Source organism: Marinobacterium sp. xm-g-59 (assembly GCF_013283315.1).
GTDB lineage: Bacteria > Pseudomonadota > Gammaproteobacteria > Pseudomonadales > Balneatricaceae > Marinobacterium_E.
In genome coordinates this window covers 1-57671 of the sequence record NZ_WBYR01000006.1, presented here as the reverse complement: position 1 = coordinate 57671, position 57671 = coordinate 1, and the positions used below count along the sequence as shown (strand labels likewise).

The 57671-nt window shown below is 48.8% G+C and carries 59 protein-coding genes and 1 pseudogene (1 of these 60 running past the window's edge); 40 read left to right on the top strand and 20 right to left on the bottom strand.

The annotated features are described in order from the left end of the window. The 7 genes from XMG59_RS08355 to XMG59_RS08325 form a co-directional block, all read right to left on the bottom strand. A protein-coding gene (locus tag XMG59_RS08355; protein ID WP_173498541.1) for a valine--tRNA ligase crosses the window boundary here: on the bottom strand, positions 1-385 show its start. 2471 nt of this gene lie to the left of the window's left edge; only the first 385 of its 2856 coding nucleotides appear in the window; the start codon lies at positions 383-385; the stop codon falls past the left edge of the window. A 125-nt stretch (positions 386-510) separates the two neighbouring features. Then, positions 511-1707: an ABC transporter permease gene (locus XMG59_RS08350; protein ID WP_173498540.1), complete on the bottom strand. Its 1197-nt coding sequence runs from the start codon at positions 1705-1707 to the stop codon at positions 511-513. Continuing rightward, complete coding sequence (locus XMG59_RS08345; RefSeq protein WP_371731409.1) at positions 1694-2914, bottom strand: ABC transporter permease; 1221 nt, start codon at positions 2912-2914, stop codon at positions 1694-1696. Before XMG59_RS08345 ends, XMG59_RS08350 begins: the two co-directional genes overlap by 14 nt. A gap of 2 nt (positions 2915-2916) precedes the next feature. Next, a complete protein-coding gene (locus XMG59_RS08340) occupies positions 2917-3594 on the bottom strand; it encodes an ABC transporter ATP-binding protein (RefSeq protein WP_173498539.1) in 678 nt (225 codons plus the stop codon). Continuing rightward, positions 3591-4718: an efflux RND transporter periplasmic adaptor subunit gene (locus tag XMG59_RS08335; protein WP_173498538.1), complete on the bottom strand. Its 1128-nt coding sequence runs from the start codon at positions 4716-4718 to the stop codon at positions 3591-3593. The genes XMG59_RS08340 and XMG59_RS08335 overlap by 4 nt, the downstream gene beginning before the upstream one ends. Positions 4719-4741: 23 nt before the next feature. After that, a complete protein-coding gene (locus XMG59_RS08330) occupies positions 4742-5173 on the bottom strand; it encodes a DNA polymerase III subunit chi (protein WP_173483558.1) in 432 nt (143 codons plus the stop codon). A 2-nt stretch (positions 5174-5175) separates the two neighbouring features. Beyond that, positions 5176-6675 carry a leucyl aminopeptidase gene (locus XMG59_RS08325; protein ID WP_173480676.1) on the bottom strand — a complete coding sequence of 500 codons (1500 nt, stop codon included), beginning with the start codon at positions 6673-6675 and terminating at the stop codon, positions 5176-5178. Positions 6676-6775: 100 nt separating this feature from the next. Between XMG59_RS08325 and lptF the strand changes: the two genes are divergently transcribed. Next, positions 6776-7888, top strand: coding sequence for an LPS export ABC transporter permease LptF (gene lptF, locus XMG59_RS08320; protein WP_173495062.1), 1113 nt, complete (start codon positions 6776-6778; stop codon positions 7886-7888). Further along, positions 7885-8958 carry an LPS export ABC transporter permease LptG gene (gene lptG / locus XMG59_RS08315; protein ID WP_173498537.1) on the top strand — a complete coding sequence of 358 codons (1074 nt, stop codon included), beginning with the start codon at positions 7885-7887 and terminating at the stop codon, positions 8956-8958. Before lptF ends, lptG begins: the two co-directional genes overlap by 4 nt. On the opposite strand, the gene XMG59_RS08310 is transcribed toward lptG, so the two are convergent. The 3 genes from XMG59_RS08310 to XMG59_RS08300 form a co-directional block, all read right to left on the bottom strand. Then, complete coding sequence (locus XMG59_RS08310) at positions 8955-9419, bottom strand: RDD family protein (protein WP_173480679.1); 465 nt, start codon at positions 9417-9419, stop codon at positions 8955-8957. The genes lptG and XMG59_RS08310 overlap by 4 nt on opposite strands. A gap of 39 nt (positions 9420-9458) precedes the next feature. Next, entirely contained in the window at positions 9459-10673 is a 1215-nt protein-coding gene (locus XMG59_RS08305; RefSeq protein WP_173498536.1) for a YeeE/YedE family protein, read from the bottom strand. A 150-nt stretch (positions 10674-10823) separates the two neighbouring features. Next, positions 10824-11618: a tetratricopeptide repeat protein gene (locus XMG59_RS08300; protein ID WP_173495254.1), complete on the bottom strand. Its 795-nt coding sequence runs from the start codon at positions 11616-11618 to the stop codon at positions 10824-10826. Positions 11619-11806: 188 nt separating this feature from the next. On the opposite strand from XMG59_RS08300, the gene XMG59_RS08295 reads away from it, so the two are divergent. The 3 genes from XMG59_RS08295 to XMG59_RS08285 are packed head-to-tail and all read left to right on the top strand — an operon-like array spanning position 11807 to position 13111. Continuing rightward, on the top strand, positions 11807-12124 hold the full coding sequence (locus tag XMG59_RS08295; protein ID WP_173480682.1) for a phasin family protein: 318 nt from the start codon (positions 11807-11809) through the stop codon (positions 12122-12124). A gap of 3 nt (positions 12125-12127) precedes the next feature. Continuing rightward, positions 12128-12634 (top strand): flavodoxin, encoded by a 507-nt coding sequence (locus tag XMG59_RS08290; RefSeq protein ID WP_173498535.1) that lies wholly within the window; start codon positions 12128-12130, stop codon positions 12632-12634. Positions 12635-12661: 27 nt separating this feature from the next. After that, entirely contained in the window at positions 12662-13111 is a 450-nt protein-coding gene (locus XMG59_RS08285; protein ID WP_173498534.1) for a cytochrome c, read from the top strand. Positions 13112-13119: 8 nt separating this feature from the next. Here the strand turns inward: XMG59_RS08285 and XMG59_RS08280 are convergent, their stop codons facing one another. Both XMG59_RS08280 and nhaD read right to left on the bottom strand, forming a co-directional pair. Then, positions 13120-13764: a cytochrome b/b6 domain-containing protein gene (locus XMG59_RS08280; protein WP_173498533.1), complete on the bottom strand. Its 645-nt coding sequence runs from the start codon at positions 13762-13764 to the stop codon at positions 13120-13122. 28 nt (positions 13765-13792) lie between these two features. Beyond that, complete coding sequence (gene nhaD / locus XMG59_RS08275; protein WP_254447093.1) at positions 13793-15154, bottom strand: sodium:proton antiporter NhaD; 1362 nt, start codon at positions 15152-15154, stop codon at positions 13793-13795. Between the two features lie 147 nt (positions 15155-15301). On the opposite strand from nhaD, the gene prfB reads away from it, so the two are divergent. Genes prfB through ung form a run of 4 tightly spaced genes read left to right on the top strand, consistent with a single transcriptional unit; the run spans position 15302 to position 19084 of the window. Beyond that, the gene (prfB, locus tag XMG59_RS08270) at positions 15302-16396 is read left to right on the top strand and encodes a peptide chain release factor 2 (RefSeq protein ID WP_173480687.1); all 1095 of its coding nucleotides are present in this window, start codon (positions 15302-15304) and stop codon (positions 16394-16396) included. A 24-nt stretch (positions 16397-16420) separates the two neighbouring features. Beyond that, positions 16421-17920 carry a lysine--tRNA ligase gene (gene lysS / locus XMG59_RS08265; RefSeq protein ID WP_173483567.1) on the top strand — a complete coding sequence of 500 codons (1500 nt, stop codon included), beginning with the start codon at positions 16421-16423 and terminating at the stop codon, positions 17918-17920. Between the two features lie 30 nt (positions 17921-17950). Continuing rightward, positions 17951-18385, top strand: a complete 435-nt coding sequence (locus XMG59_RS08260; RefSeq protein ID WP_173483568.1) for a hypothetical protein — start codon at positions 17951-17953, stop codon at positions 18383-18385. A 6-nt stretch (positions 18386-18391) separates the two neighbouring features. Beyond that, on the top strand, positions 18392-19084 hold the full coding sequence (gene ung / locus XMG59_RS08255; RefSeq protein WP_173498531.1) for a uracil-DNA glycosylase: 693 nt from the start codon (positions 18392-18394) through the stop codon (positions 19082-19084). Between the two features lie 3 nt (positions 19085-19087). Here the strand turns inward: ung and XMG59_RS08250 are convergent, their stop codons facing one another. The 3 genes from XMG59_RS08250 to rsgA form a co-directional block, all read right to left on the bottom strand. Continuing rightward, positions 19088-19957 (bottom strand): folate-binding protein YgfZ, encoded by an 870-nt coding sequence (locus XMG59_RS08250; protein ID WP_173480691.1) that lies wholly within the window; start codon positions 19955-19957, stop codon positions 19088-19090. A 33-nt stretch (positions 19958-19990) separates the two neighbouring features. After that, on the bottom strand, positions 19991-20851 hold the full coding sequence (asd, locus tag XMG59_RS08245) for an archaetidylserine decarboxylase (RefSeq protein ID WP_173498530.1): 861 nt from the start codon (positions 20849-20851) through the stop codon (positions 19991-19993). 65 nt (positions 20852-20916) lie between these two features. Further along, entirely contained in the window at positions 20917-21954 is a 1038-nt protein-coding gene (rsgA, locus tag XMG59_RS08240; RefSeq protein ID WP_173483569.1) for a small ribosomal subunit biogenesis GTPase RsgA, read from the bottom strand. 89 nt (positions 21955-22043) lie between these two features. Between rsgA and orn the strand changes: the two genes are divergently transcribed. After that, positions 22044-22586 (top strand): oligoribonuclease, encoded by a 543-nt coding sequence (gene orn, locus XMG59_RS08235; RefSeq protein ID WP_173498529.1) that lies wholly within the window; start codon positions 22044-22046, stop codon positions 22584-22586. A gap of 74 nt (positions 22587-22660) precedes the next feature. Here orn and queG read toward each other — a convergent pair whose 3' ends face one another. Then, complete coding sequence (gene queG / locus XMG59_RS08230; protein WP_173498528.1) at positions 22661-23800, bottom strand: tRNA epoxyqueuosine(34) reductase QueG; 1140 nt, start codon at positions 23798-23800, stop codon at positions 22661-22663. Between the two features lie 66 nt (positions 23801-23866). On the opposite strand from queG, the gene XMG59_RS08225 reads away from it, so the two are divergent. From XMG59_RS08225 to XMG59_RS08170, 12 genes and pseudogenes are all read left to right on the top strand, one after another. After that, positions 23867-25342 carry an NAD(P)H-hydrate dehydratase gene (locus XMG59_RS08225; protein ID WP_173498527.1) on the top strand — a complete coding sequence of 492 codons (1476 nt, stop codon included), beginning with the start codon at positions 23867-23869 and terminating at the stop codon, positions 25340-25342. Between the two features lie 7 nt (positions 25343-25349). Next, positions 25350-25829, top strand: coding sequence for a tRNA (adenosine(37)-N6)-threonylcarbamoyltransferase complex ATPase subunit type 1 TsaE (gene tsaE / locus XMG59_RS08220; RefSeq protein WP_173483573.1), 480 nt, complete (start codon positions 25350-25352; stop codon positions 25827-25829). 26 nt (positions 25830-25855) lie between these two features. Then, a complete protein-coding gene (locus tag XMG59_RS08215) occupies positions 25856-27196 on the top strand; it encodes an N-acetylmuramoyl-L-alanine amidase (RefSeq protein WP_254442794.1) in 1341 nt (446 codons plus the stop codon). A gap of 1 nt (position 27197) precedes the next feature. After that, positions 27198-29075: a DNA mismatch repair endonuclease MutL gene (mutL, locus tag XMG59_RS08210; RefSeq protein WP_173483575.1), complete on the top strand. Its 1878-nt coding sequence runs from the start codon at positions 27198-27200 to the stop codon at positions 29073-29075. Then, on the top strand, positions 29075-30004 hold the full coding sequence (gene miaA, locus XMG59_RS08205; protein WP_371739797.1) for a tRNA (adenosine(37)-N6)-dimethylallyltransferase MiaA: 930 nt from the start codon (positions 29075-29077) through the stop codon (positions 30002-30004). The genes mutL and miaA overlap by 1 nt, the downstream gene beginning before the upstream one ends. A 112-nt stretch (positions 30005-30116) precedes the next feature. Further along, a pseudogene (hfq, locus tag XMG59_RS08200) lies at positions 30117-30350 on the top strand (RNA chaperone Hfq); the annotation flags it as partial. A 9-nt stretch (positions 30351-30359) separates the two neighbouring features. Further along, positions 30360-31664: a ribosome rescue GTPase HflX gene (gene hflX, locus XMG59_RS08195; RefSeq protein WP_173483576.1), complete on the top strand. Its 1305-nt coding sequence runs from the start codon at positions 30360-30362 to the stop codon at positions 31662-31664. A gap of 44 nt (positions 31665-31708) precedes the next feature. Then, a complete protein-coding gene (gene hflK, locus XMG59_RS08190; RefSeq protein ID WP_173480702.1) occupies positions 31709-32911 on the top strand; it encodes an FtsH protease activity modulator HflK in 1203 nt (400 codons plus the stop codon). A gap of 1 nt (position 32912) precedes the next feature. After that, positions 32913-33794: a protease modulator HflC gene (gene hflC, locus XMG59_RS08185; protein WP_173483577.1), complete on the top strand. Its 882-nt coding sequence runs from the start codon at positions 32913-32915 to the stop codon at positions 33792-33794. Positions 33795-33897: 103 nt separating this feature from the next. Continuing rightward, complete coding sequence (locus tag XMG59_RS08180; RefSeq protein WP_173480704.1) at positions 33898-34092, top strand: DUF2065 domain-containing protein; 195 nt, start codon at positions 33898-33900, stop codon at positions 34090-34092. 21 nt (positions 34093-34113) lie between these two features. After that, positions 34114-35289, top strand: coding sequence for an ATP phosphoribosyltransferase regulatory subunit (locus XMG59_RS08175; protein WP_173483579.1), 1176 nt, complete (start codon positions 34114-34116; stop codon positions 35287-35289). A 23-nt stretch (positions 35290-35312) separates the two neighbouring features. Then, entirely contained in the window at positions 35313-36608 is a 1296-nt protein-coding gene (locus tag XMG59_RS08170) for an adenylosuccinate synthase (protein ID WP_173483580.1), read from the top strand. 207 nt (positions 36609-36815) lie between these two features. On the opposite strand, the gene XMG59_RS08165 is transcribed toward XMG59_RS08170, so the two are convergent. Continuing rightward, positions 36816-38336 (bottom strand): aldehyde dehydrogenase family protein, encoded by a 1521-nt coding sequence (locus XMG59_RS08165; RefSeq protein ID WP_173480707.1) that lies wholly within the window; start codon positions 38334-38336, stop codon positions 36816-36818. A gap of 191 nt (positions 38337-38527) precedes the next feature. Between XMG59_RS08165 and XMG59_RS08160 the strand changes: the two genes are divergently transcribed. Further along, on the top strand, positions 38528-38980 hold the full coding sequence (locus tag XMG59_RS08160) for a GNAT family N-acetyltransferase (RefSeq protein ID WP_173480708.1): 453 nt from the start codon (positions 38528-38530) through the stop codon (positions 38978-38980). Positions 38981-38984: 4 nt separating this feature from the next. Continuing rightward, positions 38985-39632, top strand: coding sequence for a response regulator transcription factor (locus tag XMG59_RS08155; protein ID WP_173480709.1), 648 nt, complete (start codon positions 38985-38987; stop codon positions 39630-39632). Here XMG59_RS08155 and XMG59_RS08150 read toward each other — a convergent pair. The 3 genes from XMG59_RS08150 to XMG59_RS08140 all read right to left on the bottom strand — a co-directional run bounded on the left by XMG59_RS08150 (position 39629) and on the right by XMG59_RS08140 (position 42970). Then, the gene (locus tag XMG59_RS08150; protein ID WP_173498526.1) at positions 39629-40963 is read right to left on the bottom strand and encodes a hybrid sensor histidine kinase/response regulator; all 1335 of its coding nucleotides are present in this window, start codon (positions 40961-40963) and stop codon (positions 39629-39631) included. The genes XMG59_RS08155 and XMG59_RS08150 overlap by 4 nt on opposite strands. Next, the gene (gene nosP / locus XMG59_RS08145; RefSeq protein ID WP_173480711.1) at positions 40950-42095 is read right to left on the bottom strand and encodes a nitric oxide-sensing protein NosP; all 1146 of its coding nucleotides are present in this window, start codon (positions 42093-42095) and stop codon (positions 40950-40952) included. Before nosP ends, XMG59_RS08150 begins: the two co-directional genes overlap by 14 nt. 74 nt (positions 42096-42169) lie before the next feature. Further along, a complete protein-coding gene (locus XMG59_RS08140; RefSeq protein WP_254442795.1) occupies positions 42170-42970 on the bottom strand; it encodes an inositol monophosphatase family protein in 801 nt (266 codons plus the stop codon). Between the two features lie 129 nt (positions 42971-43099). On the opposite strand from XMG59_RS08140, the gene XMG59_RS08135 reads away from it, so the two are divergent. The 16 genes from XMG59_RS08135 (at position 43100) to der (ending at position 57370) form a co-directional block, all read left to right on the top strand. Further along, complete coding sequence (locus tag XMG59_RS08135; RefSeq protein ID WP_173480712.1) at positions 43100-43849, top strand: RNA methyltransferase; 750 nt, start codon at positions 43100-43102, stop codon at positions 43847-43849. A gap of 89 nt (positions 43850-43938) precedes the next feature. Continuing rightward, positions 43939-44415 carry a Fe-S cluster assembly transcriptional regulator IscR gene (gene iscR, locus XMG59_RS08130; RefSeq protein WP_173498525.1) on the top strand — a complete coding sequence of 159 codons (477 nt, stop codon included), beginning with the start codon at positions 43939-43941 and terminating at the stop codon, positions 44413-44415. A gap of 37 nt (positions 44416-44452) precedes the next feature. Further along, positions 44453-45667: an IscS subfamily cysteine desulfurase gene (locus tag XMG59_RS08125; RefSeq protein ID WP_173480714.1), complete on the top strand. Its 1215-nt coding sequence runs from the start codon at positions 44453-44455 to the stop codon at positions 45665-45667. 22 nt (positions 45668-45689) lie between these two features. Continuing rightward, on the top strand, positions 45690-46070 hold the full coding sequence (gene iscU, locus XMG59_RS08120) for a Fe-S cluster assembly scaffold IscU (protein ID WP_173480715.1): 381 nt from the start codon (positions 45690-45692) through the stop codon (positions 46068-46070). Between the two features lie 42 nt (positions 46071-46112). After that, positions 46113-46436: an iron-sulfur cluster assembly protein IscA gene (gene iscA / locus XMG59_RS08115; protein ID WP_173480716.1), complete on the top strand. Its 324-nt coding sequence runs from the start codon at positions 46113-46115 to the stop codon at positions 46434-46436. Positions 46437-46455: 19 nt separating this feature from the next. Continuing rightward, complete coding sequence (hscB, locus tag XMG59_RS08110) at positions 46456-46989, top strand: Fe-S protein assembly co-chaperone HscB (protein ID WP_173480717.1); 534 nt, start codon at positions 46456-46458, stop codon at positions 46987-46989. A 2-nt stretch (positions 46990-46991) separates the two neighbouring features. After that, positions 46992-48848, top strand: coding sequence for a Fe-S protein assembly chaperone HscA (gene hscA / locus XMG59_RS08105; RefSeq protein ID WP_173483756.1), 1857 nt, complete (start codon positions 46992-46994; stop codon positions 48846-48848). Between the two features lie 9 nt (positions 48849-48857). Continuing rightward, the gene (fdx, locus tag XMG59_RS08100) at positions 48858-49196 is read left to right on the top strand and encodes an ISC system 2Fe-2S type ferredoxin (protein WP_173480719.1); all 339 of its coding nucleotides are present in this window, start codon (positions 48858-48860) and stop codon (positions 49194-49196) included. Between the two features lie 139 nt (positions 49197-49335). Beyond that, complete coding sequence (gene ndk / locus XMG59_RS08095) at positions 49336-49743, top strand: nucleoside-diphosphate kinase (RefSeq protein WP_169450197.1); 408 nt, start codon at positions 49336-49338, stop codon at positions 49741-49743. Positions 49744-49800: 57 nt separating this feature from the next. After that, positions 49801-50910, top strand: a complete 1110-nt coding sequence (gene rlmN / locus XMG59_RS08090; RefSeq protein WP_173498524.1) for a 23S rRNA (adenine(2503)-C(2))-methyltransferase RlmN — start codon at positions 49801-49803, stop codon at positions 50908-50910. A 62-nt stretch (positions 50911-50972) separates the two neighbouring features. Continuing rightward, a complete protein-coding gene (gene pilW / locus XMG59_RS08085; RefSeq protein ID WP_217363716.1) occupies positions 50973-51746 on the top strand; it encodes a type IV pilus biogenesis/stability protein PilW in 774 nt (257 codons plus the stop codon). Continuing rightward, positions 51743-52729: a RodZ domain-containing protein gene (locus XMG59_RS08080; RefSeq protein WP_173480721.1), complete on the top strand. Its 987-nt coding sequence runs from the start codon at positions 51743-51745 to the stop codon at positions 52727-52729. Before pilW ends, XMG59_RS08080 begins: the two co-directional genes overlap by 4 nt. A gap of 27 nt (positions 52730-52756) precedes the next feature. Then, positions 52757-54034: a histidine--tRNA ligase gene (gene hisS, locus XMG59_RS08075; RefSeq protein ID WP_173480722.1), complete on the top strand. Its 1278-nt coding sequence runs from the start codon at positions 52757-52759 to the stop codon at positions 54032-54034. A 13-nt stretch (positions 54035-54047) separates the two neighbouring features. After that, positions 54048-54704 (top strand): tetratricopeptide repeat protein, encoded by a 657-nt coding sequence (locus tag XMG59_RS08070; protein WP_173483754.1) that lies wholly within the window; start codon positions 54048-54050, stop codon positions 54702-54704. Then, positions 54704-55852, top strand: a complete 1149-nt coding sequence (bamB, locus tag XMG59_RS08065; protein WP_173498523.1) for an outer membrane protein assembly factor BamB — start codon at positions 54704-54706, stop codon at positions 55850-55852. Before XMG59_RS08070 ends, bamB begins: the two co-directional genes overlap by 1 nt. Before the next feature lie 81 nt (positions 55853-55933). Continuing rightward, the gene (der, locus tag XMG59_RS08060) at positions 55934-57370 is read left to right on the top strand and encodes a ribosome biogenesis GTPase Der (protein ID WP_173480725.1); all 1437 of its coding nucleotides are present in this window, start codon (positions 55934-55936) and stop codon (positions 57368-57370) included. The last annotated feature ends 301 nt before the right edge of the window (positions 57371-57671 follow it).

Genomic DNA, 57671 nt, shown 5'->3' with positions numbered 1-57671 from the left:
GACGCATTTGACGGGTAATGGTGCCACCCGATTCGCCTTTCCACTCCCAGACTTTTTCAATGAACGCATCGCGACCAAGATCGTAACGACTCTCGCCGGTCTCAGCGGCTAGTTTGCGCTCAACTACCATCTGAGTGGCGATGCCTGCATGGTCAGTACCAACCTGCCAGAGCGTGTTGCGGCCCTGCATACGACGGTATCGAATTAAAGTATCCATTAGGGTGTGCTGGAATGCGTGACCCATATGCAAGCTGCCCGTGACGTTGGGCGGTGGAATCATGATTGAGTAGGCATCGCCTTCACCTGAAGGTGCGAAAAAGCCTTTCTCTTCCCAGTCTTGGTACCACTTTTGCTCGATTGCCTGCGGTTGATACGTCTTATCCATGAGGTGCTGTAGTCTCTGTTTTCAAGTTCGGTAGCAGAGGATAGCTCCTCTCTACTTTTGGAAAAAATTTAAAGGGAGGGAGTATACCCTTTGAGAGCCCTCATAGACAGTGGTTGAGCGGTTCTTTATTCGCTCTGCAACGCTTCTATAGGTTCGATTTTGGCGGCTTTCAGAGCGGGGATTAACCCACTGAGTAGTCCTGTTACTGCAGCAATCAGTACTGAAATAACTAAGAATAGAATATTCGGTTCAAGAGGTAAGCCTGGGAGAAGCTGCCTAAAGCCGTAAATGGCAGCATAAGCCGTCAAAATGCCTCCGATTCCGCCAATGATTGAGAACATAATCGCTTCGGTCAGGAAGAGCGAAGCAACCGTTTTTTTACTGGCGCCTAAAGCACGTAGCAGGCCGATCTCGCTGCGTCTCTCATCAACCAGTGTCGACATAATGGTTAGAATGCCGATTGACCCGACCAGTAGGGAGATGGCCGCTAACCCTATCAGTGCAATTTTTAATACACCTAAAATTTTATCGAGCGTAGAGAGCATCTGATCTTGGGAGGTCAGTGTGAAATCCTCTGCGTTGTGGCGCAGGCTCAGGTGTTCCTTAATTGATTGCATCAGTTGATCCGTTTTGCTGTTGGTTGAAAACGTGACGTCAATCTCCATAACCCCATCTCTGTTGAATAGGGTGAGTGCTCTCTGGGTGTCGATATAGACAATATCATCGAGGTCAAAACCCAACATTTGTCCCTTAGATTCGAGTACACCTAACACCCGGTAGCGCTCGCCACCAACCCTGATAAATCGCCCAAGTATTGGCTGGTTACCGAACAGTTCACTGGCTACTTTTGCACCAAGAACTGCGTAGGGTAGAGGGGTTCGCCCCCGGCTGTCAGGTAAGAAATGCCCCTTCTGAATGGTGAAATTCCAGGCGTCAGGCATGCTGTAACTGACGCCAAGAATATCCACATGACGGACGCGATATTGATACTCAATCGCTCCGCTACCCTGAATAACGGGCACTACCTGTCGGATACCCGATAAGGTTTTAAGTGATTGGGCGTCGTCTAGCGTGAGCGGGCGAGTATTGGCGATGAGGCCACCGACGCCCCCCGTCTGTGTACGTCCCGGTGTAATAGCGATGATTCGGGTGCCAAATTGAGAGAAGCTATTGAGCATATAGTTTTGCAGGCCACTGCCTAAGCTGGTGATCAATGTCACCATAAAGATACCGACTGTAATGCCTAAGGCGGTCAAAAAGCTCTTTCTAATATCGACGGTCAGTGTCCCCGCTGCCAGTTTGATGAGATCAGCGATAGGCATTCATCTCACCTCGCAATGCGGCAACGGGATCGACCGTTGCAGCCTTTTTGGCGGGTAGCCAGGTAAAAATCAGAGAGACCGTGAGTGATACTAAAAGAGCGGCCAGTGTTGCCATATAAGGGATAGCAAAAGGAAAGCTTGGCCAAGTCAGATGAATGGCATACAGCGAAGCTATGCCTAGACTAACACCGATTATGGCTCCGGTTGTGGCTACTAAAATGGAGTCCAAGAGGAAAATGGAAGTGACGGTGTTATGTGAGGCGCCAAGTGCTTTGAGTAACCCAATTTCTGGAACCCGTTGTGAGACACTGATCAGAGTGATGTTCATGATCAATATGCCAGCCACTAATAAACTGATGCTAGCAATCGCGATGACGACCAGGGTGAGCTTGTTCAATAGGTCACTGAAGGTGTTAAGTAGAGAGTTTTGAGTCACGATAGTGATGTCTCTTTCACCTTGATGTCGCTCCATTATCAGCTGCTCTATAAGCTGCTGACTCTCTTCAATCTGTTGATCTGATTGTAGTTTGATTAGCATCCTGAAGAGTCCGGGAGCGTTAAAAAGGGTTTGAGAAGAGGTGACAGGAATGAGGGCAGTCTCATTCATGTTGGTACCAAAGTTGATGCCGCTGGGCTCGATAATACCAATGACCCGGTAGCGTCGATCAGAAAATTTGACCCACCCACCTAAAGCGTTTCCATTAGGGAAAATCTCCTGAGCAAGCGTGCTACCCAGTAGGGTGACTGACGCTGCCGTATCAACATCCCTTTGCGTCAAATTGGTTCCGGTTTTTACGGGTATTCCAAAGATAGTAAGTAGGCTTTGGTTGGTCCCAAGTACGATGATCTCCCGATTTAAACCGTTGCTATGAGCCTCGGTAATACCTGCAATAATCGGAACGATTTCATTCACTTGTGGCAGTTTATGGATAGCCTTTGCATCATCAAGGGTTAAGTCGCGAGTTCCCTCCCCAGTCACTGGAGGGATGCCGCCTTCCGTCTCTTTGCGCCCTGGAAGAACGATTAATACCTCTTTCCCTAGCAGAGAGAACTCCTGATAGACAAACTGTCTTGCTCCCTCCGAAAGACCGGTTAATAGAACAACGGACATGACTCCGATGCTTACCGATAGAAGTATCATCAACGCTTTAAATGCCTGCCGAGAGTAGGTCGCTAGGCTGTACCGAAGATGATCAATCAAGAGCACGGCTATCCCCTCTTTTTGATCTCTAGGAGTTGACCATCAACCATAGTTATCTGGCGTTTTGCTCGGGCGCCAAGATCACTGTCATGAGTCACCACTACTAGAGTAATTCCTTGGCTGTTTAGCGTTTCAAGCAGGTTAATGACCTCCTGACCTGATGCGCGATCAAGATTACCGGTCGGCTCATCGGCGAGAAGTATTTTAGGTTGAGTGACCACAGCGCGCGCTATGGCAACACGCTGCCTCTGGCCACCAGAGAGTTGCTGTGGCTTGCGGTTAAGAAAATCTTTTAATCCCAGGGTTTTCAGTAACTCGGAGGCTTTTTCTCGGCGTTGGCTGGCAGGAATCCCTTTAAGAATTAACGGCAACTCAACGTTTTCCAACGCCGTTAGTCGATTGATGAGATGATAGGCTTGGAAAACGAAGCCGATATTGTCGTTTCGAAATCGAGCCTTTTCTGCTTCGTTTAATTCAGTCGTTGCAGTGCCATCCAGACAGTATTCACCGGAGTTTGGTGAATCGAGCAGTCCTAATTGATTGAGTAGTGTGGATTTACCTGATCCAGAAGGGCCAATGATACTGAGGTAGTCACCTGCCTCGATATCGAGTGTGAAATCCTGAAGCGCATTCACCGTTTCACTGCCCATTGGATAGCTTCTACAGAGATGCTTAAGCTCGATCATTGTGGAATAACTCGTCGATTTAGAAGGTTTTCAACATCATTGGTGTTCTTCAGGAAACGGTCATTTAAATCGAGTCCTTCCGTCACCTCGCTCCACGTCCAGTTATAGGCGCCGACTTTAATAGGTCGAATTTCAAGCTCATTGGTTTTTTCGTTGAATATCACGATTTCAGATCCGCCAATGACAGATTCGGTAGGGACCCTTAACACACTGCCTGTTGATGAGGTCACCACTTCGATATCAGCACTGTATCCCACTAAAAGCGTCATATCTTCATCAGGATTGATAAAGGCAGCCTCGACTTCAAGCGTTCTTGCCTGCTTCTCATTGTCAGAAATTCGAGAGCCTAATTTGCTGATGACACCATCAAAGATTTCACCTCTAAAAGCATCTAGGGTTATACGGGCGTATTGACCTATCTTAAGTCGGGAGGCCTCGACCTCATCAATTGGGGCGGTCACATAGAGGCAGCTGGTATCAAGCAACTCAACAGCCGCTGGCGTCATGATGCCTGGAGGTGAGGGGGTCAGGTATTCACCGACTTCACCGTTGATCTTGCTAACGGTACCGGCAAACGGAGATTTTAGAGTACGCTGGTTCTGATCAATGCTAAGAAGATTAATTTTGTCTGCCGCGAGTTTTGATAGTGAACTTTGATACTCGCAGATATGAGCACTGCTGGCTGATTCGCTATTTAGTTGATCAAATCGTTCGTTTGAAATGAGCCCTTTCTCTTTAAGGGACTGACCTCGGACGAGCTCGCGTTTTGCAAGATCCGCCAGTTCGCAGGCTCGTTCCTCTTCGATCTTAGCGGCTTGATACTCCCCTTTGGATAGTTTTATTTGAGCCCTTTGAACATCACTGTTTAATGTGAGTAGGGTCTGATCTTTTTCGACCACCTCGCCCTCAGCAACATTGATTGACTCTATGATGCCCCCAATGGTTAGGGATAAGCTCGACTGACGGCAGGGGGTGATGGATCCCGAACGACTGTTAGCGGCGATCTGCTCGACTGCGCCCTGTTCAACTTGGACTAACTCAACGCTGATTGGAGGCTCTGGCCAAAAGAGCGAGTAGTTGATCACCGCAGCAGCAAGAATGAGGAGAATAAGCAGTTTTTTCATTGAATATCCTCCAAAGGACAAATTTAAGATCGATCTCTAAGATCTTGCCTCTGTAACTCCCAGCCGGCTGCTTTTCGCATGGCCCATGAGTGTCGTGTGGCCGCTAGTACCGTTTCGGATTGAGTGACAATCTCGATGCAGCGAGAAGCTGATTGACAACCCTCTGGTGCGGTTAAACCTAGATTGATAAACAGATCAATAGGTTCTGAGGGCAATTCACCACAGGCTATAGAGACAGGCGATTTAAGTTCAGTACCCAGTATGGCATGCGGTACAAAGCTGTCCGATCGAAAATTCCACAAAGTCTGATCTAGCTGATGTAGATCAGCTTCATTTTCAGTGTGTATATGGATGCGTTGGCCAAGGGATAAGGCTTTTTCACAGAGTTTACACGCCAGCAGTTCACGACTGTCGTGATCACTGCTGGGGAGTATGTAGTAGTCTGCGCGAGGCACGTTTAGGCCTCAATCTGCTCAGCAATATCGAGAAGATATTGCGTCAGCATAGGAACACAACGTCCCGTTGCCCCTTTGGCTTTGCCGCTATTCCAAGCAACACCGGCTATATCTAGGTGAGCCCAGCTAACCTCTTTGGTAAAGCGTGATAGGAAGCAGGCCGCGGTAATGGTCCCTGCAGGTCGACCTCCGATGTTAGCCATATCGGCAAAATTGCTATCCAGTTGTGATTGGTACTCGTCCCATAAAGGTAGCTGCCAGCCACGATCGCCAGCAAATTCACCTGCATCAAGCAACTTAGCTGCAAGCTCATTATCGTTCGCAAGAACTCCCGTTGCTTGATGTCCAAGTGCAATAATACAGGCGCCTGTCAGGGTCGCGACATCGATGACGGCTTGAGGATTGAACTGTTGCACATAGGTCAAAGCATCACAAAGTACCAGTCGGCCTTCAGCGTCGGTGTTAAGGATCTCTACTGTTTGACCTGACATGGTCGTTACCACGTCACCTGGTTTAGAGGCTTCACCTGAAGGCATGTTCTCAGCCGCAGCAACGATCGTAATAAGGTTCAATGGCAAGTTCATCTCTGCCACTGATTCGAAGGCACCTAACACGCTGGCTGCACCACACATGTCGAATTTCATCTCGTCCATCTCAGGGCCTGGTTTCAATGAGATGCCGCCGGTATCGAAGGTGATGCCTTTACCAACCAGAGCATACGGAGCCTCATTAGCATCCTCTGCACCTTGGTATTTCAATACAATGAGGCGAGGCGGAATGACACTGCCTTTGCCGACGCTTAGAAGCGCACCCATACCCAGCTCTTCTATCTGTTTCTCATCTAGAATGTCACAGCTGACACTGTCGAACTCTTCCGCAAGATTTTGAGCATGCTCTGCCAAGTAGAGAGGTGTACAGATATTGCCTGGCAAATTACCCAGCTCACGAGCAGTTGATACCCCATTGGCGATAGCAACGCCATCCAGAAGGGCACCCTCTCCAAATTCAGTATCTTCCTCAGGTAGGTGGATATGAATGTGCTCAAGTGTTAATGCAGGTGCAGACTTGGATTTGGTGGTGTCGTATTGGTAGAGCGCGGCCGACGAAGCTTCTACTAGAGTTCGTGTGTCACGGTAGATGTCGTCGCTATTGCCGCTGATCCGATCCAGGGCAAAGCAGAGTGTTTTAACACCCAGAGTTTTGATGGTATCCACCGCGCTTTTAATCAGTTGCTGCTGTTTGATGATGGTTCGTTCACTCTGTGCCCCTACACCAGCTAACAGGATGCGCTTAGTGTTGATACCAGGAAGGCTGCGCAGTAGAAGCAGAGAGCCCTGTTTGCCGGAAAAATCACCCGATGCAACAACATCGCTTATGGCCCCTGAACTGGCTTTATCAATCGCTTTAGCCGAGTCCGAAAGTTCACCGTCTGCCGCAATCGCAATAACGATACAATCTGCTTCTACACTCTCAATCGATCCGTTAACGATCTCAAAATCCATTTCTGTTTCCTCTAACAAGACAAGCACTTAGGTTTAGGTGATAATGTGCCCTACAGTATCGCATCAGTTTGAAATCCATGCACCTAGTAGGAACGGCCGTTTGATTGTTTTTCGTTATCTTTCCCGTGAAGTGTTGACGACAACCTTTGCAGTAACGGCGATTTTGCTTCTTATCATTGTCAGCACCCGTTTAATTGGCTACTTAACCGACGCCGCTACGGGGGAGTTGGATACTGCTGTTATTCTGGATTTGGTTGTTAACCGAATCCCGCTCATCCTAGAACTTCTGCTTCCGCTTGGCTTCTTTTTGGGCATTTTGCTGGCCTATGGTCGTCTCTATCTTGAAAGTGAAATGGTGGTTCTTAAGGCCTGTGGCGCTGGGCCCTGGAAACTGATCGGGTATGCGATGGGGCCGGCTCTATTGGTCGCTGCAATCGTTGCTTCAATCAGTCTCTACCTGACCCCTACAGGCATGCATGAGGCGAAGCGTATCGTTGCCGAACAGCGCTCGAGAAGCGAACTCGATATGTTGGTACCCGGCGTATTCCAAGTGTCGAACTCTAACACTCAGGTCTCTTATGCTCGCAAAATTGATGAGGCTGGTAACCTGGTTGATCTGTTTGTCTCTGGTCGTGATCAACAGGGCCGATCCTACCTTCTGGTTGCCGGTGAAGGTCAGCAGCAGTTCATTGAGGATCAGGGCCGCTTTTTGGTATTTAACGAAGGATACCGTTACAACTTCCCTGAAAATTTCGCTTTAGAAGAGATAGGCTTTGAGCAGTACGGGCTGAAGATTGATGATCCAGAACTGTCGGTCAGGGTTGATCATCTAGATGCTATCCCTACGCTCGATTTGATAGGCAGTGATCGACCGGCGTATGTGAGCCGACTGCACTGGCGCCTCTCTCTGCCTTTTATCCCGATCATTGTGGTGTTGTTGGCCGTTCAATTGGCTAAAACCAGTCCGCGCCAAGGGCGGTACGCCAAATTAATTCCTGCAATATTGATGTATCAAATATACATCGGAAGTTTGACGGCTGCTCGATCAGCAGTAGAGCAGGGCGATGCAGGTAGTTGGATGATTTGGTTTGTGCATCTGATTGCTCTAGGTGTGGGCGTCAACATGGTGTTGTATGAGGGGGCTTGGGAGCGAGTCATGAATAAGCTACCTAAGATTCCAGCTCTCCCGTTTCGAAATAAGGAGGCATCGTGATCAGTCGAATCGATCGATACATTGCCGTTCATATTCTCTCTGCTATCGCCGTTGTTCTGTTAATTATCGTCGGTTTGATGGGAATTTCGCTCTATTTGGATGAGCTGGGAGAGGTTGATAAACACTACACATCCGGTGCGGCGTTCAGCTACACCTTATTAAGCTTACCGGGATTGGCCTATCAGCTATTACCCCTGAGTGCTCTTGTAGGGACGTTGATCGGTATGGGGGTGTTGGCCTCTAACTCCGAGTTAACGGTGATGCGAGCTGCAGGCGTTTCAATGATGCGTTTGATTCTATCGGTAGCAAAGCCGATTAGTTTGATCGCATTCATTGCTCTAATAGCAAGTCAGTTGGGCGTTCCTGAGTCTCAGCAGTCGGCTAGGGCCATTAAAGCTTCCGCTCAATCTGAGTCTGGACGAATAAATAACGGTGATGGCGGCTGGTATCGTCAACCGGGTGAATACATTCATGTCTCTGCAATCACTCCTGACGGGCAAATTTTAGGTGTCACTCGTCACCAATTTGATTCAGAGCTTAGGCTCAAACAAACCAGTTTTGCCAAGTCGGGGTATTACTCTGAAGAGCGTCAAGGTTGGTTGCTAACTGACGTTGAATTGACGGCACTGATCAATGATCAGCGTATTGAAAAAGGTCATTTAGATGAGACTTTTTGGTCAACCGAATTGACGGAAGAGATGCTGCGAGTCATTTTGGTGCCCCCTGTTGAACTCCCTATCTCAGGTCTATCTTCTTACTCTAGCTATCTGAATGATCAAGGGGTGGATTCAACCTCTTATGAGTTAGCCCTTTGGAATAAATTGCTACAACCCTTGTCAATTATCGCTTTGGTGATGATTGGCGTTGCGTTTATTTTTGGACCGCTGCGCGGTGTTACGGTAGGCCAAAGAATTATCACCGGTGTCGTGATTGGACTGGTATTTAAATTCAGTCAGGATCTTTTGGCGCCGGCCAGTCAGGTGCTAGGATTTTCTCCGTTACTGGCCGCGCTGTTACCCATTGCGATCAGCTTTGCCATCGCTTTATGGTTACTCTCTAGAGTTCGCTAACTCTTTTTGGCAGGTTTTGGTAGTCGAACGGTTACACTGTTTGACCAGCGCTCATGCCAGGTTAGGCGCTCATCACTTAACAGTGTCGCCCAGTAACCGGCTCCTAGAGTGACAATAGAGATAGCGGCACCAAAAAAGCGAATCAGTGCCTGAGTCCAGGTTAACGAAAACCCCTTTTCACTCTGCGCTCGCAGTCGCCATGCCATCATGCCGATCGTCTGACCGGAACGGGTCCAAGAGTATCCAAAGAATAGGAATGTTGAGCAGAGCAGTGCCGACTTTAAGGCCGCTTGGCCGAGAAAACTGTCGACCGCTTCACCTTGATTTAGGATGACTCCAACAGCACCAATTAGGAACCAAATGGCAAGAATGATCAGCGTGTCATAGACCATTGCCATCACTCTAATGATTAGAGAGGGTAGTTGATGTTGGTTAGCATCATCGTGAAACGGTCTGGGCATACTGAACTCCTTTGTCGGAGCCGTAGTGTACTGAAAAGTTTACTTTAAACGAAGCAGTGGACGAAGCTTAAGTCCGATCACTGAACCGGCAAACGCAAACAAGATCCACAGCCAGCCGTGTAAACTGCCAGAGACCACTCCGCCTACAAATGCGCCAATGTTACAGCCATAAGCGATGGTTGCACCGTAGCCCAATAACACACCACCTAGCAGGGAGGCTAAGAAATTTTGAATCGGCATTTTCATCTTGAGTGTGAATTTGCCGGCGATCGCCGCCGCTAAGAAAGCGCCTAGGATGACACCACCATTCATCAATGATGCGGGGTCCTGGCTGAGACTGTTGTAGAGCGCCTCTTCACGGCCAGGTGACATCCAGTAGGTCCAGAAGTCGATCTCTAGATCGAGCTCTAACCATTGAGCAACTTTCGCACCCCATACAGGGTAGGCAAGGGCGACAGCCCATGGACGGCCCATTAATGCGAGTGTTGCGAAGTTTAGAATGGTGAGTCCAACCGCTCCCCAAATCAGTGGCCAGGGTCCAGCAATCAGTTTGCTTGCAAAGCTGGTCGTGCCAGTACTTTGACACTCTTCAAGCGAGCCGTGAGCTTTAATTTCAAGACGTTTAGTGAACTGATAGATAGCAGTGAATAACAGCAGGTTTAGACCGATGGCGGTGATTGGACCCAGCAGTTCGATCAATCCAATGGGCGCTAGTTGTGGCAAGGTTGTCCACCACTCATAGTCAGCTGTTGCCCATAGCGCACCGGCACTAAAGCCTGCCATGACGGGAATGGCTCTCAGTTGTCCACCGCCAAGATGGTAAAGATTACCCGAAGCACAGCCACTTGCGATCTGCATACCTACACCGAACATGAACGCGCCGGCAACAACGGAGAGGCCGAGAGGTCTAACAAATCCTGTGACCGATTGACCAAACAGCTCGCCTGAGGCCAGGGTCGGGAAAAATAGCAGTACACTCAGGGAGAGCATGATCATCTGAGCGCGGATGCCCGCACCACGACGTTTAGAGATAAGCTCTCTCCATGCGGTCGTGAAACCAAATGAAGCTTGAAGCAAACAGACACCTAGGGCTGCACCTAAAATGAGAGCAAGTAGTTCAAATGTGTCGTGCTCATTAAACACATAAACAGCGGAAGCAATCAACAAAGCAGAAGAGAGCATAAGCCAGAATAGCTTGTTTGGCTCAAGAAGCTGGGTTTTAAAGTCTGTAGATGTCGTGTTTAAAGTATTCATGCTCGACTCCTTTTAGGAGTGGCAATACTAATGATCTTTTAATAACTCTTCCAAGAATGTTTGGTGATTTTATATACAAATAAGTTATCAAAAATATTCCACTTATAAAAAAGAGCGCCGTAGCGCTCTTCATGGCCCATCTGATATTGGTTATTTTATGTACTGCTGTGAGAGCTTGTCAGCAAGTGCTTTGGCTTCGCTCTGTTCGGTATCAGACAGTTTCATCAGCAGGCGTGCCTCAATGGTTTGAGCCGTCGTTGAGCCAGCATTGGCTGCCGCTTTCATCCATGCGTAAGCAGTAATGTCTGGATTTACTGAAAGGTCATTACCATTACCCGTAGCGTACAGCGTGCCTAAGAAGAACATCGATTCAGTGTATCCCGATTCCGCAGCTTGCAGGTACAGCTTCTCAGCCTGTGCAAAGTTTTGCTCGGTCCCGCTTCCGAAGTTGTAGCTTCTAGCCAAGTTGTGAAGCCCGATCAGTGAGCCATTGTGAGAGGCTTTATCAAACCATTGCAGGGCAAGATTTAGGTCGCGTTCTACGCCTTGGCCAAATTCGTACATTTCACCAATTCGGTTTTGTGCATCGGCATCACCCGCTTCCGCTTTAGGAAGAAGTTGTGTGAACTCGGCAAGGTATACCTCATTTCGCATGACGCGAAGGGCGTTGATACTCTTTAGGTGGCCCTGGCGAGCGGCACTGCTGAAGTACTGCTTGGCATCCTCTTTGCTCTTTTCAACACCTTGGCCATCACGGTACAGCGTACCCATTAGATAGAGAGCATCTAAATCACCCTCTTTGGCTAGAGGCTTAAGCTCTTCAAGGGCTTTGGTGTAATCGGCTGACTGAATGGCGCGCTCAGCTGCGATGATGGATGCGGCTTCAACAGACATGACTGGAAGAGCCAATGCAAAGGCTAGTGATAATAGACGAGCTTTGGTCAAACCTGACCTCCTATTCTATTCCAACAAATTAATGGTCAATAACCGTTAGTGTTATCAAAGTGGCGCTATCATAACCTTTTCACTGCATAATCCACAGCGCTTGCTCTGAATTTCTATTATGAGTAACGTAATGTTTGATGTAGCGCAGGTTAAACCTGTCAATTTAAATGGACATTGAGGATTATCAAATGTTTCAAGATATGACAAAGCTGTTCGAACAGAGTGTTGAATCATTTCAAGAGTTGGCGAAGGTTCAGCAAGAGATGCTACAGCGCATTACCAATCAGCAGATTGAGTACACCCAGCAGTGTATCCAAGCGACGATGAATCAGGCTAATTCACTTCAGGGTCTAAAATCACCAGAAGAGTTCATCGAAGCGCAAAAAGAGTATACACAGCGCTTAGAGGCTGCACTTAAAGCGGCTGCTGAGCAGAATATGAAAACGGTTCAAAACGCCCAAGAGGAGATTCAAAAAATTGCCTCTCAATCGATGGGTGGCAAATAGTTTTTGATCCCTCTCATTTACGGAAGTACTACAGGCAATACTGAACGCGTAGCGCAACTCATGGTTGAGCGCTGGCCAGGGGAGGTGCCTCTAAAGCTAATCTCAATCGATACCATGATTAATGCCGATGTTGAACAGGCTTCGTCACTGATTATTGGTGTACCCACCTGGAACTTTGGTGAGTTACAAGAAGATTTCGAAGAAGTCTGGTCGAGTTTTTGTGAAATCGACTTCAGTGGCAAACGCGTAGCACTGTTTGGATTGGGTGATCAATTGGGATATGGCGATTGGTTTCTTGATGCGATGGGTACTGTTGCCACACAGGTTTCACAAAAGGGTGCTAAGCTGATTGGTGAATGGCCTGTTGAAGGTTATGATTTTGAGTCCTCAAAAGCGCTAACTCCTTGTGAGACTGCCTTCGTGGGTTTGGCCTTGGATGAGGATACACAGTCCTTTGAAACAAAAGACCGTGTTGAGCGTTGGCTCAATCTGATCTATCCACAATTGTAAGTTTAAGTGTTAACTCGGAGAGAGATTATGTCTTTGAAGAAAGTTGTTTTAACGACTTTGTCTTGTGCTTTATTGGCTGCGCCTTTGGCACAGGCTGATCGAGCGGAAGATGCTATTGAATATCGCCAAGGGATCTTTAAAGCCTACGGTTGGCACTTTGGTGCTATGGGTGCCATGGTTCGCGGTAAGGTTGATTATGATGCAGAGCAATTTGCTCATCACGCTAAGTCGTTCTTAGCGGTTGCGCCGCTTGCTGCTGAGGGGTTTATCGAAGGTTCTGATTTTGGTGAGACGTCTGCTAAAGATGAGCTTTGGGAGAATTTAGATGATGTCAATCAGCGCTTTGTTACTATGACTGAAGCCGCTGAAAAGCTAGTCGCCGTATCTGGTGGTGAATTGGCGGGTGCCAAAGCAGCCTTTGGTGCTGTCGCGAAATCCTGCAAAGGGTGTCACGACAACTACCGCGAGAAACGTTAACCCTTTAATCAGATCCAAAATAGGAGTGCGCTGACAGTCGCTCCTACTAGGATTGCTACAAAAAGAGGAATGCCGCCTCGAATCTTAGGTGCTTCCTCTTCACTCTCCTTTCTACCATGCAGCATGGCTTGCACCAGTTTTTCACCTTTGAAACGTTGATACCAAATAATGGCAGCAAGATGCAGGGCGACAAACAAAATCAATAGATTAAAAATCGCCTCATGCAGTTCCGTCATCGCTAGTTGAGCGTCGTAAGAGATTAGATAGGCTAATGGCCCTTCAATAAAAATGTCATCGTTACTAAACAGCCCCGTCGTCACTTGCAGTGATATTAACCCTAATAGGGCGATAACACTGAGTGCGCCAGCAGGGTTGTGTGTGTTGTAGTCTCTTTGCCCCTCTCCCTTGAGGTAGGCTATGACGCTGCTTGGGCGTTTTACGAACTGAGAGAATCGAGAGGAGTCGCTGCCAATCACTCCCCAAATAATGCGGAATGTGATTAAGCCTGCAGCTACAAATCCAAAGCGAGTGTGCCAGATCATCCAGTTGCCACCCAGCTCGGCACTTAACCAACTCAAACCAAATAGCACGACAAGAAGCCAGTGAAAGAGTCGAGTGCTTAGATCCCAGACGGTGACAATTTTTTTCTGCATGTTGATAAGCTCGCTAATGAATACAAAATCACAATGTAAAAACTATATGGTATCCGGTTGATAGTGCATACCCAAGGAGTATCGCCCAACTCCATTTGAGGTGGGCTCTGAAAGTGTAGATGCCATTCGCCTGGCCCATCAGAGCCACACCTGCCGCTGAGCCAATCGATAGCAGAGAGCCACCAATGCCAATACAGAGGGTCGCCAATAGCCATTGGTTAGTCGACATCGGCATATCCATGCTCAGAATGGCGTACATCACGGGTATGTTATCGATCAATGAGGAGCTTAGGCCGATGATTAGATGGGTGGTGGTCTCTCCAAAGTTGCCGTAAAGCGACGTTGAGATCAGGGCTAAATAGCCCAGGGCAGCTAAACCACCAACGCTCAGTACAACGCCATAGAAGAACATTAATGTATCCCAGCTGGCGCGTTCAACCACTCGGAAATTATCAAAACGCATGACGACTTCACCGTGATCCCCTTTGAGGTGTTTTGTCATCGCACCCATGTGGTGTCCACGCAATTCACTCTCTTGCAACAGAGGATCCTGTTTTGACAATAGGTATCCATAAATCTTTAACGCGCCTAGCCCCGTCATCATTCCAATTACCGGGGGTAATTTCAGAAGTGAATGGATTAACACTGACGCCGTTATCGTGGCTAAAAAGAGTATCAGCATGCCGATCGCTCCAGACTTCATGGATTGTTGTTCATGCGGGAGTTGCGCTGGGCCTGTCGGAAGATAATGGTTAAGCACTAGAGCAGGCACGAACCAGCTGATCAGTGCGGGAACAATAAGATGGGTAAATTCAAGGAATTTTAGTTTCTCCTGCTGCCAAACCATCAGTGAAGTAATATCGCCGAAGGGGGAGAAAACGCCCCCTGCATTGGCGGCAATAACCACGTTGATCAAGCCGAGCACTACGAACGACGCTGTTCTGGTGCCAACAGCCATCACTACTGAGCCCATCAGTAGCGCTGTCGAGAGGTTGTCAGCAATGGGGGATAGGACAAAGGTCAACCCACCCGTGACCCAGAACACGGTTCTTAGGGAAAAGTCTCTAGCAATCAGCCAGCTACGCAATGCCAAAAATAGGTGGCGCTCCTCAAGGGCGTGGATAAATGTCATGGCGCTGAGCAGGAACAGAAAAAGCTCTGCGTACTCAAGCAGGGTCTGTTCCAGTAGTGCGCCAGCTTGCTCTGGTTGGCCATTGATGGAATAGCTAAGGCCGACTAATAACCAGATAAAACCAGCGGCCACCATCATCGGCTTGGATTTGGCTAGGTGAGTGCGGTCTTCGCTGATCACAAAATAGTACCCGACAAGGAAGGTGAGTACCGCTAGGTAGCCATATAGGGTGCCTGTTAAATCGATAAAATTTGTCATTCCCATACGATGGACTAGCTTGTCCGTTATCTCAATAGAGGTGCATGAAAAACGTTGAAATAAAGGCCGAGACGGTGATTTAAAGGTGAGGATAAATCCTGTAAAATGTGCCCCCTTTTTTAAGACCTTTTGGACATTTGCTCGACTATGGAAATTAATCCGATTGTTAACAGCCTTAAAGAGTATGCCGAACGCACTAAAGAGTTGCGTGGCTATCTCGAATATGACGAGAAGCTTGAGCGCTTTGAAGAGGTTGAGCGTGAGCTTGAAGATCCCAATATTTGGAATGATCAAGAGCATGCACAAAAGCTAGGTCGCGAACGATCGAGCCTTGAGTCTGTGATTAAGACCATCGATGAGCTGACTGAGGGGACTGCTGATTGCCTTGAACTGCTGGAGATGGCAGTTGAAGAGGATGACGAAGATACCGTTGAAGAGGTTCGCAGTGAAGTTGAGCGTCTAGGCGGCATGTTATCGCAACTTGAGTTTCGCCGTATGTTCTCGGGTGAAGCGGATTCAAGTAACGCTTTTTTAGATATTCAGGCGGGCTCGGGTGGTACCGAGGCTCAGGATTGGGCCAATATGATGCTTCGAATGTTCCTTCGTTGGGGTGAGAGCAAAGGCTTTAAAACCGAGTTGATGGAAGTGTCTGACGGTGACGTGGCCGGTATTAAATCTGCAACGATTCGTTTTGAGGGTGAGTACGCCTTCGGTTGGCTAAGAACAGAAACGGGTGTTCACCGTCTCGTTCGTAAGAGCCCATTTGACTCTGGTGGTCGCCGCCATACCTCTTTCTCATCTGTCTTCGTCTCTCCTGAGATCGACGACAATGTTGAGATCGACATTAATCCAGCGGATCTTCGTGTCGATGTCTATCGTGCATCCGGTGCAGGCGGTCAGCACGTCAACCGAACTGAGTCGGCGGTCCGTATTACCCACGGTCCATCTGGAATTGTTGTACAGAGTCAGTCGCAGCGTTCGCAGCACCAGAACAAAGATAACTGTATGAAGCAGTTACGCTCCAAGCTTTACGAAATGGAGATGCTGAAACGTCGTGAGGCTGCCCAAGAGGTTGAAGATACTAAAGCCGATATCGGTTGGGGTAGTCAGATTCGCAGTTACGTACTGGATGATCAGCGTATCAAAGATCTTCGCACTGGCGTTCAATCGTCGAATTGTGATCGCGTGCTCGACGGCGATCTGGATATGTTTATTGAAGCTAGCTTAAAAGCTGGTCTCTAAAAGTTAACACAGGAAATAGACACCATGTCTGATAACACACAGCTTGATGAAAACCGCTTGATTGCAGAGCGCCGTGAAAAACTCTCTGCACTGCGTGAGCAGGGCCAAGCCTTCCCTAACACTTTTCGTCGCGACAGCTACGCAGAGGATCTGCAGTCTGAACACGGTGAGAAGAGCAAAGAGGAGCTAGAAGCTGCAGGCATTAAGGTCTCTATTGCCGGTCGAGTGATGCTCAACCGTGGCGCGTTCATGGTGATCCAAGATATGTCTGGCCGCATCCAGGCGTACGTTAACAAAGAGGCTCGTAGCTTTGCTAAGCAGCTAGACCTTGGTGATATCGTCGGCATTAGCGGTGAATTGCACAAGTCAGGTAAAGGTGATCTCTACGTTGATATGGCAGAGTACCAGTTGCTGACAAAGAGCTTGCGCCCACTGCCAGATAAACACAAAGGGCTTCAAGATACTGAAATGCGCTACCGTCAGCGTTATGTTGATCTGATTACTAACCCTGAATCACGTGATGTGTTTGAGACGCGTTTTAAGGTGATTGCCGCGATTCGTCAGTTCTTAAGTGAGCGCCGTTTCCTTGAAGCGGAAACGCCAATGCTTCAGGCGATTCCTGGTGGTGCATCGGCTCGTCCTTTTGTGACACACCACAACGCACTTGATATCGATATGTATCTTCGCATCGCGCCAGAGCTCTACCTGAAACGCCTGGTTGTCGGTGGTTTCGAGCGCGTATTTGAGATCAACCGTAACTTCCGTAATGAGGGTCTCTCAACACGTCACAACCCAGAGTTCACCATGATCGAGTTCTATCAGGCGTATGCTGATTACAAAGATCTAATGGACCTAACGGAAGAGATGCTTCGTACCGTTGCACAGCAGGTGCTAGGCACAACAACCATCATCAATACGGTTCGTAATGAAGAGGGTGAGGTGCTAGAGACGTTTGAGTACGACCTTGCTAAGCCGTTTACCCGATTGTCAGTATTTGATGCCATTCTGCAGTACAACCCTGATATCACAGCGGAAGCATTGGCGAATGAACATGCCGCTCGTCAGATTGCCGAGCGTCTGGACATCGACGTAAAAGATAGCTGGGGTCTGGGTAAAATCCAGATTGAGATTTTTGAAGAGACCGTTGAACACCTTCTGCAGCAACCAACCTTCATTACAGAATACCCTACCGAGGTCTCTCCTCTCGCTCGTCGAAGTGACGACAACCCATTTGTGACCGATCGATTCGAGTTCTTCGTCGCGGGTCGTGAGCTAGCAAATGGCTTCTCGGAGTTGAATGACGCTGAAGATCAAGCTGAACGTTTCCGCAAACAGGTCGCTGAGAAAGATGCAGGCGATGATGAGGCGATGCACTTTGACGCTGATTTCGTTGCGGCACTTGAGTATGGACTGCCACCAACAGCAGGTGAAGGGATCGGTATTGACCGTTTGGTGATGCTACTGACTGACTCACCATCGATTCGTGACGTCATTCTATTCCCTGCAATGCGTCCACGCGCTTAAGCGCAATTAAGCGTACAGAAGGGTTTTGCTGTGTTGTCGAGGCTGTTTCCCAAACAGAAACGTGACTTCACAGCGAAGCGCTATCTCAGTATAAGCCTGCGAACTCTGCACCTTTTTGGGATTGCAGGTTTTGCGGGCTTTTTCTTGTACGACTTACCCGAATCGCTTTGGCGGCCCTATGCCATACTGGCGCTGACGACTGGCTCCTTAATGCTACTGGTCGAACTCTACGTTGATGCAATTTGGTTGATTCAACTGCGGGGTTTGGCAGTCATTACTAAAATTTTTCTACTGTTGTTAGCGATGAACGCTCCTCACCTGACAACGGTGCTGTTCTGTCTGATCGTCATTATCTCAGGCTACTTCTCACATGCGCCTGGCAAGGTTCGATACTACTCACCCTTTTTCGGGCGAGTCATAAAAAGCTCAGCCGAACTTAGCTTTAATCAGTCGCATTCAAGGTAGGTGCCGATGCTTTCTAAGGGTTGGCAGCAGCTGCTGAAAGAGATATCCGAGACACCAAGCTATCAATCTCTTATGGCGTTTCTGGATCAACGAACAGCTGAGGGTGTCACAATATACCCACCTCAAGATCAGTGGTTTCGTGCTTTGGAGTTGACCCCGCTAGAGTCGACACGCGTCGTCATTCTTGGCCAAGACCCTTATCATCAGGCAGGCCAGGCGCATGGTTTAAGTTTCTCTGTCTTACCTGGTATTCAAGTGCCACCATCGCTGAGGAATATCTACAAAGAGTTGAGTAGTGATTTAGGGATCGCTGCCCCAGAACATGGTTTTCTTGAAGCCTGGGCAGAGCAGGGAGTCCTTTTACTCAATGCGGTCCTTACGGTAGAGGATAGCAACGCCAATGCACACCAAGGCAAGGGTTGGGAGAGTGTCACCGATCGTATCATTCAGCAGGTTAACGAACACTCCATGGGCACGGTGTTTATCCTCTGGGGAAGCTATGCTCAGAAAAAGACGAGCATGATCGATCAGGCAAAGCATCTGGTGATTCAATCACCTCACCCTTCGCCACTATCAGCACACCGAGGCTTTTTTGGTAGTCAGCCGTTTTCTAAAGCCAACAGTTGGCTCGCTGAGAAGGGGTTTTCTGAGATCAACTGGGAGCTGCCGGTGATAGGACAAGCAGATCTGTTCGGTTGATGGCTAACGCTTGGATTCAAATAGCTTGGGATCTAAGGTGTAAGGTAGTTCCAAAGCGTTTAGGGCTGCGCCACTCTCTGTAAAAATCGCACCCTCTTTTTCTGACTGTTGAATGACAGCAAGTAGAGAGGTTTGATCAGTTGAGCTAGTCAGTACTACGCTGCCGACCTCAACTTGGTCAGCATTAAACAGTGGCTCCCCAATGCTGATGGAATGGCCCTGCGGTAGCGTGAACCCGTACATCGCTTTTTTCAAAATACCGCGATGCTGTAGACGGGTTACTATCTCCTGACCGGTGTAACACCCCTTACTGAAGCTGACGCCATCAATGGCTTGTAAATTACACATCTGAGGAATGAATGTCTCTTGGGTGGCCTCTCTTAAATCGAAGATGCCAGCGCGGACATTGATCTCATACCAATCCTCTAATGAGCCGGTAGCATCCTTGGCCAATCTATTTTGTACTTCAAGATCGGTGGTCCAGAACTCAACGTGCTCGGCATCGATTTGAGCCGCAAAGGATCGGTCACTTTCAGAACTTTTAACAGGCTCTAAATAGTCGCTCGATAGGCAAAACCCATTGGCGCTATCTATGAAATTAAGCTGCACCTTGGAAAAGATGCTGTATTTCTTTAGGTTGTTAAAGGCGCTCTCGGCGATCTCTTGATGGACCCGCAGCCAAAAACATTCGTCACTGATGCGCATGACTCTGAAAAGCCCAACCATGCTTCCCTTAATTGAGCAGTGTGCGGCGATGAGGTGCTCACCGATGTTAAGTGCAGCCACATCGGCGGTTAGCTGGCCTTGTAAAAAAGAGGCTGCATCAACGCCTTCGACGGAGAACAGTTTGGCATCCGTTATCGCAATGTTCATAGCTCAGCTCACTAAAAAGGGTTGTGGTATCACTTAAGACTCTGTTTGATGGGCAATGACTTCACCCATCTTGACCGGTGCGCCGGCCGCTAGATGGTCGCGCCAATTGATTACGCCTTCAGGGTAGAGAAGGATCACCGTTGAACCGAGTTTGAATCGGCCCATTTCTGCACCTTTCTCCAGTAGAAGAGGGGCGTCAGCTTCTGTGCTAAACAGTTTCATAGCCTCTTTTTTGAGAGGGGCTACCTGGCCACTCCAGACGGTCTCTATACCGGCAACAATCATTGCGCCGACGAGTACCATCGCCATTGGGCCTCGCTCTGTCTCAAATAGACAGACTAGGCGTTCATTACGAGCAAACAGGCTGTCAACATTGTTGGCTGTGGTTTGGTTGACCGAGAAAAGATCACCAGGAACGTAGTAGGCCTCTTTAAGTGCACCGGCTACTGGCATGTGTACGCGGTGGTAATCTTTTGGTGATAGGTAGATGGTCGCGAACTCGCCATTGATGAAGGGTTTTGCTCGCTCGGTACAACCACCCAGCAGAGAAACAGCGCTGTAACTATGTCCCTTTGCTTGCAAAATACGCCCATATTGAAGGGTACCCATCTCTGAGATTGCCCCGTCAGCCGGTGAAACTACGACATCCTCGCCCTCAGCGATCGGTCTAGCTCCCTCTTTAAGTGCGCGAGTGAAGAAGTCATTGAAGTTGATGAACTGTTCCGGTTGCTGGCGCTCTGCTTCACTCATATCGACGTTAAACTGTTTAATAAATCGTTGAATAATCCAGTTCTTAATACGACTATTTGTGCACTCAGCTAGGCGACCAATGGCACGTGATAACAAGTGCTGTGGCACGATGTATTGAAACAGAATGAACAGTTTATCTTTCACTAAAAACTCCGCCTGAGTGATTCTTTAAATTGAGTAGAGATGATACCTGAGCTAGGGCTTTTTCACTATCGAACCGTGAAGTCAGACTCCAACATGGAGTCCAAAATCTGTTTATAACTGAAAAAACGCTGCTCGCTGATGACGCCCATATCGATCGCATCATAGAAGGCACAGCCAGGTTCCTGTTCGTGCTTACAGTCTCTGAACTTGCAGTGGCCAGTGACCTGGCGAAACTCCTTAAATCCGTCAATCAGATCGTTAGGATCAATGTGCCATAGACCAAATTCACGGATGCCAGGAGAGTCGATGAGATCGCCCCCTTCGGGTATGTGGAATAGACGAGCAGTGGTCGTTGTATGTTTCCCGGTTCGATTCGACTCAGATAGGGCGCCCACTTTCAGATCAACGCCAGGCAGTAGCGCATTGACCAGCGACGATTTACCCACACCAGACTGTCCAACAAAGACGGTCGTGCGATCTTTTAAGAACTCGTGCAGCTCATCTAAGCCGTTGGAGTTCTCTGTGGATGCATAGATGGTGCGGTAGCCAATTTCGGCATAGCTATCCAGAAGAGGTATCAATCGTTCACGATGCTTGTCATCGAGTAGATCGGTCTTATTTAAGACAATAATAGGCTCTATGCCAGAGAGTTCAGAGGCAACTAAGTAACGATCAATCAGGTTGGCGTGCGCATGGGGTTCGACGGCGATGACTATTAATATTGCATCGATGTTGGCTGCGACTGGCTTCAACTCACCATGATTGTTTGGGCGCTTAAGTTCAGAGTGGCGATCCTCAACAGCGACGACCACACCCGCATCGGGGGAGGGACGCCAGATCACTCTATCCCCGGTCACCAATTGCCCTAGGTGGGTACGCATATGGCAGCGAATGATTTCACCGCGACGATCGCCATCTAAGGCTTCAATATCGACCTGTTTTCCGTAGTGCGAGATGATCAGGCCACGCTGTTCGGCACCTAAATCGCCCCCTTCGAGTTGTGAGTCGATTTGAGTGTCACGTTTATTGGCTCGAGCGGCACGCTCTTCTTGAATCTTCTTAATACGCCATGCCTGGCGGCGATTAACTTTACGTTGCGCCATTCAATCTCTGCTAAATCGCTGTGTTAGTCGGTATACTGTGCATCATACTTTGTTCATAAAAGATTAGACACTTTAAAGGGAGCTTTGGCATGTCACGACAAGATAATCTTATCTGGATCGATCTAGAGATGACGGGTCTGGATGTCGAGCGTGAGCGCATCATTGAGATGGCTGCGATTGTGACCGACTCTGAATTGAACACTCTTGCCGAAGGTCCTGTGATTACCGTTCATCAATCCGATGCACTGCTTGATGCCATGGATGAGTGGAATACCAAGCAGCATGGTGGCTCAGGTTTGACTGAGCGAGTTAAACAGAGCCGTACCAGTGAGTCCGAAGCAGAACAGCAGATGTTGGCGTTTTTGAAAGAGCATGTCGATCAGGGGGCTTCCCCAATTTGTGGAAACTCTATCCATCAAGATCGTAAGTTTTTGCATCGCTACATGCCTGAGCTAGAAGCCTTCTTCCACTACCGTAATCTGGATGTCAGCACTTTGAAGGAGCTAGCACGCCGCTGGCGCCCTGATGTGACCGACAAGGTGGTTAAAAAGGGGGCTCATTTAGCCCTGGATGATATTCGTGACTCCATTGAAGAGTTAAAAGTCTATCGAGAGCACTTTTTACAGGTTTAAATGACAGTCCTGAACTCATTAATGACAGTCCTGAACTCATTAATGACAGTCCTGAACTCATTCGGGCATATTGATCAGTTTTGGGGGTCCAAGCGCTGAGCAAGTGGGAAATCGATAATTTTCAGTGCGTTCGCATCGGCCGTTCGATTTCTTAAATGCTCAACCGCCCATTGAGCGTGCTCTTTTATTAGCGCGCTCTCGTTAGAGGCTAAACAAGCTTCAAGCAGCTCAATGACTCTGTCACCACCCTTACTGTTGCCTAGGGCTACCGCAATGTTTCGTTTAAATCCCTGGTAGCCCGTTCTGCGAATGGCTGACCCTTCAGTTTTTTGCAAAAACGTCTCTTCGCTCCACTGAAACAGCTCAATCAGATCGATATCGTCGAGTTGATGGCGTGGCGAGAAATCACCCTCTTGGGTGTGCTGAGCAAAACGGTTCCACGGGCAGACCAGTTGGCAATCGTCACAGCCAAAGATGCGATTGCCCATCAGCGGGCGTAACTCTAGGGGAATGCTTCCAGAGTACTCTATGGTCAAATAGGAGATGCATCGTCGGGCATCCAATTCATAGGGTTTGGGGAATGCATTGGTGGGACAAACATCCAAACAAGCGGTGCATGAACCGCAGTGTGAAGCCGTTTCGGGTGGGTCGATGGGCAGCTCGACATCGGTAAATAGTGAGCCTAAAAAAAACCAAGACCCTGCAGTTTGATTGAGTAGCAGTGTGTTTTTGCCGATCCAGCCCAACCCCGCGTCACGCGCAAGAGGGCGCTCTAAGATTGGGGCACTGTCTACAAAAGGGCGGAAGTTAATAGAGGTTTGGCACTGTTCCTCTAACCACTGTCCTAGCTGTTTAATGCGTTTTCGAATCAACTTGTGATAATCACGCCCCAATGCGTAACGTGCTATGTAACCCTTGTCGGCATTGGTCAACGTTTTGAACAGGCTGACATCGGCAGGAAGGTAGTCCATACGCAGTAGAACAACGCGCTGAGTGCCTTCAACCAGCAGGGTTGGGTCGATTCGTTTTTCGAAATGCTCGGCAAGAAACCCCATTTCACCCTGGTAGTGCTTATCCAGCCAGCAACGTAGGTGGCTCGCTTCATGGTGTAGATCTGGCAGGGTGATTGCACACTGCTGAAAACCAAGCTGCTTCGCTCTCTCTTTTAAACCTTCAGCAATATTGGACAGTTCGATCTTGTGCACGCGAGTCATTATCAGTTTGTTTTCATGATGAGGTGTTACTATACGTTAATTAAGTCAGCATCAGGAGTGCTTCGAATGAATGAGTCCCCAATTGGCTCTTCGCTCTTTACTGCCGCTCAATGCAAAGTGATTGATCGCTTGGCCATTGAGTCTATGCCGATACCAGGTTATCAATTGATGTGTCGTGCTGCACGATCGGCGCAACACTGGATCACACGACTCTATCCGAAGGCCAGCTCGTTTAATCTTGTATGTGGTGCCGGCAATAATGGTGGAGATGGACTGGCGTTAGCCAAACTGCTGTTTAAGTCAGGTCACGCTGTGACAATCACTCTGGCGAGCACTGATTTTGAAGTTCAGCTAACCGGTGAAGCTCTGGAGGCGTGGAATGACCTGCCTGATGACCTTCCAAAACACCCTTTTGATAGTGCTCTTACTGATGAGTCAGATCTCATCGTTGATGCTCTGCTAGGGATCGGTCTAAATGGCGAGGTTCGCTCAGACTCAGCTGCTGTTATTCATTGGATTAACCGGCAGCAAAGGCCTGTGTTTTCTTTGGATATCCCATCAGGCCTGTCGGCTGATACTGGATCTGTCTTGGGTTCTGCCGTTAAGGCCGATGCGACCTTGACCTTTATCGCTCCCAAGCAGGGGATGTTTATCAATCAAGCGCGTGACTATGTTGGTCGTGTGATGGTGGATAGCTTGGGCGTGCCAGCAGAGCTCTTCCCAGAGTCACAGAGTCAATTGATCTCTGAACCATTGAGCCAAATGGCTCCACTGAATCGCGCTGCGCACAAAGGCAGTCAAGGGTCCCTCGTAGTAATTGGCGGTGATTTTGGGTTTGGCGGAGCACCGATGCTATCGAGTGAAGCTGCGCTCAGAACAGGGGCGGGGCGGGTCACGCTACTGACCAATAGTGAATCGGCGGTCACAGCGATGCTCTCTCGTACGCCAGAGGTGATGGTGCGTTTAGCCAGTGACATTGCGGCCTTTGAGTCGATGATTCAATCCATGGATGCCATCGCGATAGGGCCAGGTTTGGGACAGAGCGATTGGGCTCTCAGCTGTTTAGAAAGGGTCAACTCTTTAGATAAACCGACTGTGGTGGATGCGGATGCACTGAACCTTATTGCACAGAATAAAGTTGGTTTTCATCCTCATGCTGTCTTTACGCCACACCCCGGTGAGGCTGCTAGATTGTTGGGCTGTTCTATAGCAGAAGTCCAGTCTGACCCTGTCGGGAGTGCATTTGCGCTTCAGAGCCAGTTGGGTGGTGTCATCGTGTTAAAAGGTGCCGGCAGCATTGTCTGCAATGGTCATAAAGCCTTTATCTGCAACCTAGGCAATCCAGGTATGGCAACGGCTGGGATGGGGGATCTGCTTTCTGGTATCATCGCAACGTTTTTGGCGCAGGGCTACTCTCTGTTAGATTCTGCGCAGATAGGTGTTTGGCTCCATGCTAAAGCGGGTGATATGGCCAGTGCCGAGGGTGAAAGAGGGTTGATTGCGACAGACCTTCTTCCTCATATCAGAAGTTTATTAGGGTAATGAATTCGTGACACAATCGATCTCATGGTCTCTTGCAGATGAGGCTGAAACAATCGCTGCTGGTGCATTGATTTCCCGTGCAATGAGTTCGGGGGTCCTCTTTCTGCATGGCAACCTTGGCATGGGTAAGACGACCCTCGCACGTGGTGTAATTCAGTCGTTAGGCCATCAAGGCGCAGTGAAGAGTCCTACCTACACGTTGGTAGAACCTTATGAGTTTGATGATCGTAGGGTCTATCACTTCGACCTTTACCGCTTGGGTGATCCTGAAGAGCTCGAGTATATGGGGATTCGCGACTATTTTGAGAACAGTTCGCTCTGTTTGGTGGAGTGGTCAGAGAAGGGCGAAGGTTTCTTGCCGGCAGCTGATCTAGATCTCTTCCTTGAACCCGAAGCATTGGGACGTAAAATAACAATCTACGCTCGCACCGAGTTAGGTCAATCCATTGTGCAGAGACTCCAAGAGTTGAGGTCTGTTAAGGCTTAATGATGTTATTAAGGAATCAATCAGCGTTGAATCAGTTTAAGAGACTCTTCTTTGGTTGCGCTCTGTTAGTGCTTCCTCTGCTCTCTTGGGCTGCTTCGGTTGATAGTTTGCGCTTGTGGCAGTCGCCTGACAGCACTCGATTGGTCTTTGATCTGGATAGCTCCACCGAACACTCCCTGTTTACCCTCGATAATCCGGATCGAATTGTTATTGATATACCCAAGGGTCGAGCGAAATCCAATTTTAGTACCGTTGATTTGACGGGAAGTCCTATCAGTCGCATTCGAACCGGTGAACAGAGTGATAAGTTGCGTATCGTTCTAGATCTATCGCAACCGGTGAAACCCTCGAGTTTTACGTTAGCGCCAAATGAGAAGTATGGGGATCGATTGGTAATCGACCTGGCACATCAAGGTGGAGCGCAATTAAAACCCACTGCGCCGCCTAAGCCTGTGACACTGCCTATAGGACAGCGCGAAATTGTTGTTGTATTAGATGCGGGGCATGGTGGCGAAGATCCGGGTGCGCTTGGCCCCGGACGCCTTAAAGAGAAGCAGGTTGTTCTCGCCATCACCAAAGAGGTTAAAAAGCTGATTGATCAGCAGCCGGGCTTTCGTGCTGAGCTAACACGAACCGGTGATTACTTTATCCGCCTTCGTGATCGTACCAAGAAAGCGCGCCAAAAAAATGCCGACCTGTTTGTATCGATTCATGCAGACGCCGCACAAAATAAGCGGGCACGTGGAGCCTCTGTCTGGGTTCTTTCAAACCGCGGTGCCACCAGTGAGATGGGTCGTTGGCTGGCGAAAAAAGAGAACGCAGCTGATTTAATCGGCGGTGTCGGTAGTGTCAGTCTTGAAGATAAAGATGAGACGCTCGCCAGTGTGCTGCTGGATATGTCGATGACCTATGCGCGTACCAGTAGCTCAGAGGTGGCGCTAGCGGTTCATCAGAACATCGCGCGCTTTGCCAAAATGCACAAAAGCTACGTGGAGAAAGCGGGGTTTGTGGTGCTTAAATCTCCTGACATCCCCTCCATTCTTGTTGAAACGGGCTTCATTTCGAATTCACAAGAGGCTAAAAAGCTTCGTGATCCTAAGTACCAAAAGCGGATGGCGAAAGCGATTGCGGACGGCATTATTAGTCATTTTTGGAAGCGCCCGCCCGCGGCTACGCTTGTCGCCTCTTTGAAGGCTCAGGGGAAAATGCCTAAGGATATTAATCGTAGCCATAAAGTGGTTCCGGGTGACAGTCTCTCAATGATTGCCGAGCGTAATGGCGTCAGTTTGGACGCACTGCGTCGTTATAATAATTTGAAGTCTGATCGTATTAGAGTAGGTCAGGTTCTAAAGATACCTGCAGGTTAATATGAGCAGTCGAATACATCTTTTATCGCCGCAGTTAGCCAACCAGATCGCTGCCGGTGAAGTGGTAGAACGCCCCGCATCCGTCGTCAAGGAGGTTTTGGAAAATGCCATCGATGCGGGTGCAGAAAAGATCTCGGTCGAGGTTGAACAGGGCGGTGTGAAGCTGATCCGTATTCGTGATGATGGTAAGGGGATCGATAAAGAGGATCTGCCACTGGCGTTGAGTCGTCATGCGACTTCAAAGATCACAGCGCTTGAGGATCTTGAAGCGGTGGCAAGCCTCGGCTTTCGCGGTGAGGCACTGGCCAGTATCAGTTCGGTCTCTCGTTTAACTCTCACGTCGCGCTCAGTCGATGATAATAGCGCCTGGCAGGTCAAGGCGGAGGGGCGGGACATGGTCGCTGAGGTATCACCTGCAGCTCATCCGCAAGGGACAACCGTTGAGATGCGCGACCTGTTCTTTAATACCCCTGCGCGCCGTAAATTTTTGAAGACAGAGAATACTGAGTATCGACACCTTGAAGAGGTGGTTAAACGTCTAGCATTGAGTCGTTTCGATCTTCAGTTTCAGCTCAGCAATAACAACCGTGTGGTGCATCAACTGAAGCCGGCCAACAGTGAGCAGATGCGAGAGCGCCGTATAGCCTCACTGTTAGGATCTGGCTTTATTGATAATGCACTCAGCTTAGACATCAGTGCAGAAGCTTCAGGTCTCAGATTGTGGGGTTGGATCGGTTTGCCAACCTATTCACGCTCGCAAGCTGATCAGCAATATTTCTTTGTTAATGGACGTATCATTCGTGACAAACTGGTGACTCATGCTATTCGCCAAGCCTATGCAGACGTTCTCTATAACGGTCGACACCCTTGTTATGTTCTCTATCTAGAGCTCGATCCGGCGCTGGTTGATGTCAACGTACACCCAACCAAACATGAAGTTCGATTCCGAGAAGGGCGCTTAGTTCACGATTTCATATTCCGTACCATTCACCGGGTGATCGCGGAAACGCGTCCCGGTGAACAGAACAGCGATACCTCTGTGTCATCCCTTTTGCAGGGGCAGGCTCAACCGATTCAGCAGCAGTTTGATCAGCAGCGCATCTCACTTCAGTCAACCGGTTCAGGTACTGGGCTAGGTAGTAGCACTTCAGGGATTAACTTCTCTAATTACGTTCGACCTGCAACGCCATCAGCCGGTGAGGTGAAGCAGCAGCTAGCCGGTTATGGGGCTCTTCATCCTACCTCTACACTGAATCAGGATGGTTCATTGAACCCGTCGTCAGAGACTCAAGATATTCCCCCAATGGGTTTTGCATTGGCGCAACTGCATGGCATCTACATTTTGTCCCAAACTGCAGAAGGACTCATCTTGGTCGATATGCACGCCGCGCATGAACGTATTGTTTACGAGCGAATGAAGAGTGCATGGGAATCTGATGGATTGCGCAGTCAGCCGCTATTGGTTCCGGTTACTCTGAATTTAAGTGAAGCCGAAGTGGATATTGCTGAAGAGCGCTCCGAGGTGTTTGCTAAGTTAGGCTTCTCTGTTGAGCGAATGGGCCAAGAGTCTGTTGTGATTCGTGAAGTGCCTGTTGCACTGGCTCGATCGGATGTTTCGCTCTTGGTTCGTGATGTTCTATCCGATATGAAGGTTTATGGCAGTAGCAGCCGTATTGAAGAGAGCATTAATGAGCTGTTGGCGACCATGGCATGCCATGGCTCGGTTCGGGCCAACCGCCAGCTTACGCTACCAGAGATGAATGCTCTATTGCGTGATATGGAAGCGACTGAACGAAGTGGTCAGTGCAACCACGGCCGTCCTACCTATGTGCAGATGACCATGAATGAGCTGGATAAGCTCTTCCTAAGGGGGCAGTAGTGGCCGAAAAGTTGCCAGTACTCTTTTTGATGGGGCCAACAGCCTCAGGCAAAACGGACCTTGCCCTTAATCTGTTTGATCATATGGACGTTGAGATTATCAGTGTTGATAGTGCTCTTATATACCGAGAGATGGATATTGGTACGGCCAAACCTGATCGCGAGACATTGGAAAAGTACCCGCATGCGTTGGTGGATATTTTAGATGCAACAGAGGTCTATTCAGCCTCAGACTTTGCTGAGGATGCACGTCAATTAATCGATCAAGCACACGCGCAGGGCAAGTTGCCTGTTCTTGTGGGGGGGAGCATTCTCTACTTTAAGGCGTTGGCAGAAGGGTTGGCAAAACTCCCCGAAGCCAATGCAGAGATCAGAGCGGAGATTGAGGCTCAGGCTGAGCAGGAGGGTTGGCCGGCCGTTCACGCTCGCTTAGCTCAGTTAGATCCGGCTTCGGGTGAGCGTTTGGGGCCCAACGATCAACAGCGAATCCAGCGTGCATTGGAAGTCTTTCTGATGACAGGCCGAAGTATTGATAGCCACTGGCAGGAACAGAAAGCCCTAGAGTTGCCGTGGAACCTCATTCCCGTCGCGTTAATGCCAGAAGATCGCGCTCAACTGCATCAGCGTATTGAGCTGCGTTTCAAGCTGATGTTGGAGCAAGGCTTTGAGGCGGAAGTGGTTAGGCTTCGTCAGCGTGGGGATCTGAATCTGAATCTGCCTTCAATGCGTTGTGTTGGTTATCGCCAAATGTGGCAGTATTTGGAGGGTGAGTTGGATTGGCAAGAGATGCACCATAAAGGAGTGGTAGCGACACGTCAGCTAGCTAAACGTCAGATGACATGGTTGCGCAGCTGGCAGGGTGCAGAGGTGATTGATCCCTTTGGTGAAAATCTTTTTAAGAAAACTTTGGCATTGATTCCACGAATCTAATATCATTTTCTCTCTACGTAATGGCTGTATCGAGGATTGTCTCGAGCCTGAAATATTGGGCGGCGGTCGTAGAGTCTTAATAACGATTACTCTAAAGGTGATGACTATGTAAAAAGGGCAAACCCTACAAGACCCTTACTTGAACGTTTTGCGCAAAGAGCGCGTTCCAGTATCAATCTTCCTAGTAAACGGCATCAAGCTACAAGGCCAAATTGAGTCTTTCGATCAATTTGTCATTCTGCTTAAAAACACCGTTAGCCAGATGGTTTACAAACACGCTGTTTCGACAGTGGTTCCATCTCGTCCTGTAAAACTACCTCAGGTTGACGAAAAGCCAGCTGACTGAGGTTTCTAATTGTTTTTCGATCGTCCCGAATCGGGCGAGACAGCGATTCTCGTCCACATTGATTTTCCTGGACCTAATGCGAATGACAATCCTAGAGAACTAGAAGAGCTGGCTCTCTCTGCCGGTGCTGATCCCGTTGAGTATCTCTTCGGGACTCGCTCCGAACCCAGTTCAAAATTCTTTTTAGGCAAAGGTAAGGTTGAAGAGCTTGCAGAGCTCGTGCGCCTGCATGATGCCAAGCTGGTTATCTTTGATCATTCTCTAACCCCCGGCCAAGAACGAAATATCGAACGTGAAATTGAGTGTCGAGTGCTTGATCGTACAGGCCTGATTCTTGATATTTTCGCGCAACGCGCTCGAACCCATGAGGGTAAGCTGCAGGTTGAGTTGGCTCAGCTTGAACATATGTCGACTCGCCTAATCAGAGGTTGGACCCACCTTGAGCGTCAAAAGGGTGGTATCGGTCTGCGTGGCCCTGGTGAAACCCAGCTTGAAACCGACCGACGCTTACTGCGCGCCAGAATTAAAGCGATTACCGGTCGCCTAGAGAAGGTTCGTAAGCAGCGAGAACAGGGCCGTAGAGCACGTGCCCGTGCAGAGATTCCGACGCTCTCTCTGGTTGGTTACACCAACGCAGGTAAATCGACACTGTTTAATCGAATTACCGAAGCGGACGTCTATGCGGCCGACCAGCTGTTTGCGACACTCGATCCAACCTTAAGAAAGCTAGAGCTAAGTGATATTGGTTCAGTTATTTTGGCTGACACGGTTGGATTTATCCGAGACCTCCCCCATAAACTAGTAGAGTCCTTTCGTGCGACCCTTCAAGAGACGGTTGAAGCTACACTGCTTCTTCATGTCATTGATGCGGTAGATGAAGAGCGTCGTGAGCACATTGCACAAGTTAATAATGTGTTACACGAGATAGGAGCGGATGAAGTTCCTACACTGGAGGTCTACAATAAAATTGATGGACTCGAGGGTGTAGAGCCTCGTATCGATCGAGATGATCAAGGCGTGCCTGTTCGGGTTTGGTTATCGGCTAGAACCGGTGTAGGTACTGATCTTCTTGTTCAAGCGCTGCGCGAGCGTCTGGCCAATGATATGTTCCACGAGATTGTGGAGCTTGATCATAATCAGGGGCAGTTCAGAGCCATGTTGTTTGCACAAAACGCGGTGGTCGATGAACAGTTTACCGATGAGGGTCGTATTAGGTTAGAGGTAAGGCTCCAAGAGAAGGAGCTGAGAAAGATTTTAAGCCGTTTAGATATTCCGCATGAGCGCTATCTGCCGGCTGAAGAAGAGCAGTGGTAACAAGTTTAGCTTGTTTTAGATTTTTAAAGTAATGGAGTAATACTATGGCTTGGAATGAGCCCGGTGGTCGTAAAGACAACCAGGATCCATGGAACTCAGGTGGCAATAATGGCCGCCGTGGTGGATCAGGCGGCCCTGAACAGGGACCACCCGATCTAGATGAAGCGTTGCAGAAGCTGCAAGAACGCTTGAACTCTATCTTTGGCGGTAAACGCTCTGGGGGTTCTGGTGGTTCTAATGGTGGTGATGTTAAAGGACCTGGTGCAGGTTTCTTCGGCATCATTGCTCTGGTTGTAGTGGTTGCTTGGGCTGGCTTTGGTTTCTACACAGTCGATCAACAGGAACGTGGTGTTGTTCTTCGCCTTGGTAAGTACCATGAAACTGTACAGCCAGGTCTGCAGTGGAACCCGCCACTACTGGATGAAGTCACTAAGGTGAATGTGACTCGAGTTCGTACCCACGACCACGGCTCTTTGATGCTGACTCGTGATGAGAACATCGTAAATGTAGAGATGACGGTTCAGTATGTGATCAGTGATCCACGTGCATTTGTTCTTAATGTTCGTGACCCTGAAACCAGTCTGTCACATGCATCTGAATCATCACTTCGCCATACGGTTGGTTCGACTAACCTGGACGGCATCTTGACCGAAGGTCGTGAGATTCTCGCGACACAGGTTCAGGCACGTCTACAAAGCTACATGGACAGTTACGGCACAGGTCTTGCTCTTTCACGTGTCAATATCAAAAACGCAACCGCACCACAGCAGGTTCAAGATGCGTTTGATGACGTGATCAAAGCGCGTGAGGATGAGCAGCGTGTTAAAAACGAGGCGGAAACTTACGCTAACGGTATTGTTCCGGAAGCTCGTGGTACCGCTCAGCGTGTGATCGAAGAAGCGAATGCTTACAAAGAGGAAGTCGTTGCTCGAGCAAGCGGTGAAGCTGATCGTTTCACATCACTTCTGCAAGCATATCAGATGGCTCCTGGTGTCACCCGTGAACGTCTCTACATCGATATGATGCAAGAGGTGTTGGGCAAAACGCCTAAGGTGATGGTGGATGTCGATGGTGGTAATAACATGATGTACCTACCGCTGGATCAATTGATGAAGCGTCAAGCAGATACCATTGCTAACACGCCACGCTCTGTGCGTTTAGATGACTCTAGCATGCGTGAGTTAACGCAGCAGGTGATCAATCGCATCGGCAGCTCAAGCACTAGTACACTACGGGAGGGTCGTTAATATGAAACCGACTTCGATGTTTACATCGGTACTTGCCGTATTGGTGTTGTTGATTGTTAGTAACTCGGTCTACATCGTTAAAGAGACCGAACGAGGCGTGAAGCTGCAGTTTGGTGAAGTGGTCGAGAGCGATCTAAAACCTGGTTTGCACTTTAAAATTCCATTTGTGAACACCGTTCGTAAGTTCGATGCTCGTGTTCAAACCTTGGATACTCGCCCACAGTCGTTCCTTACACTAGAGAAAAAACGTCTAGTGGTAGACTCTTACGTTAAGTGGATTATCTCGGATGTAGAGAAGTACTACACCGCAACCTCTGGTGACTCGTTCCGTGCGGCAGATCTTTTGTCGACGCGTATTGAAACCAGTCTGCGTAACCAGTTTGGTACTCGTACACTAACTGAGGTTGTCTCTGGTGAGCGTGAAGAGGTGATGGATACCGTCGTTTCATCACTGACAGAGCTGAGTGAAAAAGAGCTAGGCTTAAGCGTGATTGATGTTCGTGTTAAACGAATCGATCTACCGTCTGAAGTGTCAAACTCGGTCTACCAACGTATGCGCACAGAGCGTGAGCGTCTGGCACGTGAGCTTCGTTCACGTGGTCAAGAGCTTGCAGAAGGTATCCGTGCAGATGCTGACCGTCAGAGCACCGTTATCCTAGCGAACGCTTATCGTGAGTCGGAGGTGACTCGAGGTGAGGGTGATGCAGAAGCGGCACGTATCTATGCAGAAGCATTTAACAAGGACAGTGAATTCTACTCTTTCTACCGCAGTCTTCTTGCCTACAAAGAGTCATTCAATAATGGATCTGATGTACTGCTGCTGAAGCCAGATAGTGAGTTCTTCCGTTACCTGCAGAACGCATCTCCAAACGCGACCAACTAAACCAAGGTCGTGTTAAAAAGCGGGTGCCATTGGCACCCGTTTTCGTGTTAAAATTGATCAACCGGGCGTGCCCCGGTTTTTTTGTGATTTAGCAGTACTTAAGATGTCTGAACTTTGGCACGAGCTTTGGCTCGCATTTTGTTTGGTTTTAGTGATAGAAGGGATCATTCCTTTTCTCTATCCACACCGCTGGCGCTCTATGGTGAGTCAACTGGCGATGGTGAATGATAAGACCCTTCGTGCTTTTGGCCTGGCCTCTATGTTAATAGGCACTGCACTACTCATACTTTCTAAATAAAGAGTATCGGAGTTTTTTATAATGGCGTTGGCTGATCGCTGGCTACTTCCTGACGGTATGAAAGAGTTGCTCCCTCCCGTTGCGCGCGAGGTTGAGCTGGTTCGTCGTCGAGTGTTGGATCTGTTTCATGGCTGGGGGTACGAGTTAGTGATGCCTCCGGTTGCTGAGCACCTTGAGTCACTGTTGACCGGTGTGGGTGGTGACTTAGGTCTGCGTACCTTCAAAGTGACCGATGAGACTTCTGGTCACATGCTCGGTATTCGAGCGGATATTACGCCACAGGTCGCGCGTATTGATGCCCATCGTCTGCGTTCAGATGGCGTGAGCCGTCTCTGTTACTGTGGTTCAGTACTTCACACTCGTGCGGTGAATATGTTGGCATCGCGCAACCCCATGCAGATTGGCGCTGAGTTGTTCGGGCACGAAGGCGTTGACAGTGATGCAGAAGTCATCGCTTTGATGCTCGACACTTTGGTTCAGGTCGGTGTCAAAGGAGCAATCAATCTGGATCTAGGCCATGTAGGTGTATTCACTGAATTGGTTGCCGAAGCGGGTCTTTCTGAAGCGGAGATTGCCAGCTACATCGATATTCTAGAGCGTAAGGCGTTGCCTGAGCTGTCGCAATTTGTTGATCAGCTTGATCAATCAGACTCGATCAAAAACAAGCTTGCCGCCTTGGGTACCTTAAATGGCTCAGAGCAGGCGCTGGAGCGTGCACGCGAACTCTTTGCGGATAACGCGGCCATTCTTGCTGCTGTCGATCACGTTGCTGCGATTGCTGATCGTGTTAAAACAGCGCACCCATCAATCGGTATCTACATTGACCTGGGTGAGCTGCGCGGTTACAGCTACCATACAGGTGTTGTTTTCGCAGCCTACTCGCCTAAGTTTGGCCAAGCGCTGGCAAAAGGTGGTCGCTATGACCAGATCGGTGCGGACTTTGGTCGTGCGCGTCCCGCTACTGGCTTCAGTGCCGATCTGAAAACACTGGTTACATTGGCGTTGGATGAAGTGCCAGAGCCAAGTTTGGCGATTTTGGCGCCGAAAATGGAAGATTCATCGTTGGTCCTAGCTGTCGCAGCACTGCGTGCGCAGGGCGAACGAGTGGTTTATGAGCTAGACAATGCAGCAGTGCCAACGCACTGCGATCGTCGTCTGGTAAAAGAAAATTCTGAGTGGACTGTTACCACTCTCTAAGTAAACGAATAGTTGAGATACTAATGGGCAAAAATGTCGTAGTTCTCGGTACCCAATGGGGTGACGAGGGCAAGGGTAAAATCGTTGACCTTCTAACGGATAAAGCATCAGCGGTTGTTCGCTTTCAAGGCGGACACAATGCGGGCCACACTCTGGTAATCGATGGTGAAAAGACCGTCCTTCACCTGATTCCTTCAGGCATTCTTCGTGAAAACGTTCAGTGTTTGATTGGTAACGGTGTGGTGTTGTCTCCGCACGCTCTGTTAAAAGAGATGAAGCAGCTTGAAGAGACCGGTGTTCCTGTTCGTGAACGTCTACGTCTTAGCCCAGCTTGCCCCCTGATTCTGCCTTACCACATTGCGCTGGATCAGGCGCGTGAGATCGCTCGCGGTAATGCCAAGATCGGTACTACAGGTCGTGGTATTGGACCAGCATACGAAGACAAAGTATCTCGCCGTGGTCTACGTCTTGGTGATCTTCAGGATCGCGAGATGTTCGCTAAGAAACTAGAAGAGGTGATGGCGTACCATAACTTCATGCTAGAGAATTACTACAAAGTAGAACCGGTAAGCTACGAAGCGGTCCTTAAAGAGTGTTTCGAAATGGCAGAAGAGTTGCTTCCGCTTGTCGTGGATGTGACCGCTAAACTGCACGAAATGCGTAAAGCGGGTCAAAATATCATGTTTGAAGGGGCGCAGGGCTCTCTTCTTGATATCGACCACGGTACTTACCCATACGTAACCTCTTCGAATACAACGGCGGGTGGTACTTCTACGGGTTCTGGTTTTGGTCCACTCTACCTAGATTACATCCTAGGAATTACTAAAGCTTACACGACACGTGTTGGTGGTGGTCCTTTCCCAACTGAATTGGATTGTGAAATCGGCCAGCGCCTTGCTGAACGTGGCCATGAATTTGGCTCGACTACAGGTCGTGCTCGTCGTTGTGGTTGGTTCGACGCAGTTGCACTGAAACATGCGATTCAAGTGAACTCTGTGTCTGGTATCTGTCTGACTAAACTGGACGTATTGGATGGCCTGGAAGAGATCAAGATCTGTACCGGCTATAAAGATGCTGAAGGTAACGACGTATACTCTTTGAACGGCAGTGAAGATTACGAAAAAGTGACTCCACAGTACCTGTCAGTGCCTGGTTGGAGTGAGTCGACAATCGGTGCTCAAACTCTAGAACAGTTGCCAGAGAATGCGCGTGCATACATCGCTAAGCTCGAAGAGCTAATGGAAGCGCCTATCGACATCGTTTCGACGGGTCCAGACCGTGTTGAAACCATCGTTTTACGTGATCCCTACGACGCGTAATTCGTTGCTTGATACTAGAAAGCCGGCTTAATAAGCCGGCTTTTTTTTGCCAGCAAAGCTGGTATTCCCAGCTCCATTTCATCCGTGAAACCGCTGGATACATCCCATCCTGGATATGCCCAGCTCTATTTCATCCCTGAAACCGCTGGATACATCCCATCCTGGGAATAAAAAAGCCCCCTGGCGGGGGCAAGCACTTTGGAAGCGTTAGAAGAAACCCAGTGGGTTAATGTCGTAACTGATAAGCATGTTCTTGGTCTGTTGGTAGTGATCCAGCATCATCTTGTGCGTTTCACGGCCAACACCTGATTTCTTGTATCCACCAAATGCTGCGTGAGCAGGGTAGAGGTGGTAACAGTTCATCCATACACGACCGGCTTGAATGCCGCGACCCATACGGTATTGAACGTTGCTATCGCGTGTCCATACACCAGCACCAAGACCGAAAGTGGTATCGTTAGCGATTGCCAGTGCTTCCGCTTCGTCTTTGAAGGTACAGACTGAGACAACCGGTCCAAAGATCTCCTCTTGGAAGACGCGCATGTCATTGCTGCCTTTAAGAAGAGTTGGTTGGATGTAGTAGCCTTTGGATAGATCGCCATCCACTGCGTGAACGTCACCACCCATCAATACCTCTGCACCCTCATCACGACCGATCTGTAGGTAGTTAAGAATGCGATCGAACTGCTCTTGTGATGCCTGAGCACCCACCATGGTGTCAGTATCCAGTGGGTTACCACGTTTGATCTGTTTAGCGCGTTCAACCACCATCGCAAGGAACTCGTCTGCAATATCTTCTTGTACAAGAAGACGTGATGGACAGGTACACACTTCACCCTGGTTAAAGAAGGCTAGTACCGCACCCTCAACGGCTTTGCTGACAAATTCAGGTTCAGCGTTCATAACATCCGAGAAGTAGATGTTAGGTGATTTGCCGCCTAGCTCAGTGGTTGATGGAATAATGTTTTCGGCTGCACACTTCATGATGTGTGAGCCAACAGGCGTAGAGCCTGTGAAGGCAATCTTCGCAATGCGTTTGCTGCTAGCCAATGCCTGACCGGCCTCTTCACCAAAGCCGTTTACAATATTAAGTACGCCCGCTGGTAGAAGATCGCCAATCAGCTCCATTAGAACCAAAATTGAGGCAGGAGTCTGCTCTGCAGGCTTAAGAACCACACAGTTACCGGCGGCAAGAGCTGGTGCCAGTTTCCAGGCAGCCATCAGTAGTGGGAAGTTCCATGGGATAATCTGTCCAACCACGCCCAGTGGCTCGTGGAAGTGGTAGGCAACCGTTTTATTATCAATTTCACCAATGCTTCCCTCTTGTGCACGAATACAGCCGGCAAAGTAACGGAAGTGGTCAGAAGAGAGTGGGATATCGGCTGCTAGGGTTTCACGAACGGCTTTACCGTTGTCCCAAGTTTCAGCAACCGCCAGCATTTCACTGTTTGCATCGATAACGTCAGCAATTTTTAACAGTAGGTTAGAGCGTTCTGTAACAGAGGTTGTGCCCCATGCATCTTTAGCTGCTTCAGCAGCATCAATCGCTAGGTTGATATCCTCTTCAGTCGAACGTGGGATTTCACAAATCGCTTCACCGTTTACAGGAGTGTGGTTTGTGAAGTATTGGCCTTTAACTGGTTCTACCCATTGGCCGCCGATGTAGTTGCCGTATTTTGCTTTGAAAGAGACAACAGCGCCTGCGCTGCCTGGATTTGCATAGATCATCGAAGAATCCTCATTTGTTTTTTTTAGTCGAGGGGCTATTGATTAGCCTGACCTCACTATGAAGAGTTTCGATAAGATCCCCTATCGGCCATAAGGCTCTTTTTAATTGGTACTAAAGTACCGTTTTTGAAAGAGCAATGTGGTGTGCGAGAAAGTAGTGATAGAATCGAACTACTTTCAAGGAGTAGTCAGTGACCACAAAACGTTTTCTCAAAACTTTTGACGAGCTATCGATTGATCAGCTTTACAAGATCATGAAACACCGCTCGAACGTTTTTTTCTTAGAGCAGAGCTGTCAATGTGAAGATCTGGATGATAAAGATCAGATTGCGCAGCACCTCTGGTTAGAAAACAGTGCCGGTGAACTGGTTGCTTATGCACGACTATTCTTACCCAACCAAGTCTATGCTGAATCCTCGATCGGTAGGGTCCTAGTTCCCAAAGCCGAACGGGGAAAAGGGTTTGCAAACACCCTAACAGAAGAGGCGATTCATATACTGGAGACCCTCGCGCCGGGTGTCGCTATTCGCTTGTCGGCACAACTACCCGTCGAGGCGTTTTATCAGCGCTTTGGTTTTCAATCCTATGGTGAAGTCTACGATGAGTGCGGTATTGCTCACATTGGCATGATTCGAGACGCTTAAACCTATGCCTTCTTACCAGTTCCTAGTCGTTGATGATCACCCCCTCTATAGAGAGGCGGTCGTTAATGTTTTAATCGACCTCTACCCCGATGAGCAAGTCGCCGAGTGCGGTCAATTCAGCGAGGTTGATCAACTCATTGAAGCGCAGCAGCCGGACCTGGTTCTATTGGATCTTAATATGCCTGGGGTTCAAGGTTTATCAGGACTGCAACACATTCGATCTCACCATCCCGATGTTGCGGTTGCCATTGTCTCCGCAGAGGAGAATAAACAACTAGTACTGCAAGCTTTAGCACTTGGAGCCGTGGGTTATGTGCCCAAGTCTCTGCCTAAGCAGGCCCTCGGTAAGGCGATAGAGCAAATACTGGCGGGTGATCTCTACATGCCTGCAGAGCTGTTGCGCCAAGCGTCACCTCAGCAGAATAGTAGTCATCAGCTTCACGATACGCTGAGGGCGCTGACTCGAAAACAGCTTTTGGTGTTAGAGCAGCTTGCCCAAGGGCGCTCAAACAAACAGATTGGTGATGAGTTAAACCTTTCAGAGAGCACAATTAAAACGCACGTCTCTGAAATACTGCGTCGATTGGGTGTCGATAACCGTGTTCAGGCGGCTAATCAAGCCTCTTCCATAGACTTTTCGATCTATCTCTAGCCCAACAGCTGTCGCAAGCGCTGCCTAAAGAGTAAAGGCTTTAGCGGTTTGTGCAGCAGGCTAAAACCCTCTTGTCGAATCGTCTCATTGAGACTCTGGCTATGGTTGGCCGTCACGACCAGTACAGGAATATCGATGGAGCTCTGCTCAAGTAAACGCTTCGCGAGATCGATGCCGGTACCCTGATCCAGATGGTAATCTACGATTAACAGATCAACGCTTCCCAGATCGATCTTATCCCCTAAGGCTTCACCGTTCAGTGAGGTCGCGACATTAGCCCCCCAGTGTGTGAGAAGCTGACTCATGGCTTCACAAATGGTCGCATCGTTATCGACCACGAGGATCTGTTTACCCTGAAGGGATGAGGAGAGAGAAGGATGGAGGGGGGATGGATCGTTAGCCGGCTCCTGTGCTCTATTTAAAATTGGGATCTCAAGGCTGAAGACTGATCCTTTGCCCAGTGTCGATGTCACAGTCAACGTATGGTTTAACACCTTTGCAATTTTATCGACGATCGATAGGCCAAGCCCTAACCCTTTATCGTGCGCTTTGTCCGCATTGGGTAGTCGTTTGAACTCATCAAAGATGCTCTTCTGATCCTCTTGGCTAATTCCCTCACCAGTGTCCCATACCTGTATCAGCAATTTGTCACCACGTTGCCTTGCGGAGAGTAGGACGCCGCCTGTTTTGGTATAGCGGATCGCGTTGGTCAGAAGATTGCGCAGTAATCGAATCAGTAGCAGCGAGTCACTGTGTACCCAAGCGTTACAGGTTCGATGTTTAAACTTCAGTCCGGCATGTTGAGCCGCAGCCCCAAACTCCGTTGAGAGTTGCTCCAAAATCGGTGCAACTCTGATATTGGTTTTATCCGCATGGACAACGCCTGCATCCAACTTGGAGATATCGACCAGCGTTCTCAAAAGGTTCTCTACATCGTTGAGTGAACGAGTCATCGAATCTACCAGTGACTTTGGACGATCATCCAAGGGTTGCTCGGCGAGAGTGGTGGCGAACAGTCTGGCGGCATTCAGAGGTTGCAGTAGATCATGGCTAACGGCCGCTAGGAATTTCGTTTTTGAGAGATTGGCTTGCTCGGCGACTTGGTTGGCTTGACTCAGCTCTCTATGGCTTAGGTTAAGCTTTTCCAGCGCTTGGTTCAGTGCATCGGTGCGCTCTCTGACCTGTTCAGCAAGCGTAACGGAATGCTCAAAGGCGGAGTAGGGGTTTGCCAGTTGAACGGCGCCTGACTCCAGTCGCTCTATCAGCGCTTGGTTGATCTTGCGCAGCTTTGCGTTCTCTTTCTGCGCAGCGTCTAACTCAGACTGACTCATTCAACCGTCTCTGTCCGATGGCGACTGCAGTAAAAGTTTGGTTAATATGCATGCCTGAGAATTGCTCACCGTAGGTGTTCAAACCAATCACATTAAAGGCTTTTAGAAGTTCTGAAACCTGCTGATCTTCACCTTTAAGTTCGGCTTCCCTGCGTCGTAAAAAACAGTCGCAGCCAATCACTATCTGTGGTTTTCCAATGCGACTCTCAATGCCATTGAATAGATCGATCAGATTCTCTTTTAAATCCTTGGGCTGCATCAGTGTTAACGCGATGCCATTCTCCATTGCGCAAAAGAACGTCAGGCTGGAATCGGGCTCAATGGATTGGATGGAGCGAATAAAATACTGCTCACCAATTTTGACAGCCAAGGGGTTGAGCGTGCAGATATCGTTATTTAACTGATCGACTGATAGCTCAAGTGCATCGGCATACTCGGTCGCCGCTAGGTCGGCATTGAGTTCATTGACTTTTCTGTTTTGCGGTTCAGCGTCCGTCACCACAAACTTGTTATCGGTTGGGAGTAGGTGGTGGGTTGTAAAAACCTCAAACTCAAATCGTGTATTGACCATCAAAACGGCCGCCGCGTCGGTATGGAAATCACCGTCAAAAAAGACATGGGTGGTGGCTAGATTGACGTCATCACCCGCCGATCCGCCAAAGCTGGGGATTGAGCCAAGTGCAGAGTTGAGGGTGGCAAGAAAGATCTCTTCGTCAATTGAAAGGCCATCAACCAAAGTAATGGCAAAGCCGTTCAGTGCAGCGCTTGAAAGGGTGCACTGTGACCGCAACTGATCCAGCATGGTTTGAGCATTGCCTAGAGTGAAGCGTTTCAGGTTCTTCACGGAGCCGACTTGAACACAAAAATCCTGGTTAGAGAAACCAATGGCTGTAATCGACCCGCGCTCATAGCCGTTAGGGGTTATCTCTCCGGCTGTCGTGCAGCCTGAAATGCCAATGTCATGAAACTGTTCGTTTAATGCATAGCCCAACTTCGCAAGATTGAAAGAGGCTGAACAGAAGAACAGTACAAATTGAATTGAGGGATCGTTGAGCTGATGTTTCAGCTCTTTCACGGCCAGTTCGGGATCGCTGTTGCTGGACGAAGCGGTAAATATCGATTGAGCGTTCACTGTTGTGTTCTTTTTGTTTTTAGAACACCCAGTATAGAAAAAACAGAGGCGGGATCAACCCGCCTTTAGAATGATTATTTAAGGCTATGAACCTTGGTAACCAGTGCTTTAAACAGTTTCGGGTTAGCGGCGATCAGCTCACCTTTGCCGCGGATGTCAGTTCCGCCTGTAAAATCAGCCGATAGGCCACCCGCTTCGCGAAGAATGAGTAGGCCTGCATCGATCTCTTCTGCCACCACGCCTTTCTGAACAACGCCGTCAATTCGACCGGCTGCAGTGTAAGCTAGATTCAGTGCGACAGAACCGGTGCTGAAAATGTCAGCGTTCGCTTCAATCAATGCGCGGTTAATGTTCAGTTGTAGATCAAGGTTGCTCTTGTCTGAAGGACGACCCAAGAAACCGGTTCCGATCAGAGTGCTATCAAGCGCTTTGCTGTTGCTGACACGAAGGCGTTTGCCGTTTAGCTGTGCGCCTTGACCGTTGCTCGCAGTAAACTCTTCACCGGTAATGGGGTTAAGAATCAGTGCGTGTTCAACTTTACCGCGGATAGTTCCAGTAATGCACAGCGCAAAAGAGGGGATTGCGTTTGAAAAGTGAACAACACTGTCGATAGGGTGTACTCGCCACTCACAAGGGTTAGGGCCCTCTTCTTGAGCTGGGTACTCACCTGAATACTCACCGAAGATGCTGTGGTGTGGGTTCGCTTTTTGGATGTTAAACGCAATAGTGCGTTCAACGTTTTTGCACGTATCGCTTAAAAAAGTAGCGACACTCGACTGCTCGCTTTTAATGAGGTCGAGACGTTCTAAAGCGTGAGTGATCTGTTCACTAGCCTGACGGGCAGCCCGTAGGGCGATGTTAACCATTGGTTGCATCAGTAAGTATCCGGAATTGTTAAAAGAGCGAATTTCATTATACCTCAGACCGTTACAAAACCGCTACTATCGAGCAGATGTGATTCATGGCGTCATCTGTTAGAATCACGCCCGCTCAGGGAGAGACAGATGTTAGATAAAATCCGAATCGTGTTAGTTAATACCACCCACCCAGGGAACATTGGTGCTGCTGCGCGTGCTATGAAGAATATGGGGCTGTCTGAACTCTGTCTGGTAGAGCCCAAACTCTTTCCTCACCCTGAAGCCAATGCTCGCTCTTCGAGAGCGGATGATATTCTTGAATCTGCACTGGTCGTTGAGTCGTTACAGGAAGCAGTTGCGGATTGTCAGTTGGTGGTGGGCACCAGTGCTCGAGGTCGTCACATCCCTTGGCCGATCGTTAACCCTAGAGAGTTATCAGCTCAAGTTTCAGAGCGACTCTCCCACTCTTCAGATGATTTCAAAGTAGCTATTCTGTTTGGTCGTGAAGATCGTGGCTTAACCAATGAAGAGCTGCACGCTTGTCATCTGCATGTTCATATTCCGACCAATCCCGATTTTAGCTCATTAAATGTCGGCGCAGCTGTGCAGGTGATCGCGTATGAACTGCGCATGGCGCTGCAAGAGTCGGTGGTTGAAGAAGCGCCGCAATGGGGTGTGGATTGGGATATTGAGTTGGCAGATCAAAAAGAGATTGAGCTGATGTTTAATCATCTTGAGCAGACACTGATCGATATTAAGTTTCTCGAGCCTGATAATCCAAGACAGTTAATGACTCGGTTAAGAAGACTGCTACTAAGGGCGGTACCAGACAAAGTAGAGGTCAATATTTTGCGTGGCATTTTGACCAAGATAAATCGCTCAATCCGTAAAGATTAATAGTTGACTAAAATTGTAGGATTAATAGTTGACTGTTTTTGTAGGGTTTTAGATAATACCTTTAACACAATAGGGTGTAGGAAGGTCTTATGCGACTTACAACCAAAGGGCGATATGCCGTAACCGCGATGCTTGATTTGGCGCTCAACAAAGAGAAAGGACCAGTCAGTTTGGCGGATATTTCTGAAAGACAGGGTATCTCTTTATCCTATCTTGAGCAGCTTTTTGCCAAGTTGCGTAAGTGCGCACTGGTGACCAGTGTGCGGGGGCCAGGTGGAGGCTACCTGCTCAATCTGGAGTGCGAACAGATTACTGTAGCATCTATCATCGATGCGGTTAATGAATCGATTGATGCTACAGGCTGTAACAGCCAAGGTAACTGTCAGGCCGGTGAGACCTGTTTGACGCACCATCTGTGGAGCGATCTTAGCGATCAGATCCACAACTTTCTTAGTGATATTAGCCTTGCAGATCTTTTGAAACGCAGGGATGTAGTGGCTGTTGCAGATCGTCAAAGCCAAAGTACGGCAGCTGACGGGTTAATTCCCTCTGTTGCCAGCGCATAAGAGCCATAACTCAGTTTAACGTTTTTGGAGAGAGAGTATGAAACTGCCGATCTATCTAGATTACTCAGCGACAACACCGGTGGACCCTCGTGTTGCTGAAAAGATGATGGCGTGCCTTACCCCAGATGGTAACTTTGGTAACCCAGCGTCACGTTCGCACCTGTTTGGTTGGAAGGCGGAAGAGGCGGCTGAGACTGCCCGTCGCCAGGTAGCAGAGTTGATTGGTGCAGACCCTCGTGAAATCGTCTGGACCTCAGGTGCTACCGAATCGGATAACTTGGCCATTAAAGGTGTTGCGCACTTCTACCATAAGAAGGGTAAGCACATCATTACCTCTAAGATTGAGCACAAAGCGGTCCTCGACACCTGTCGCCAATTAGAGCGTGAAGGGTATGAAGTGACCTACCTAACACCGGGTAGCGACGGTCTGATTACGCCACAGATGGTGGCAGATGCGCTTCGCGATGACACCATTCTTGTCTCTCTGATGCACGTCAACAATGAGATTGGCACGATTACTGATATTGCGGCGATCGGTGAATTGACTCGTAAGCACGGTGTGCTGTTCCACGTAGATGCTGCGCAAAGTGCTGGCAAGTTACCAATCGATATGGCCGAGATGAAGGTCGATCTAATGTCACTTTGTGGCCACAAAATGTATGGCCCGAAAGGTGTCGGTGCACTGTATGTGCGTCGTAAGCCACGTGTACGTATTGAAGCTCAAATACATGGTGGTGGCCATGAGCGCGGTATGCGCTCAGGTACTTTGGCAACTCACCAGTTGGTTGGTATGGGTGAAGCCTGCGCGATTGCTCAAGCATCGATGGAGCAAGAGCATAAGCGTTTGGCTGAACTTCGTGATCGTTTCTGGTCACAAATCAGCGATATGGAAGAGGTTCATATCAATGGTTCTGTTGAGCAGCGCTACCCAGGCAACCTGAATGTGAGTTTTGCCTTTGTTGAGGGTGAATCACTTCTGATGTCTCTGAAAGATTTGGCGGTCTCTTCTGGTTCTGCTTGTACATCAGCAAGCCTTGAGCCCTCTTACGTGCTACGTGCATTGGGCCTCAATGATGAGATGGCGCACAGCTCGATCCGTTTCTCTTTTGGTCGATTTACGACCGATGAAGAGGTGGATTACGCAGCGGCACAAGCACGTGTGGCCGTAGAAAAACTTCGTGAATTATCGCCTTTGTGGGATATGTACAAGGACGGTGTGGATTTAACTAAGGTTGAGTGGGTACATCACTAATACTCAGTGAGAGGAGATCAGCATGGCTTACAGCGATAAAGTAATTGATCACTACGAGAATCCTCGTAATGTTGGCAAAATGGAAAGTGATGATCCACACGTAGGTACCGGCATGGTCGGTGCACCTGCATGTGGTGACGTAATGAGACTTCAAATCAAAGTCAGTGATGACGGCGTGATTGAGGATGCAAAGTTTAAAACCTATGGTTGTGGCTCTGCCATTGCATCTAGCTCATTAGTGACTGAATGGGTCAAAGGTATGACACTGGACGAGGCGGCTGAGCTGAAAAATGCTAAAATCGCTGAAGAGCTAGCGCTTCCTCCCGTTAAGATTCACTGTTCAGTTTTGGCAGAAGATGCAATCAAAGCAGCCATTGAAGATTACCGCGGCAAGCAGAAGTAATCGCATTTAACCTCTGGTAGACAGTTTAGGTAGAAGGTTTTTATGTCAATTTCGATGACGTCAGCAGCTGCTAACCATGTGGCTAAGTATTTAGAAAAACGCGGCAAGGGCATTGGTATCCGTTTAGGGGTTAAGACCTCAGGATGTTCAGGCATGGCGTACGTTCTGGAGTATGTTGACGAACTTAACAGTGAAGACTCTGTATACGAGTTTGAGGGCGTTAAGGTTGTTGTTGATCCAAAAAGCCTTGTCTATCTAGAGGGTACAGAGCTCGACTTCGTCAAAGAGGGGCTCAACGAAGGCTTTCAGTTCAATAACCCGAACGTCGCCAGTGAGTGTGGTTGCGGCGAAAGTTTCCATGTTTAAACCGGTTAAGGCTTAATTCTTGAATCTTTCTCAAAACTATTTCGAACTCTTCGGTCTTGAAGCAGGTTTTGTTCTTGATCGTACACTCCTCGATACAGCGTTTCGAGAGCTGCAAAAAGAGTATCACCCAGACCGATTTGCTCACAAAGGTGATGCTGAACAGCGCCAGGCTGTGCAGAACAGTACTCACCTCAACACCGCCTATGAAACGCTTAAGTCACCACTCTCGCGTGCACAGTACCTTCTCTCATTACAAGGTGTGCTGACCGGTGAAGAGTCAAGAAAGCAGCTGCCAATGGACTTTTTAATGCAGCAGATGGAGCTTCGCGAAACCTTAGCTGAAGCGCCCGAAGCAGCAGACCCTTTCGCTACTCTAGAAGCTTTAGAGTCACAAACTGTGGAGTTGGAAAAAGCCTGCTTTGATCATTTTCAGGTGGCTTATGCGGGTGGTGATTTGGAGTCGGCTGAAGAGTCTGTTCGCAAGCTGCAATTTTTAAAGAAACTACTGTCTGAGATAGAGGCCATGGAAGATCGCCTCGATGAGGAGTTTTAGTCATGGCGCTTTTGCAAATTGCAGAGCCCGGAATGAGTTTGGATCCCCATCAACGTAAGTTGGCGGTAGGGATCGATTTAGGCACCACTAATTCACTGGTGGCGTCGGTTAGAAATGGTGTTGCAGAGACACTTTCTGATGAGGCAGGGCGCCATTTGCTGCCCTCGGTTGTCCACTACTCAGAGGCTGGTGCCATCGTCGGTGCTGAAGCGCTGTCGAGAGTAAGCGACGATCCATTTAACACGATTCAATCCATTAAGCGCTTAATGGGTCGCTCCTCAAATGAAGTGTTAACTTTAGGCGATCAACTTCCTTATCAGTTTTCAGAAGGCGAGGGAGGGATGCCCTACCTCAAAACAGCCTTGGGTGATTTGAGTCCGGTTCAAATCTCTGCGGATATTCTTAAAGCGCTTTCAGCTCGTGCTGCCGAATCTTTGGGTGGTGAGCTTGAAGGGGCTGTTATTACGGTTCCAGCCTACTTTGATGATGCACAGCGTCAGGCCACCAAAGATGCGGCCACGCTGGCCGGCTTGAAAGTTCTTCGCCTTCTGAATGAGCCTACTGCGGCAGCGGTCGCTTACGGTTTAGATCAACAGGATAAAGGCGTCGTAGCGGTTTACGATTTAGGTGGCGGTACCTTTGATATCTCTATACTGCGCCTGACTAAGGGTGTGTTTGAGGTGCTGGCTACGGGTGGAGATTCGGCGCTTGGGGGTGATGATTTTGATCACGCTTTAGCTGAATGGTTGCTAGAGCAAGCGCCTGAGCTAGAGCGTACACCTGCGGTTATGCGATCTCTTATGGTTCAAGCGCGCCGTGCAAAAGAGTCACTGACGGATTCAGATTCAGTCACTCTAACCTTGGCTAATGATCAAGAAGTTTTGGTGACGCGTCAGCAGTTTGAACAGTTGACGGCACCCCTTGTGTCGAAAACGCTTCGTGCCTGCAAACGTACCTTAAAAGATGCGGGCATCAAGCCAGATGAGATCAACGATGTTGTGATGGTGGGTGGTTCAACTCGTGTGCCAGCCGTTGTTGCTGGGGTCGAGGCGTTCTTTAATCGCCAGCCTCATACCGACATAGATCCTGATCGTGTGGTGGCGGTGGGTGCAGCTCTTCAGGCCGATATTTTAGCGGGCAATAAACCGGATGCAGAGCTGCTGCTGTTAGATGTGCTCCCTCTCTCTTTAGGGTTGGAGACTATGGGTGGTTTGGTTGAGAAGGTAATTCATCGCAATACGCCGATTCCTGTTGCTCGCGCTCAAGAGTTTACAACCTACCAAGATGGTCAAACGGCTATGTTGGTGCATGTGCTGCAAGGTGAGCGTGAGTTGGTAGATGACTGCCGATCACTGGCTCAATTTACTCTGCGCGGTATCCCTCCTATGGCGGCTGGCGCCGCTAAAATCCGAGTCACCTTTCAGGTTGATGCGGATGGTCTATTGAATGTCTCAGCCAAAGAGCTATCAACCGGTATTGAGAGTGCGGTTCAAGTGAAACCCTCTTACGGTTTGAGTGACTCTGAAATTACTCAGATGCTAACGGATTCTTATCAGTTTGCTGCAGATGATAAAGAGCGGCGCGCCTTGCGTGAACAGCAGGTTGAGGCAGATCGTTTAATCGTATCGCTTGAAGCGGCGATTGCTGAAGATGGCGAGCAGTTGCTGAGCGATCAGGAGCGACAGGATCTTCTTTCAGAAATTGACGTTCTGCGTTCGCTTCGTGATGGTGCGAGCTCTAAAGCGATAGAGTCCGGCGTAGAGCATCTCGCCCAAGTAAGTGACTTCTTCGCAGCCCGCAGAATGGATCAATCAATCCAAAAAGCGTTGCAAGGCCAGCGCGTTGATCAATTAGATTAGGTAAATGTAATGACTCAAGTGATCTTCCTACCCCATGAAGAGTTGTGCCCAGACGGCAAAGTGATCGATGTGGAGCCGGGTGTTACGATCTGTGATGCAGCACTGGCGAACGATATTCATATTGAGCACGCTTGTGAAAAATCTTGTGCTTGCACTACTTGTCATGTCGTCGTCCGTGAGGGTTTTGATAGCCTCGAGGAGTCCGACGAGTTAGAAGATGACATGCTCGATAAGGCCTGGGGCCTTGAGCCTGAATCGAGACTAAGTTGCCAGGCCGTTGTCGGTGATGAAGATCTTGTTGTTGAGATTCCTAAATACACCATCAATCAGGTATCAGAAGGGCATTGATCCTTCTAAAGCATCTCTGAAAAGGGTCCGTAAAGCGGGCCTTTTTTGTTGTGGTTGAAGGGCTATTTATCTTTCGTCGCATAACGTATAATCCGCGCACAAATTTTAACCCATAATTTAATTAAAGGATTACACAGTCATGGCTACTGAACGTACTCTATCTATCATCAAACCTGATGCTGTTGCTAAAAACGTTATCGGTGAGATCGTTTCTCGTTTCGAAAAAGCAGGCCTAAAAGTTTCTGCTATGCAGATGAAACAGCTTTCACAAGCTGATGCTGAAGGTTTCTACGCAGAGCACAAAGAGCGTCCTTTCTTCGGCGACCTAGTCTCTTTCATGACGTCTGGTCCAGTTGTTGTTCAGGTTCTTGAAGGTGAAAACGCTATCGCTAAAAACCGTGAACTAATGGGTGCAACTAACCCACAAGAAGCAGCTGAAGGCACTATCCGTCGTGACTTTGCTGAGTCTATCGATGCGAACGCAGTACACGGTTCTGACTCTGCTACTTCTGCAGCACGCGAAATCGAATACTTCTTCGGCGCATAATGACGCCCAAGGTGCTCTCCGTTGATCGGAGGGCGCCTTTTTTTTGGTCCAAAGCTCATGGCAGAACAGAAAGTAAACCTTATCGGTCTATCACCTACTAAGCTTGAAGATTTCTTTGAGGAGATGGGTGAGAAGCGTTTTCGTGCAACTCAAGTCCTAAAGTGGATTCACCAGCAGGGTGCCAGTTCGTTTGATGAGATGACGAACATCAGCAAAGCCCTACGTGAACGCCTATCTGAGGTTGCTGAAATTCGTGAGCCAGAGGTGTTACTGGATAAAACGTCCAAAGATGGTACCCGTAAATGGGTCATCCAGATGGATGGTGGTTCAGCGATTGAGATGGTCTTGATTCCTGAAGGGGATCGCCGCACGCTCTGTGTCTCTTCACAGGTGGGTTGTTCTTTGGACTGCAGCTTCTGTTCAACAGGCAAGCAAGGCTTCAACCGAAACCTTAGCGCTGCCGAAATCATCGCTCAGCTTCGTGTTGCTATCCGTTCCTTTGGGCCGTTTGACCCAAGTGGTGAACGACGCGTATCCAACGTCGTGTTAATGGGTATGGGTGAGCCGCTGATGAACTTTGATGCTGTGTTTGATGCAGTACAGTTGATGATGGAAGATAACGCCTATGGTCTCTCTAAGCGTCGTGTGACCCTGAGTACGGCCGGTGTGGTTCCTAAAATCGACAAGCTTGCTGAGTTAGGTGCTGATGTCTCATTAGCGATCTCTCTGCATGCTCCAAACAATGAACTGCGTGATCAGTTAGTGCCTATCAATAAGCGCTACCCGATCGAAGAGCTAATGGCTTCGGTCAAACGCTATTTCGATAAGCTGTCGGATCGACGTGTAGCAACGATCGAGTACACACTGATTGCTGGTGTGAACGATCAGCGTGAGCATTCTCGTCAGCTGGTTAAGTTGCTTCGTCAGGTGCCTTGTAAGCTTAACCTGATTCCATTTAATCCTTTTCCAAATTCTGGATACGATCGCCCCTCTGAGCAGGCAATTCAGGCATTTAAGTCTGAGATGTTGAAAGGGAATATCCTTACGACCGTTCGCCGTACTCGTGGCGATGATGTGGATGCGGCTTGTGGTCAGCTCGTCGGTCAGGTTGAGGATAAGACTCGTCGCAGTGCGAAGTACATCGAACTTCACAATCAAACGAGCTAGATTTATTGACACTATTCTACTATCGTTAATGAAACTAACTTTAAGTTTCTAAACGGTATTTTGTGTCCCTATTCAAAGCAGTAACTCTTTTTTGCTCTATTACTTTGGCAGGCTGTTCCGCTTTTTCATCGAGTGAACAACCTAAAGGGCGAATAGATCAATCTGCCCTAGCAGCCTACACCAAGCTGGGTATGCAATATCTCCAGGCGGGTGATACGGCATCGGCAAAAGAGTCTCTTCAACAGGCTGCTTTGGCCGACCCTGGCTATGCCCCAGCGTTGAATGGTTTGGCAATGGTGTTTCAAGCCGAGCGTGAACCAGAACTGGCCGATCAATATTTTCAAAGAGCCACTCAAGCAGACCCTAACTCTGCCATGATCTTTAACAACTATGGCGCCTTTCTTTTTTCTCAGCAGCGGTTTGAAGAGGCCTGTAAAGCCTTAGCAAGATCAACTGAAGATCCTTTCTATACACAGCGAGCACAAGCATTTGAAAACTTGGGTCGCTGCTACCGTCTGATCGATCGTGATTCCGCTGCGGAGCACGTCTTTAATCGTTCAGTGACACTGTCACCACTTCGGGTGACGGCTCATATTGAGCTTGCAGATCTTTACTTAGATAAAGGACAGGCTTCACTGGCCGCTCAACACTATGCAATCTTTCAACAGCAACTTGATGCTCAAGAGACCCAGCACTTTGCCAAAAGTCTTTGGGTTGGTGTAAGGTTAGCCAGACATAGTGGGAACCCATCAAAAGCGGCAAGTTATGCGCTGCTTTTGAAGAACCTTTATCCGAATTCCGAAGAGTATAATAAATTTAAGGATACTGGCCTGTGACAGACCATGATCTATTGGGCGATAGCCTCTCAGGATTTGAAAACCACAAGCTGATTGCTGCCCGTGAATCATTGGGTATCTCTGCTGGTGCGCTGCAGCGAGATCTGAAGCTAACCAGTGCTGTTTTTTCTGCGATTGAAGCGGGTGACCTTGATCAATTGGGTCAGCCGGTGTTTGCGCGTGGTTATATTCGTAACTACTGTAATCGAGTTGGGTTGGATCCCGAGACCTTTGTTGAACAGTACAATGCGGCTATTGGTCAGCGGCCTGTTAAACGCCGCTCAGCCATTAAATCAGCGGGTTCAGCGACCGCCGGTACGGTGATGAAACTCAACCCGCGTCGTGCAAGTTCGCTATTAACACTCCTCTTTCGGTTGGTCATCATTGCGGCTCTTTTAGCAGGTCTTGCTTTTGGGGCTTCTCAAATTAATTGGCCGACACTTGGGTTGTCCGGTTTGTTTGGTGGTTCTGAACCTGAAGAGCAGCAGAGCAGTCAGGCGCTTCCGCCATTGGCAGGAGAGTCTGAGGGTCTTTCAATACCTATCAAAACAATGACTCAAGAGTCTAATGAAGATGCGGTGGTTGAAGCGCCCAAAGCGATTGAGCTACCTAAGCCTGCTGAAACGCCTGATCTCGAATCTAAAACGGCGGCCGTTCCAGTCAAAACAGAGCAGCCCAAACCGGCGGAAAAGTCCGAGCCTAACGAACCCTTGACCGCTTCACCTGTTAATACGAGTGGTTCAGATGGTGTGACGATTAAATTTAGCGATGTCAGTTGGCTGAATATCAAAGATGCTACCGGTGAAGCGCTGTTTAACGGGCTATCAAAAAAAGGACAGGATCTGACAATCAAAGGTAAAGCCCCGTTTTCAATTGTCATTGGACGTGCGAATGCAGTCAGTTCTGTAACTTTTGATGGCTCAACAGTTGATTTAGAACCTCATACCAGAAAGAATGTAGCCCGTTTAACATTATCGCGATAATTAGATCGCACATTACGGGTTATAAAATTGGCAAAGCTACAAGCCATTCGTGGTATGAATGATCTTCTGCCAGACCAGTCACCGGTCTGGCAGTATCTAGAAACTCAAGTAAAAACGGTCCTGCAGGCTTATGGCTATGCTGAGATTCGTACCCCTATCGTAGAACAAACTGAGTTATTCAAACGCTCAATTGGTGAAGTAACCGATATCGTTGAGAAGGAAATGTACACCTTCGAAGATCGTAACGGTGATAGTTTGACACTTCGCCCGGAAGGGACTGCAAGTTGTGTTCGTGCAGCAGAACAGCACGGCCTTCTTTACAATCAAGTCCAACGCCTTTGGTACACTGGTCCAATGTTTCGTCATGAGCGCCCGCAGAAAGGTCGCTATCGTCAGTTCCACCAGGTAGGTGCTGAAGCTTTCGGTATGGATGGTCCTGATATTGACGCAGAAGTGATCATCATGAGTGCTCAACTTTGGAAGCGCTTAGGGTTGATCAACTCCGTTGAGCTTCAATTAAATACCTTGGGTTCAGCTGAAGCTCGTGCACGGTTTAAAGAGGACCTTGTCAGCTATCTGTCGGCTCGTAAAGATCAGCTAGATGCTGACAGTCAGCGTCGCCTTGAGTCTAATCCACTCAGAATATTGGACTCTAAAGATCAAAACACCCAGCAGCTATTGAACGATGCACCTCATTTTCATGATTACATCGACGAAGAGTCCAAAGCACACTTTGAACAGTTGAAGTCACTGCTCGAGGCTGCGGGTATCGAATACCGTGTTAATTCTCGCTTGGTGCGTGGTCTAGACTACTACGGTAAGACCGTATTTGAGTGGGTGACCGATGCGTTAGGCGCCCAAGGTACTGTCTGTGCCGGTGGCCGATACGATGGACTGGTGAGTCAATTAGGTGGCAAGCCAACCCCGGCTGTCGGTTTCGCAATGGGTGTCGAGCGTCTGGTTCTTCTCCTTGAAGAGCTGCAACTGGTTCCTGAGAGTGTTCGTCAACGTATCGATGTCTATGTCATCGGAATGGGGGATGATAATCTAGCGACCGCGATGAGTGTTGCTGAAACGCTTCGTCACGAGGCGGGCCTTCGAGTTCAGTTGCATTGCGGCGGCGGTGGATTTAAAAGTCAGATGAAAAAGGCTGATAAGAGTGGAGCAGATTTTGCCATTCTTATCGGTGACGATGAGCGTGCTGCGTCCGAAGTGAGTTTAAAACCGCTGCGTGGTAATGGCGATCAAGTTCGAGTTGCTCAAGATTCACTGGTCAGTGAATTGAAAGGTAAATTTAGTCTTTAGGTTGGAGAGTATAGTGGCTGAGCTACGTACAGAAGAAGAGCAGGTTGAAGCGCTCAAAAGTTGGTGGAAAGAGAACGGTAAATCCCTAATCATGGGTGTCGTAATTGCTGTGGCTGCTGTGTTTGGGTGGCGTGGCTGGAATCAGTATCAAGATGACTTTGCTGCAAACGCTTCCGCTATGTATGAGTCGATTCTCAATCCTGTCGCAACCGCTTTGCCACTGGATGATGCCGCGGTTACGTCCTTGATACAGGTTGGGAAAGATCTTCGCGCAGATTATGCATCGAGCGCTTATGCCCCTATGGCGGCAATGGTGTTAGCTCGTGTATCAGTGAATGCTGGCGATTTAGAAGGTGCGCTTGAGCAGCTCGATTATGTGATTACGAGTGAAGTCTCGCCATTAGATATGAAGTCTTTGGCTACAATCCGTAAAGCGAAAGTGCAATTAGGATTAGGGCAAGCTGAAGCAGCTAAAGCGTCATTAGCACAGTTAAGTGGCTCAGATTTCCCATCACTATTTGCTGAGGTTCAGGGAGATGTGGCTGCTGCAATGGGTAACGCTTCGGAAGCGAGAGCTTCGTATGAAGCGGCAATGGCGTCGGCCGATCCTCAGCGCAAGCAGGTGATTAAACTGAAATATGATGATTTAGCGACTGGAGATGCATCGTAATGAATCTCATTAGACGTGCCTTTGTTGTAGCAGCTGCAACCAGTCTTTTGTCTGGTTGCGGTATTTTTTCTGGTGAAAAAGAGTCCGGCCCACAAGAGTTGGTCGCGTTTGAACAAGAGAAAGCCTTCAACCTTGTTTGGAGTGCAGATGTGGGTGCGTCGTTTGGGGATGAGTTTCACCAGTTTAAGCCAGGTGTGACAAACGATTCGTTACTGATCTCTGATAAGCAAGGACGAATCTCATCCTATGCGCTGGAATCGGGTGCGCTGAACTGGAGCGTTGACCTGGATGCCGAAATCAGTGCAGGTGTCGGTGCAGGGTTTGATCTAGCGTTAGTGGTTCTTGATAGCGCTGAACTGGTGGCGCTATCTGCAAAAGATGGTTCGGAACAGTGGCGAGCTCAGCTGAAGTCCGAAGTGACGGCTCAGCCACAAGTGGGCACGTCACTGGTTGTTGTTCAGCAGGTGAATGGTCAGCTAGCCGCCTTTGATCGCATTACCGGTGAATCTCGTTGGGTCTATGATGCTCAAGAGCCTGCACTGACGCTTCGTGGTACCGGTACTCCCCTCATGCTGAGTGATGGTGTCGTAGCTGGATTTGCTAACGGTAAGGTAGTCGCACTGGCGGGCGAAACAGGTATTCCAGCCTGGGAGATTCGTGCTGCTGATGCGATGGGTCGTTCCGAGTTTGAGCGTCTAATGGATTTGGATGGTGGCTTTGCAATAGCAAACGATCTTATTCTGACCGGCGGGTATCAAGGTCGTGTTGTAGCGATCAACCCGCGCACGGCGTCAACAGTCTGGACTCAATCTTTCTCTACTTATCAAGAGCTGGCGGTCGGTTTTGGTAATGTCTATGCGGTAGATGCAAAGGGAGCGGTTGAGGCCTTTGATGTCTCGTCGTCAGCCAGTGTTTGGCGCAACTCTGATTTTGCTAATCGAGGCTTATCGGCACCGGTAGTGGTCGGTATCGAAGTAATTTTTGGGGATGCTCTGGGCTACCTACATGCCCTGTCGCAAATCGACGGGCGTCCTATCGCTCGAGTCAATTTGGGTAGTTCACCTGTCACGGCGGATCCAGTCGTGGTAGGGGATACAACATTTGTACTCAGTAACTCGGGTAAATTGAGTGCTTTAACGCTAAAATAGCAAAAGCCTTTTAATTTTATATAAGGCGGTGACCTGACTTGCGGGTTGCCGCCTTCTGTTTTTTGGAATCAGGTGAGCAATATGCTTCCGGTAATTGCCCTAATTGGGCGCCCTAATGTCGGTAAATCGACCCTGTTTAACCGCTTGACCAGATCGCGTGATGCGCTGGTTGCCGATCTTCCTGGATTGACACGTGACCGTAAGTACGGTGAAGGTGATCTAGGGGAGCGAGACTATATTGTCATAGATACTGGTGGTATCACGGGTGACGAGAGCGGTATTGACCGTGAAATGGCACAGCAGTCTTTTCAAGCAGTTGATGAAGCCGATATCGTTCTGTTCCTTGTGGATGCTCGTGCAGGTATCAACCCAGCTGACGAAATGATTGCAGATCATCTGCGTCGTCACGAGAAAAAAGTCTACCTTGTAGTCAATAAGACCGATGGATTGGATCCTGATATCGCTCGCTCTGACTTCTATGCGCTGGGTATTGGGGATCCGCTCTCCATTGCAGCGGCTCATGGTCGCGGTGTTCGTCAGTTGATTGATATGACATTAGATGAAGCCGGTGTGCCATACCCTGAAGAGGGCGCAGAGCCGGAAGAGGAAGATGATGGCAATATTCGTATCGCCATTGTTGGTCGCCCTAATGTGGGTAAATCTACGCTGGTAAACCGAATGCTTGGTGAAGAGCGCGTAGTGGTATACGACCATGCCGGGACGACTCGAGACAGTATCTACATTCCATACGAGCGAGATGGCCAGCCATACACTCTAATTGATACGGCCGGGGTTCGCCGTCGTCGTCAAGTGACAGAGGCGGTAGAGAAGTTCTCAATCATCAAAACGCTTCAGGCTATCAAAGATGCCAATGTTGTTGTCGCAATCATTGATGCGCGTGATGGTGTCACTGAGCAAGATCTAAACATGCTCGGCTTCGTGATCGACTCTGGCCGAGCTCTGGTAGTTGCACTGAATAAGTGGGACGGCATGGACTATGAAGCAAAAGAGAAGGTTAAGACTCAAGTAGAGCGCCGCATGGGGTTTGCGACCTTTGCTCGTTTCCACTTCATCTCGGCGCTGCATGGAACGGGTGTTGGCGATCTTTATCGGTCAGTGAACGAAGCCTACCGTTGTGCAATGAAAAAATGGTCGACTAATGAGCTGACTCGTCTGCTTGAAGATGTTGTAGCTGATCATCAGCCACCAGCGGTCAATAATCGCCGTATTAAGTTGCGCTTTGCTCACCAGGGTGGTTCAAACCCGCCTATCATTGTAGTGCATGGAAATCAGACCAACGCACTGCCGGGCTCTTATAAGCGCTATCTTGAGAATCGCTTTACCTCGCTTCTAAAAGTGCGCGGAACACCGATTCGCTTCCAATTTAAAACGGGCGATAACCCTTTTTCTGGCAGAGTGAATAAACTCTCCGGTCGCCAGGAGGCTAAAAAAGAGAGACATCGTCAGCACATTAAAGAGATGAAGAAGCGAGCGAAAGATAAAAAGCGTAAGCGCTAATCTTTCTCCCACTCCTACAAAAAACGCACCTTATTAAAGGTGCGTTTTTCATTACTGCAAACCCAGTAAAAATAAATGTTCAAAAAAGTGTGTTTTTTTACAAAAAAGGGGTTGAATAAAAATCGGGTGTCGGTAATATACGCACCTCGCTTGAGACGAGTACTCAAGCAGCCACCAAGAGATCGGTGGCACGCTCTTTAACAATTAATCAGGTAATGCGTGTGGGCGCTTGTTGAGGTTGAGCACAAAAGCTTAACAAGACAAGCAACCTATATGTGAATTCATTTAGCGTAATGTTTTT

Coding starts and splice junctions, on each gene's coding strand:
- iscU (WP_173480715.1), top strand. CDS start 45,690: ATGGCTTACAGCGATAAAGTAATTGATCACTACGAGAATCCTCGTAAT.
- XMG59_RS08225 (WP_173498527.1), top strand. CDS start 23,867: ATGAATGAGTCCCCAATTGGCTCTTCGCTCTTTACTGCCGCTCAATGC.
- XMG59_RS08310 (WP_173480679.1), bottom strand. CDS start 9,419: ATGCCCAGACCGTTTCACGATGATGCTAACCAACATCAACTACCCTCT.
- rlmN (WP_173498524.1), top strand. CDS start 49,801: ATGGCAGAACAGAAAGTAAACCTTATCGGTCTATCACCTACTAAGCTT.
- XMG59_RS08250 (WP_173480691.1), bottom strand. CDS start 19,957: ATGAACATTGCGATAACGGATGCCAAACTGTTCTCCGTCGAAGGCGTT.
- hflK (WP_173480702.1), top strand. CDS start 31,709: ATGGCTTGGAATGAGCCCGGTGGTCGTAAAGACAACCAGGATCCATGG.
- hflC (WP_173483577.1), top strand. CDS start 32,913: ATGAAACCGACTTCGATGTTTACATCGGTACTTGCCGTATTGGTGTTG.
- ung (WP_173498531.1), top strand. CDS start 18,392: ATGCTTTCTAAGGGTTGGCAGCAGCTGCTGAAAGAGATATCCGAGACA.
- iscA (WP_173480716.1), top strand. CDS start 46,113: ATGTCAATTTCGATGACGTCAGCAGCTGCTAACCATGTGGCTAAGTAT.
- XMG59_RS08125 (WP_173480714.1), top strand. CDS start 44,453: ATGAAACTGCCGATCTATCTAGATTACTCAGCGACAACACCGGTGGAC.
- fdx (WP_173480719.1), top strand. CDS start 48,858: ATGACTCAAGTGATCTTCCTACCCCATGAAGAGTTGTGCCCAGACGGC.
- prfB (WP_173480687.1), top strand. CDS start 15,302: ATGGAAATTAATCCGATTGTTAACAGCCTTAAAGAGTATGCCGAACGC.
- XMG59_RS08135 (WP_173480712.1), top strand. CDS start 43,100: ATGTTAGATAAAATCCGAATCGTGTTAGTTAATACCACCCACCCAGGG.
- XMG59_RS08170 (WP_173483580.1), top strand. CDS start 35,313: ATGGGCAAAAATGTCGTAGTTCTCGGTACCCAATGGGGTGACGAGGGC.
- nhaD (WP_254447093.1), bottom strand. CDS start 15,154: ATGACAAATTTTATCGATTTAACAGGCACCCTATATGGCTACCTAGCG.
- iscR (WP_173498525.1), top strand. CDS start 43,939: ATGCGACTTACAACCAAAGGGCGATATGCCGTAACCGCGATGCTTGAT.
- XMG59_RS08335 (WP_173498538.1), bottom strand. CDS start 4,718: ATGAAAAAACTGCTTATTCTCCTCATTCTTGCTGCTGCGGTGATCAAC.
- XMG59_RS08285 (WP_173498534.1), top strand. CDS start 12,662: ATGTCTTTGAAGAAAGTTGTTTTAACGACTTTGTCTTGTGCTTTATTG.
- XMG59_RS08295 (WP_173480682.1), top strand. CDS start 11,807: ATGTTTCAAGATATGACAAAGCTGTTCGAACAGAGTGTTGAATCATTT.
- lysS (WP_173483567.1), top strand. CDS start 16,421: ATGTCTGATAACACACAGCTTGATGAAAACCGCTTGATTGCAGAGCGC.
- XMG59_RS08325 (WP_173480676.1), bottom strand. CDS start 6,675: ATGGATTTTGAGATCGTTAACGGATCGATTGAGAGTGTAGAAGCAGAT.
- XMG59_RS08165 (WP_173480707.1), bottom strand. CDS start 38,336: ATGATCTATGCAAATCCAGGCAGCGCAGGCGCTGTTGTCTCTTTCAAA.
- XMG59_RS08280 (WP_173498533.1), bottom strand. CDS start 13,764: ATGCAGAAAAAAATTGTCACCGTCTGGGATCTAAGCACTCGACTCTTT.
- XMG59_RS08155 (WP_173480709.1), top strand. CDS start 38,985: ATGCCTTCTTACCAGTTCCTAGTCGTTGATGATCACCCCCTCTATAGA.
- ndk (WP_169450197.1), top strand. CDS start 49,336: ATGGCTACTGAACGTACTCTATCTATCATCAAACCTGATGCTGTTGCT.
- mutL (WP_173483575.1), top strand. CDS start 27,198: ATGAGCAGTCGAATACATCTTTTATCGCCGCAGTTAGCCAACCAGATC.
- bamB (WP_173498523.1), top strand. CDS start 54,704: ATGAATCTCATTAGACGTGCCTTTGTTGTAGCAGCTGCAACCAGTCTT.
- XMG59_RS08340 (WP_173498539.1), bottom strand. CDS start 3,594: ATGATCGAGCTTAAGCATCTCTGTAGAAGCTATCCAATGGGCAGTGAA.
- XMG59_RS08175 (WP_173483579.1), top strand. CDS start 34,114: ATGGCGTTGGCTGATCGCTGGCTACTTCCTGACGGTATGAAAGAGTTG.
- der (WP_173480725.1), top strand. CDS start 55,934: ATGCTTCCGGTAATTGCCCTAATTGGGCGCCCTAATGTCGGTAAATCG.
- rsgA (WP_173483569.1), bottom strand. CDS start 21,954: ATGGCGCAACGTAAAGTTAATCGCCGCCAGGCATGGCGTATTAAGAAG.
- XMG59_RS08180 (WP_173480704.1), top strand. CDS start 33,898: ATGTCTGAACTTTGGCACGAGCTTTGGCTCGCATTTTGTTTGGTTTTA.
- orn (WP_173498529.1), top strand. CDS start 22,044: ATGTCACGACAAGATAATCTTATCTGGATCGATCTAGAGATGACGGGT.
- XMG59_RS08150 (WP_173498526.1), bottom strand. CDS start 40,963: ATGAGTCAGTCTGAGTTAGACGCTGCGCAGAAAGAGAACGCAAAGCTG.
- XMG59_RS08350 (WP_173498540.1), bottom strand. CDS start 1,707: ATGCCTATCGCTGATCTCATCAAACTGGCAGCGGGGACACTGACCGTC.
- hscA (WP_173483756.1), top strand. CDS start 46,992: ATGGCGCTTTTGCAAATTGCAGAGCCCGGAATGAGTTTGGATCCCCAT.
- XMG59_RS08140 (WP_254442795.1), bottom strand. CDS start 42,970: ATGCAACCAATGGTTAACATCGCCCTACGGGCTGCCCGTCAGGCTAGT.
- queG (WP_173498528.1), bottom strand. CDS start 23,800: ATGACTCGCGTGCACAAGATCGAACTGTCCAATATTGCTGAAGGTTTA.
- XMG59_RS08305 (WP_173498536.1), bottom strand. CDS start 10,673: ATGAATACTTTAAACACGACATCTACAGACTTTAAAACCCAGCTTCTT.